Raw genomic sequence first — 57,671 nt, forward strand, 5'->3', positions numbered from 1 at the left:
CGCATAAGCTATGACCAACTCGGAATCCATACAACAAAATTCAAACTTTAGTTGCAAATTGTGCTTACGGTGCTGGCAGAATAAGAAAAATGTTTTTTAAAAGAACTGGAATATTGATATTAATCATTGAGATAAATGACTTTATTAGGCGTATAACGCCAAGTTAAGGTGTGAACAACGCCAACAACCTACCTAAAGCATTGTGCCATAAACACTAAACTGGCTAGAAGTGAAAGCGCCGAGCGTTGTGAATCACTCTTAAATTTCTTGTTATATTTATTTTTTGGTCAAATAATCAATAACATTTGGATCTCGAAACATTGCAGCAACCGAGTTGGCTAACGAGAAACTACTCGCTTCATTTGCATCAATATCCTCGGCAAACGCTGGATATATAGCTTCATAACCGGCATTCGTTCTTAATTTTAGCAACGTATCACAACCAACAGAAAGTGCATTTTTGGGTGATTTACAAACAAGTTTCTCTATAGATAAATTTAACCCTTTCTTAGCGCTAGCGCTCATTTTTGCGTTTCGTTTAACTAATTCCTGCTTCGTAAGTTCAATGACAGTGTCTGTTAATTCTTTCTTGTTGCTCGTGACCGTTAAGCCCCCTAGCTCCACAATCACAATTTTGTCTTTATTAGTTTGGACATTGCTAACTGATAGCTCATCGTTAACATTGAACTCAATAAATGTTTGCATCTCTGATATGTCGACGGTATGACGTAAGTCCATCGAGCCGCAACCACTGACAAATATAGCACTAGCCAAAAGCGCCATTTTAGTTTTCATTTTCTATCCTTATGTTGTATTTCAGCCCATAAATATAACGCCCGCTTAAGGGGTGAGTGAACGTGTGCCACGTTTGAGCGAAGCGAGTTCGGCACACGTTTACGAATCCCACTTGAAGCGTTTGTTAACTGTTTTTGCCACTGTGCTTCAAAATTTTGTTTTTATGGTGCGCCAATTCTTCCACACCAAGAATCGCTCTCATTTTTTTTGATAACGTTATCAATGATGCATCGTGATCGTGTGTCGCTTTTTCGAGCACATAAATAAAAGCCGCTTGAATATCCAACATTTCTCTTGCAGCATTATCTCGATGCTCTTGAACAGTGCCTTCACTTTTTGGCATTTTTATATATTGAGAATTAGCCCCCAACTTTCTTAACTGCCTTTCGAAGCCTTCGAGGTTGTTATCAATTTCCTCAGTTAACCAGTTCATATACTCTAATCGAAGTATCGTTAGGTCAGCAGCAAAGCCATGAGCCTCCTCATAGTCGGTTTTTGTACGAAGATCATTGAATGCCTTTAAAACTTGTTTTACATATTGGTCTGAAAATTCTGCTTGTTTATCGAAAACTGCATTTGCCATATGAGACGAAGACGCCAAAGCTAAGTTTTGCTTTTGTAGGTTTAACTCTTTATTCCGTTCATGAGCCGAGTTATCTCGAACAAGTTGATATAGAGCAGCAACCAATGCACCAACAGCAGGAATTGTAGTAACTCCCTTAAAAGTTTCACTGATTGGAGCTGCAAAGGTGACACACAACGAAATAAACGCTATTGCACCTAAGGAAATATAAAACCTAATAGTAACCTCCAAATCTTCCTAAACAGTTAACGCCGCGTTAAGCGGACAAAAATTGTGGGTTATAATGTGTAGCGAAGCGAAACGTAACCCACTGTTTTTGTTCCGTTTAAACGCCTTGTTAGAGGCGGTTTATGCCAAACATGACAAGCAAAATGGTCGCAAAAATACAACCATGAAATAATAAAATGGTTCTTGAAAAACAAGCAGCTACCATACAAGCCCTTCTGCTTGTGAAGTTGTGTGGTTTGATCTCAAAATTGGGAATTAAACCTTTACTAGCCTGATTGTACATTTCTACAAATCTGCGCTCCATTCCTAGAAAATATCCATCAAGTAACCAGAACATAATCGAAGGAAAGTAAGCAACTAAAACAAATGCTGAATTGGCATCTTTGGCAGCTAGTGCAAAAATAGCTGAAACTAAAGTTACCCCCCAACCTTTAATTAGAAATGACGTTGTAGCTAACCTACTAATTGTCCCCTGTATTAGAATTAAATAGGTTTCATTAACTGTTGGGAGATTTGCCATTTAACCAATCCTTAATTGAACAGAAGCCAGATTTTGTGCTGTTAATCCATATTACAGAGCTAGAAACATCAATGTAAGGGTATAAACCTAAATACTCTTGTCCCTTAAATGAATGTTCATCTACTTTAGATATAGGTAATATTGCAATTTTACCGTTGACACCATCAAAGTATCCGCATTCCCAAGGCATCCATTTGCTCGTAGATGAATTCGAAGATGTTGCAAACAATAAAGATTCACATTGTATCATTCGTTTTCTAAGTAAATCTGCCGTATCAGAGTTTACAGAATCACGCTCTAATTGATTATCATCAATCCAATCAACGTAAACAGATAGCCCATAGTTTTCCAAATATTCTTTAAGACCGAAAACAGTGTCTTTATCTAAATAACTATGTGACAAAAATATATCAAACTCTTGAGAATCAATATTACTTTCACTTAAGCTTTCCATCGAAATCGAGCTTTTAGTCACATACGATCTTAAATCTGATTCTTTTAATAACGCCATTCTATCTCCATATATAATTAAATTTAATGCTAACGACGAAAGCCTCTAACAGCTATATTAGACAGAATAATTCTGCATTTTGTCCCTGAAACAATTCTGTTTAGTTTCCAAGACACACTACACTTAGTCCAATAACTCTCTTAATAACATCATCTTACCTATTTATCTTCGTATCAAACATGACGAAAAGCAGAAATTTTCCATATAGTTTCGGCAAAATGCAGAAAACTCCCTAATGTGTGAGTGAACCGCAGTTCAGGCAATGAATTGTCACGTCTTGGGGGCTGTACACTCAAACAAAAACGCCGACATGATTGTCGGCGTTTTTGTTATAGGGATGGATAAGTGAGAGGTAGTAACTACTTCGCCATGGTACTCAAAAACTCGGCTTCGAACTCTTCATCGGCTTCTCGAGTTAGGCATTCCACCAGCCAATCGATGCTTTGATGGTCAAGCTTACTGTTCACCACAAAGGCTTGCTTTACACCAGACTGACCCAGCTTGGCAGAGCCGTAGTTCTTGAATGATTTGTTGCCGTGGTAATGGAGTGATTTGATCGCCTCCGCGTTAGGTTCTGGCAAGGCATCGAGGGTGTTGGCAAGCTGAATCACCAACTCCATTGGGTTCTTGGATGATGAGATGCGATACAGAAAACCGCCCTCCACTCTTTGGCGCACCCAGTAATCAAAGCCGCTGCAATCCATCACTTTGTCGCTGACCAGTGCGGCTTCGCTGCGATAGCCACACGGTTCAACCACCACTGGTGTGTGTTTGAATTCTGGCTGACCAGATGCGGCATCGGTATGAGGCAAGATCAAGTCACATGGTTTACTGTCTTTGGCGGTCGGTGCATTCCAGTGGATAGGCATGAAAACTTGTTCGCGGCGCATCTCTTTGGTCACTACTAAGCGGGCTTGGCACTCCCCTTGTGCGCTGCGCACTTTCACCACTGGGTTAATAGTGGCGTGGTTAAAGGCATCTAGCCCAAATTCATCTAAGCCAAGCTCTGCAACCGTATCTGGATGCATGGCGACAAAGGGTTCTGGTGTGTGTTCACCTAAACCTGCAGCCAAGCCCGTTCGGCTCATGGTGTGCCATTGGTCTCGGATTCGGCCTGTGTTCATGATAAGTGGGAATTCAAGGCTAGTATCGGCAATCGGTTTATCGTGCTCAACTGCAATAAACTGTGCTTTGCCTGATTCAGTAAAGAACTCGCCATTGGTGAACATGCGCTGCTCAATGATCTCTGGTTGATACTCTAATACTGGCCATTGCTGTGGAGTGAGTTCGCCATAGCCTTTTTCATCCAATTGCGTGAGTCCAATTAAGCATAAGTCACGGGCTTTGCCTGTCTCATTGCCGAGCACTGTCATCTCGCAATACTCTTTGAAGATCTCACCTTCGTGGCGGAACTCGAACTGCTCTTTGAATCCCATTTTTTGTGCCACTTCTTTTAATATCCACCAATCGGGTTTGGCTTCCCCTGGGCTTGGTAATATACGGCGTTGGCGTGAGATTCGACGCTCAGAGTTGGTCACAGTACCCGACTTCTCGCTCCACCCTTGTGCGGGCAGCACCACATCGGCCAAGCGAGTGGTTTCAGTATCGGCAATACAATCAGACACCACCACAAATGGGCACTTCTCTAATGCGGCTTTAATTTTTTCGCTGTCAGGCAAACTCACGACTGGGTTAGTCGCCATGATCCACACCGCTTTGATTTTGCCTTCATTCATGGCATCAAACAGGTCAATCGCTTTTAAGCCCGCATGTGTGGCTAAGCTGTCGGTTTGCCAGAACTCGCTCACCGTTTGGTGTGATTGCGGATCACCAAATTCAAAGTGCGCTGCTAAAGTATTGGCTAAACCGCCCACCTCACGCCCGCCCATCGCGTTTGGCTGGCCCGTTACAGAGAATGGCCCCATGCCCGGCTTACCGATTTTCCCGGTCGCTAAATGGCAGTTAATAATGGCGTTTACCTTATCGCACCCTTGTGTGGATTGGTTCACGCCTTGAGAGTAAATGGTCAGCACCTTCTCATTCGATGCAAACAACCTGTAGAACTGTTTTAACTGCTGCTCTGTTATCCCTGTGAGCTCAGGAACACTTTTGTCGCCCCAGCCAGCTTCGGTATAGCCTGATTCGGTATAACGGTAGCGAGTTGCAGATCGAATCGACTCAGTAAAGCCTTGAGTGTGGTTTTCTATGTAGTCTGCATCTAGCTTGTCGTTATCGTCGAGATAGCCCAATAAACCATTGAACAACGCTACGTCTGAGCCAGATTCCAATGCCAAGTGAATGTCTGCGATTTCACAGGTGTCGGTATAACGCGGGTCGATGACGATGACTTTCAATGCAGGGTTGGCTTGTTTTGCGGCTCTTAATCTTTGGAATAACACAGGGTGACACCAAGCTAGATTTGAGCCAGTAATCACGACTAGATCGGCTTGCTCGAGATCTTCATAACAGACCGGTACTGTGTCTGCGCCAAACGCTCGCTTATGCCCGACCACGGTTGAAGCCATACACAGCCTAGAATTACTGTCGATGTTGCCACTGCCGATGAAGCCTTTCATCAATTTATTGGCAACGTAGTAGTCTTCGGTAAGCAGCTGACCAGAAACATAGAACGCAACCGAATCGGTCCCAAATTCTTCGATGGTTTGATTTAATTTGTCTGCGACCAACTGAGTGGCACTGTTCCAGTCCAGCTCTTGTTTTTGCTCATTCTGAATATGAGCAGGCTGTGTTAGGCGTCCTAAAGGCGTGACGGTATCACCAAGCGCAATCCCTTTAGTACATAGCTTTCCATAGTTTGATGGATGATCTTTATCACCACGCACTTCTAGTTTTCCTAACGATGTCGGTCTCGCTTCTATTCCACACCCTACACCACAATAAGCACAGGTTGATTTTATCCAGCCGCTGTTTGAATCGGTCATCCGTTTCTCGCTCAATTATCCATAATTGTAATAACTCAAACCAAGCAAATAGCACGCCACTTAACACCACCCGACCAAATTGAAATATTTTTATTTAAAAACAACAACTTAATTAAATGTAAAATATCAACGCTGAACAAAATCGAACTTAACCAAGATAGAAACTTAATTTTTGCACCATCTTGCATAAAGTTGCACCACAAACGCTCATTTATATAAATCTAACAAAAATCTTACATACTACTTTAGGGGTAATTACGTGCCACCTGTAATTTTTAAATTACTGAAATATATAGATTAAATTTTATTTGAATGAACAACTCGCAATCTGGCACCCTCCTTGCTCCACTAAAAACCAAGACTTAGAAAAAACATTTTTGTTTTTCTTGATGATTATGAATTGAGTGGAATCTCAACCCGGTATTCATCTGCTAACGACTAGAAATTAGATGCTAGTGATGGTGACGCCGAGAATAAGGAATGGATTATGAGCAAGAAGAAAATCGTCGTTGTTGGTAACGGCATGGTTGGACACAAATTTATCGACAACATCCTGCAATCAGAGAGTGATGAGTTTGATGTTATTACTTTTAGTGAAGAGCCAAGGTTGGCCTACGACCGTGTTCAGTTGACGGCTTACTTCAAGCGCGGAAATGCTGATGATTTAGCATTAACCAGCGAAGAGTATTACCAAAGCAATGGCGTCAATTACCTTCTCAACGCGAGAGTCGCTCAACTGGACACTGAAAATAAGTGCGTTGTGACTGAATCGGGACATACCGAGAGTTATGACACCTTGATTCTGGCGACCGGTTCATTCCCTTTTGTTCCCCCAATTCCCGGTAACGACCAGGAACACTGCCACGTTTATCGCACCATCGAAGATTTAGACGCCATTGAATTATCAAGCAAAGGCAGCAAATCTGGCGTCGTTATTGGTGGTGGTCTGCTTGGCTTAGAAGCCGCAAACGCAGTCAAAAACCTTGGCTTGGAAACCCATGTTGTTGAATTTGCACCTCGCCTGATGGCCGTACAGTTAGATGACGGTGGCGGTGCCCTACTGCGCAGAAAAATTGAAGACCTTGGTGTGCAGGTTCATACCGAGAAAGCGACCTCTGAGATAGTCGCGGGTGAAAGCGCTCGCTACAGAATGAACTTTGCAGACGGCACCCACCTTGAAACCGATATGATCGTGTTCTCTGCAGGTATTCGCCCTCAAGATGCCCTAGCTCGCAGCTCTGATATCGCCATTGGTGAACGTGGCGGCATCGTGATTAATGATCACTGCCAAACTAACATCGACAACGTGTATGCGATTGGTGAGTGTGCGCTTTGGGACAACAAGATCTTCGGCTTAGTCGCACCCGGTTACTCCATGGCGAAAGTCGCGGCTTCGCATATTGTCTCCGGCGGCACTGACGATGCTGCATTTACTGGTGCCGACATGAGCACCAAACTCAAACTACTTGGCGTCGATGTGGCCAGTATTGGTGAAGTACATGGCAAGACGGAAGGCGCTCAGTCGTATACCTATAACGATGAAATTGAACAAGTTTATAAGCGCCTGATCATCTCGGCAGACGGTACAAAGATTGTCGGTGCAGTATTGGTCGGTGATGCAGAAGCTTACGGTTCGCTACTGCAAATCAAACAAAACGATATGCCTCTTCCTGAAAACCCATCAGTATTGATTTTACCTAACGTCGCCGATGATTCAGGTTCGGCAATGGGTGTTGAAGCTCTGCCCGATAGCGCAGTGATTTGTTCGTGTTTTGATGTGACCAAAGGTGACATTAAAAACGCGGTTTCAGCAGGCTGCACCACGATGGCTGCATTGAAAGAAACCACTAATGCTTCAACAGGTTGTGGCGGTTGTTCTGCCCTTGCTAAACAGGTTCTCGATAGCGAGCTAAGTAACCTAGGTGTGGAAGTCTCTAACGATATCTGTGAGCACTTTGCGTATTCTCGCCAAGAGCTTACCGACATTATCCGCGTCAACAAAATTAAGACCTTCGATGAGCTGTTAGATTCTCACGGAAACGGATTGGGCTGTACCGTGTGTAAACCGGCTGTCGGTTCGATTCTGGCTTCGTACTGGAACGATTACATCCTCGAAGACCAACATATCGAACTGCAAGATACCAATGACATCTACCTCGGCAACATGCAAAAAGACGGCACCTACTCTGTGGTTCCGCGTATTGCTGGCGGTGAAATCACACCCGATAGACTAATCGTGCTTGGCGAAGTCGCTAAAGAATTCGACCTTTACACCAAGATCACCGGTGGTCAGCGTGTCGACTTGTTTGGCGCGCAACTTAACGAACTGCCAATCATCTGGAAAAAGCTGATTGATGCGGGTTTTGAAACGGGCCATGCCTACGGTAAGTCAGTTCGTACCGTGAAATCGTGTGTCGGTAGCACATGGTGCCGATACGGTATCGACGACAGCGTAGGCTTAGCGATTCGACTAGAGAACCGCTACAAAGGGCTGCGCTCGCCACATAAAACCAAGTTTGCAGTTTCTGGCTGTACTCGTGAATGTGCAGAAGCGCAATCGAAAGACTTCGGCATTATCGCGACCGACAAAGGTTGGAACCTCTACATCTGTGGTAACGGCGGTATGCGCCCTCGCCATGGTGACCTTTTTGCTACCGACCTTGATGAAACCACCCTTCTGCAATACATAGACCGCATTCTGATGTTCTACACACGTACCGCAGATCGCCTACAACGTACATCAGTATGGATGGAAAACCTTGAAGGCGGCATTGAATACCTCAAACAAGTCGTGATTGAAGACAAGCTCAATGTTGTTGAAGAACTTGAAGCAGATATCGCCCTCAATATCGAAAAATATCAGTGTGAGTGGAAAACCACCATCGAAAATCCTGAAAAGATGAAACGCTTCCAGCACTACATCAACAGCGAAGAGATGGACACTAGCCTTTCATTCATCAAAGAACGAGAGCAGCGTTTCCCTAAGCCGAGCTTGAGCGATTCATCTGAGAAAGTTCGAAATGAAGCCCTCACCAATTCTGAACAAATTGAAGTTACCGAAGTGTCGTAGATGCCTTTCGTCTGTCATCGCAACTACGCCACTTAACCGAATAATGATTATAAAGCTCATCTTTTGACTAGGAGAAAGTCATGAAAAATTGGACAACCGTATGCAGCACTAGAGATTTAACCCCAAATGGTGGCATTTGCGCCAAAGTTGAAGATAACCAAGTGGCTATCTTTTACTGCAAGCGCAGCGACACGCTTTATGGGCTCTCTAATTACGACCCTATCGGCAAAGCGAATGTGATGTCACGTGGTATCATTGGTTCATTAAGCGGTGAGCCTTACGTAGCTTCGCCCTTATACAAGCAGCATTACCACTTAGAAACTGGCGCATGCCTTGAACAACCCGAACTCAAGCTCGTTAAATTTGAAGTTCGCAAGCAAGGTGAACACGTACAAGTTCTCGCACCGCTTGCTATCGCCAGTTAATAAACAGCCGACATCATCCTGCAAACGCTTGATAGGCGTGAGCAATTTCGGCATAGGGTTTAGCCACATGAATGCGTTCGAATTTCGGAAGTAACGCACGAGCTAAAGCCGGGTAATTTTCCAGATTTAAAGGATTTAAACCATGGATAACACAAAATTTTCGCTGCTTTCATTTACGGGTAAGATGAAAACCTTACACCTAAGTTGGATGGCCTTTTTTATCACCTTTGTTGTGTGGTTCAACTTTGCTCCGCTACTACAAATGGTGAAAACTACGCTTGGTCTTTCTACTGAAGAGATCAAAACACTGCTTATTCTCAACGTTGCATTGACCATTCCTGCTCGTGTCGCAGTGGGTATGTTAACCGATAGATATGGCCCAAGGTTGGTCTACTCTTCACTACTTGCAATCTGTTCAATCCCTTGTTTTATGTTTGCTATGGCAGACTCTTTCATTCAAGCGGCTATTGCGCGTTTTCTATTAGGTTTCATTGGCGCAGGCTTCGTTGTTGGTATTCGCCTTGTGTCTGAGTGGTTCCCACACAATGAACTGGGTACAGCAGAAGGTATTTACGGCGGTTGGGGTAACTTCGGTTCAGCAGCGGCAGCATTCACGCTTCCAACTCTAGCTCTAGCATTTGGTGGCGAAGACGGTTGGCGTTATGCGGTTGGTATTACTGGCGTAATGAGCTTAGCGTTCTCGTTTGTGTTCTACAAAAACGTAACGGATACACCAAAAGGTTCGACTTACTTCAAGCCTGCTCAAGTAACAGCGATGGAAGTAACATCAAAGGGTGACTTTTTCTTCTTACTTATTATGAAGATCCCGATGTATGCCGCTTTAGCGCTACTGACATGGAAACTATCGCCAACCAACATCAACATGCTGTCTGACATGGCGGTTTACTCTGTGTATGCAGGTTTAGCCGCACTTTACGTATACGAAGTGTCACAAGTTTGGAAAGTGAACAAAAACGTATTTAAAGAAGAAGTGCCAGAGATTCACCAATACAAATTTAAGCAAGTAGCGGTACTGAACGTATTGTACTTCGCGACATTTGGTTCTGAGCTGGCCGTTGTTTCTATGTTGCCACTGTTCTTCTCTGAAACTTTTGAATTAACACCCGTTCTTGCCGGTATGGTTGCATCGGCTTATGCCTTTATGAACCTAATGTCTCGCCCAGGTGGTGGTTGGATTTCAGATAAATTCGGTCGTAAACCAACACTGCTTATTCTAACGATTGGTCTTGCTGTGGGTTACTTTGCAATGGGTCAAGTCGACAGCACATGGCCTGTATGGCTAGCGGTTGTCGCAGCGATGGCGTGTTCTTTCTTCGTGCAAGCGGGTGAAGGTGCAGTATTCGCAACAGTTCCTCTAATCAAGCGTCGTATGACAGGTCAGATTGCCGGTATGACCGGGGCTTACGGTAACGTGGGTGCGGTAGTTTACCTAACTGTGTTGTCATTCGTGAGCTACCAAACGTTCTTCTTAGTGATTGCTGCAACAGCGGTACTTGGCTTTGTAACTCTACTGTTCATGGAAGAGCCTAACGGTCAAATAGCCGAAGTAAACGACGACGGCAGTGTCACGCTAATTAATGTTTCAAATTAGTCTCAGTACTATGAAGCATTGATATTATTGAATCGGGAGAGGCACCTTAGAGGATACATCAACGCTAGGTGCTTCGTTCAAAGGCTCTAAGTTCACTAGAGCTTTTGTTCTTCCTAGGATGTTCTGTCAAGGAAGCGGGAAGAAGAACAGTTAAGAAGAAGACCAGTTATGACAATTTCATTCAGCCAAGGGCAAGTCGTCACGCCAGAATCCAACAACCAGTTAACGCTTAAGTTTGGCGGTTATTCGAATAAAGGCATACGTGATGAAAATCAAGACGCCATCATTGTAAAGCACCCCAAAACTCGTACTGAGCAAGAGTTGAAAGGCAGTGTCGCCTGCATAGCAGACGGGGCAAGTTGCAGTGAACACGGCCAGAAAGCCAGTCACACCAGCGTGATGCAGTTTATCGACGACTATTACGCCACGCCAAATAGCTGGAGCATTCAGCGCTCAGCACAGAAAGTCTTAACGTCCCTCAATTCTTGGCTCTTCAACACGTCTGTTTCTAATATCCATCCTGCACAACAAGTTAACCACAATGCGCTCGTTTCCACCTTTAGCAGCGTGATACTCAAATCGAACACCGCACATATATTCCATGTGGGTGACAGTCGTATTTATCTATTGAGAGATGGCGAATTGCGACAACTGACACGCGACCATACCCGCAAGAACATGGGACAAAAACACTACCTAACACGAGCTTTGGGTATGGATAACCAGCTCAACGTTGATTATCAAACGCTTCCTATTAAGAAAGACGACTGCTTTATCCTGACATCTGATGGCGTACACGAGTTTGTCTCGCCCAACACATTCAAGGATCACATCGACAAACCAGGAGCGGATTTTGAATACGCGGCACAAACGATCTGCAATGCCGCTTTAGGCTACAATAGTTCCGATAACGTGAGCTGCTTGATTGTGCAAGTCAGTCACCTTCCTAAACCATCACTTATTGAATTCCATGAAAAGCTTGCCAAGCGCGCTATCCCACCCGCTTTAAAGCTTGGGCAAAGCATCGACAACTATATGGTACTCGAGGTGTTGTATGCAGGTTCAAGAAGCCATGTATACCGTGTGATGCAGAAAGAGACACAAACCGAATTCGTCTTGAAAGTACCCTCGGTTCAATACCACGATAGTCCCGCACAATTGAGCACCTTTTTTAACGAACAATGGGCAGGGATCCTGCTGAACAACAAGAAAGTAATGAAGGTCTACCCGACGCCAGAACACTCGCAATTCCTATATCAAATCTGCGAATGGGTAGAAGGCATCACGCTGAGACAGTGGATGTACGACAACCCAAAACCTTCACTCAAACAGGTGCGCGATATACTCGATAAAATCACACAAGGTATCCGAGTGCTACAACGTGCGGATATGGTGCACAGAGATTTAAAACCTGAAAACATCATGATTCAACGTGATGGCGAGATTAAAATCATCGACCTTGGGGCTGTGTTAGTAAGAGGTATTGAAGAAGGAAGTAAATCAGAGCAAGACTCGGTGCCGTTGGGGGCCGTTAATTACATTGCCCCGGAAACCATAAAGCACAATACCGCGACCACAAGTTCGGATCTATTCTCTATCGCGGTCATCGGGTATGAAATGCTCACAGGCGAACTGCCCTATCCTGAGATGTCTGCACAATCGCTCAAGCAATCTCGTCACCATCAATGGGAATACCAATCGCTGACTCAAAAGCGCACTGACATACCAGCTTGGGTTGATTTGGTTTTGCAAAAAGCCTGTGCCGAATCACCAAGCGAACGCCATCAAGTGTTAGGGGATTTTGTGGCCGACCTTTACACACCTAACCAAAGCTTGGTGAAAAGCAAAGCCAAGCAACCTTTGATAAACCGAAATCCAATCCAGTTTTGGAAAGTGTTGGCTTTGTTGCTCGGCATTGTTGCGGTCGTAGAACTGGGTTTATTGTTAAACCCAAGCTAGATACGTTTACGAATTAGCCTAATCTAACCTAGCTTAATCTAAACAAAACGAGTCTAGTCTCGTATAAACTAATGGCACTTAGCCTCGTCTAACTAAGCTTCTTGGCACTAATTCAATACCCGCTTGGTAACGTTTAGCAGAAGCATTCAAAGCAAGAGCAAAGGCACTATCCGCAATCACTTCAAACTGTTGCGGAAGTGAATGGACCTTAAAAGGCAAGAAATCGAGCAGTCGGTTATCACCAAAAGTCGCCAACTTCACCTGATTAACTAATTCTGGCTTTTCAACCATCACATCCAGTACACCTTCTAGCAAGGTGTAAGACATAGTGACAATCGCATCAGGAACCGTGCCTTTAGCAATCCACTCTTCAAAAACCGCACGCCCAGACTCTCTGTCAAAGTGTTCACCGTAGCCCACAATTGTAGGTTTGCTTTCTGAGAGTCCAACCTGCTGAGCATACGCTTTGTTGGCTGCTTCAAAACCCAGTTGGCGTTCACGTGAGATATTTAGGTCTGGCAATGCACCTATCAAACCAACGCTATGAATACTTTCATCGAGAATCGAATGGGTCAGTTCAAACGCAGCTTCGAAATCTTCACTGATCACACAAGCAAAATGCTCATCATCTAACGGACGGTCAATCGCAATTACGGGTGTGCCTGAATTTTGCAGTTTCAAGTAGAACTCGTTGGCGTCTGGCATTGAACTGGCAACCAGCAAGGCATCTATACGACGGCTCACCAAAGCTTCAGCCACCTTTCGCTCAGTTTCAGCATCATCATCAGAACATCCAATCAGGATTTGATAACCCACTTTACGCGAGTTCTGCTCTATCAATTTTGCTAAACGCGCGTAACTGCTGTTTTCCAGGTCAGGAATAATCAAACCAAATGAACGGCTATTGCCAGCGCGCAATGACGAAGCAGCATGGTCTGGTCGGTAGTTATACTCTTCCACGACTGCCATTACTTTCTGCTGAGTCTTTTCACTGATTCTGTATTTCTGCGCCTTGCCGTTGATGACATAACTGGCTGTGGTTTTCGATACTCCAGCCAGTTTAGCAATTTCATCAAGTGTCATATGGGTGACCTGTATTTTGTGCGTAGGATCATATAACCAATGATCTGATCCTCGGATTAGTTGAATTATATGCTGAATCGATTCAGTATAAAAGCTGAAAGGATTCAGCAAAATCTGAAAAGTGACTTCAATCATCCTTTTGAATGGATTGAGCGTCATTTGTTGTGATTCAACTTCTCGTTATTAACGAAACTGAAATTACGACACACAGCAAAACTATTTTGAAAACCAAAATCGGCTTTGCTGAATTTTTTTACACCGAATGCTGAACCGATTCAGCTAAAGTAAAACAAAGAGCAAAGCAACGAGTTAAGCTCCATAAATCTTGCTCTAGACTGAATCGTAGCGATACACAAATTCTCAAGCGATACGCTAAAGAGGCACCATGCTTAAATTATCAAAATCTGACATCACTCTTGGTCAAAAGGCCGATGACAAATTCAAAGCTATCCAGAACATTGCTGGCGACCTAACCGCGAAAGGCTTAGTTGACTCTGGCTACGTTGAAGGAATGCTGAACCGTGAAAACCAGAACTCTACGTTCCTAGGTAACGGCATCGCGATTCCTCACGGCACCACTGACACGCGTGGCCTAGTAAAAGAGACAGGCGTAGCTGTTCACCACTTCCCTGAAGGCATTGATTGGGCAGACGGCAACCGTGTTTACGTAGCCATTGGTATTGCAGCTAAATCTGACGAGCACTTAGGCATTCTTAAGCAGCTAACGAAAGTGCTAGCGGCTGACGGTGTTGAAGAGAAATTAAAGCAAGCGAAATCAGAAGACGAAATCATCGCCCTACTTAACGGCGAAGTTCAGCTAGAAGCCGACCTAGACGCTTCTTTAGTTCAGCTACTGTTTCCTGCAAGCGACATGATTCAAATGTCTGCCGTTGCGGGTGGCCTACTTAAGAACACAGGTTGCACAGACAACACATTCGTTGCCGACCTTGTGACAAAAACACCGACTCACCTAGGCCAAGGCCTGTGGTTGTTGGGCAGCGATAAAGGCGTAACACGCACTGGCGTATCTTTCGTTTCAACCGCTAACCATTGTGAATTCGAAGGCACACCCGTTAAAGCCTTGGTCGCATTCGCCGCTTGTAACAGCGCGCACCAATCTATTCTGGCAAACCTAAGCAAGATGGTTTTCGAAGGTAAACAGCAACAACTGTTAACCGCTGATATTGCACAAGTGATTGGTCTTCTAAAAGGTGAAGCGGTTTCTACAGCCTCTCAAGACGATGACAACTGCGCAGTATTCAAAATCAAAAACGCGCACGGCCTGCACGCTCGTCCGGGTGCAATGCTGGTTGCTGAAGCGAAGAAATTCGAATCAACGATCCGTGTTTCAAACCTAGATGGCGACGGAAAAGAAGTGAACGCGAAGAGCTTGATGAAAGTGATCGCACTTGGCGTTAAACACGGCCACCAGCTTCAGTTTGTTGCTGACGGTGAAGATGCAGCACAAGCACTTGAATCGATTGGCAAAGCTATCGCTTCAGGCCTTGGCGAAGGTTAAGGAATCGATATGTCTGATAAACAAATCAAAGCCGTTACCGTTACGCTAAACCCGGCTCTCGACCTAACTGGCGCGATCGACGCACTTAACGTGGGTTCAGTGAGCCTAGTGAACAAAGGTTCTCTTCATGCTGCAGGTAAAGGCGTAAACGTAGCAAAAGTACTTTCAGAGCTTGGCGCTAAAGTGACCGTAACTGGTTTTCTTGGTCGCAATAACGAAGAAGCGTTCTGCCAACTGTTCGAACAGATGGGCGCAACTGACCGCTTCATCCGTGTAGATGGCGCAACTCGTATCAACGTGAAATTGGTAGAGAACTCAGGTCAAGTTAGCGACATCAACTTCCCAGGTGTTCCTGTTGATGCTGACGCGATTAAAGCGTTTGAAGAAACCCTATTAGAACTGGCTGAAACTCACGATTACTTCGTGATTGCAGGCAGCTTGCCACAAGGCATATCGCCAGAGCTTTGCGCTTCTTGGGTTCAACACTTACGTGACCTAGGTAAAAAGGTGTTGTTCGACAGCAGCCGTGACGCACTTAAAGCCGGTATCAATGCACAACCTTGGTTGATTAAACCAAACGATGAAGAGCTTTCTCAGCTATTCAACGCAGAACTGACAACACGTGACCAATGCCAACACGCAGGCCAAGCCCTGAGTGAAAAAGGCATCGATAACATCGTGGTATCACTTGGCGCAGAAGGCGTGATGTGGCTAAACCAAGGTGAATGGCTACATGCTCAACCGCCGCGTATGCAAGTGGTGAGCACGGTAGGCGCAGGTGACACATTGGTTGCTGGCCTATGTTGGGGTCACATGCAACAGATGCCAAAACCAGAACTTATTAAATTCGCAACCGCCCTATCTGCTCTAGCAGTTTCACAGGTAGGCGTGGGCATCACCAGCCAACAAGAGCTGGATTCAGTACTACAAAATATCCAATTACAGTCGCTTAGTGCTCCAACTAGCCAGTTAGACACAAGCAAATAGGACAAAAGGTTTATTATGAATATTACCATTATCACAGCTTGCCCTAGTGGCGTAGCAAACAGCATCATCGCCGCAGGCTTGTTAGAGCAAGCGACAAAAGCACTGGGTTGGAACGCCGCTATTGAATGTCAATCAAGCGTGCTACCAGACTCAACCGTATCGCAAGACACTATCGACAGCAGCGACGTTGTGGTTATCGCAGCCAACACAAACGTTGATAAAGCGCGCTTTGTCGGTAAGAAAGTGTACCAAGCGGCTATCTCTGAATGCACTGCGGATGCAAAAGCATTCCTAGAGAAAGCGGTAGCAGAAGCGACGGTATTAGACGCTTCTCAAGTTGAGACTACAGTGGAAGTGACTGGCACCTCAGTAAACTCTTCTACAACAGCAAGCACTGGCAGCAAAAAGATCGTAGCGATTACCGCTTGCCCGACTGGTGTTGCACATACCTTTATGGCAGCTGAAGCGCTTGAAGCAGAAGGCAAACGCCTAGGTCACCAAATTAAAGTGGAAACTCGTGGCTCTGTAGGTGCGAAAAACCAACTGACAGACCAAGAAATCGCAGACGCTGATCTTGTTATCATCGCAGCCGACATTGACGTTCCTCTGGATCGTTTTAACGGTAAAGCGCTATACAAAACAACAACAAGTCCTGCTTTGAAGAAAACAAAGCAAGAGATGGAAAAAGCGTTCGCAGAAGCTAAACCATACCAACACACAGCTTCTGCAAATTCAGCACCTACTGACGAGAAGAAAGGCGTGTACAAACACCTAATGACCGGTGTATCTCACATGCTTCCTGTAGTTGTTGCAGGTGGTTTGATCATCGCTCTTTCTTTCGTATTCGGTATCGAAGCGTTTAAAGAAGAAGGCACATTAGCAGCAGCACTGATGACTATCGGTGGTGGTTCTGCATTCGCTCTAATGATTCCTGTTCTTGCTGGTTTCATTGCATTCTCGATTGCTGACCGTCCGGGTCTGGCTCCAGGTCTAATCGGCGGTATGCTGGCGAGCTCAACGGGCGCAGGTTTCCTAGGTGGTATCGCAGCAGGTTTCATTGCGGGTTACGCAGCGAAATTCATTGCCGACAAGGTTCAACTTCCACAATCCATGGAAGCCCTCAAGCCAATCCTGATCATTCCGTTTATCGCGAGTTTGTTCACTGGTCTTGTGATGGTTTACATCGTGGGTGGCCCTGTTTCTGGCGTGATGAGCGCAATGACCACTTTCCTAAACAACATGGGAACGTCTAACGCGATTCTTCTGGGTGTGATTCTAGGCGCTATGATGTGTTTCGACCTTGGTGGCCCTGTAAACAAAGCCGCTTACACATTTGGTGTTGGTCTACTGGCTTCGCAAACTTACGCACCAATGGCAGCAATCATGGCAGCAGGTATGGTTCCAGCTCTAGGTATGGGCCTTGCAACTTTCCTAGTGAAAGACAAGTTTGAAGCAGGCGAGCGTGAAGCAGGTAAAGCATCATTCGTTCTTGGCCTATGTTTCATCTCTGAAGGTGCAATCCCATTCGCAGCGAAAGATCCAATGCGTGTTATCCCAGCTTGTATGGCCGGTGGTGCACTAACTGGCGCACTATCAATGATGTTTGGTGCACAGTTAATGGCTCCACACGGCGGCTTGTTCGTATTACTGATTCCTGGTGCTATCTCTCCAGTTCTTATGTACCTAGTGGCGATTGCAGCAGGTACAGCAGTAACAGGCTTCGGTTACGCAGCTCTTAAAAAGATGAGCAGCGATAAAGTGACAGCAGAGGCTTAATCCCCCCTACTCTGTTTAGCGGTTAAAGCTGACGAACAGAGGCTCTTGATAAAACAAAGGTTCCTCATTTGAGGAGCCTTTTTATTGGAATTAGCTAACAAACTGAAACGCTCGGTCTGGTGTTACTTTTCTAATGTCGCTAAAACGGGCAACAGGAATGAAAACGTCACGCCTTCGACATCATCCGTGTCGAACTGGCGAATCATCTCTACCAAATAACCTTGCACATCTAACTTCAAACCTTGTTGCTCAACCGCCTTAAACAGAGCTTCTAAGGCTGTGCTGTACGCCACATCCGAAACGAGATAGACCTCACAACACAAGTAGTATCCTTCGGGAATCACCCTATCATAACGCTCTTTGGCCACATGCCAGTTCCCAATTTCAGCGTCGATATCGCCCCAAGAGTTTCTCATTTGCTTGATCGGTAAGGTACTCATCAAGTGTGTCGATTTTTGGCCATATAACTCAAACACCGTGTCCCAATCAGGGTCATCCAATTTGATCTTTTTCATACCCCGCTCTGGATACCAAACCAACTCTGTTGGCATAGATTGCACGAGTTCTTTTTCTATTGATGACTGTAAACCTGGATGCGCGAGTTGTTGAATGAAATCCGCGGTCTCCTTAGGTGTTGCTTGAGAACCTAATTTTCGAACCTGTTTTGCGGTAACACCGAGTTCACGCTTGAGCGCCTTACCTAATGACTGCGATGATGAGAAGCCACAATATTGAGCAATTTCAATGACACTCCACGGTTCATCATTGAGTAGCAAACCGACCGCGACTTGTAATCGAACACGACTTAGATACTGACCCGGCGTTTCATTAAACAACTCCGTAAACTGACGATGAAAGTGGTATGGCGAAATTGCGCTCTCGGTCGCTATATCTTCCCACGTACGGCGTTCAGCCCAGTCTTGATGCATCAACCTCAGTGCATGCGTAAAGCGTTTCTGAAGATGCTCGGGCAAAGATTCAATCAATGCAATCTCTGGCACCAGTTTAAAAGCTGGCACCAAATGCAAAGCAGGTTTGTTTTCTTGCGTCATACAATCTTGGGTCTCAGGTACATTGGCTTTAGCCTTACTGTCGGATAGCTTTAATAAATCAGATGGCTTCAATGAATCGGATGTCTTCAATAGATCAGGTAGCTTGGTTTCACTATCGTCTTTGTCCTTTATAAAATCAATCACGTGCGATCCAAAGTGAGTTCTTCTAATGGATCTTTTACGCGTAACTCTTGTTCGACTAAATCTTTTTGACCTAAGTCTTTTTCATCTAGTTCTTTTTCAACCAACGGCGGCTTGCGACAAAACAAACCAAGCAGCACAGGAATCAAAATCAGAGTCACCGCAGTAGCAAACAACTCACCAAACACCAAAGATACTGCCGCAGGTTTCAAGTATTGCGCCTGTTCTGCGGTTTCGCTTAGCAATGGCAACAATCCACACACAGTGGTAATGGTGGTTAAGAAAATTGCCCTTAAACGGCTAGTACCCGCAATGACTAACGCTTGCTGTAACGGTACGCCTTGGCGATATTCACTATTAAAGCGCGTGATCAACACCAGCGAGTCGTTAACCACGATACCTGTCATAGCCATCATGCCGAACATCGAAAGAATGCTGATGGGTAAATCCATCAAGTAGTGACCAAAAATCGCGCCTGCAAAACCAAACGGTATCACCGCCATGATGATCATCGGTTGCCAATAGGACTTCAAGGGCACCGCCAACAAAATGTAGATCATGATGAGCGTTAGAATCATCGCTGATTTGAAGCCGTTCGACACCTCACCGATTTCTTCAAATTCGCCGCCCGCTTTTATCGTCACACTTGGAAACTGTAAGTGCAGAGATTCAATCGTATCTTCGAGTTGCTCACGTGTTTTCTCTGGTGATTGGAGGTCTCGATTCTGCTTCCAATGCAGGTTAATCACTTGCTCTCGGTCGCGGCGGTAAACCACTTGCGGTTCTTGCTCATGACGAAACTCAGCAATATCACCCATCATCACGCTTCCGCCATTAGGTAACATGATAATTGCCTGTTGTAGCTGAGCCAAGGTTCTGCGCTCATCTCTTGGGTATTGCAGCAACACCTTGGTCTCTTGTCCATTTTCTAATAGGCGATGAACTTCCCTTTCGCCGAACGCTTCACCTGCTAGCTGAGCCAGTTTCGCTTGCGTTAACCCTAGCTGGTGACCATATTGATTCAATACCAAACGTACTTGCGGTAAACCGTCCTGACCATCATCGTAGACATCCGATACGCCTTTCAACGAAGCCAAAGTATCCGCTAGCTCCTCGCTAACGAGAGAAGCAAGTTCACGATCATTAGAGGAGATCGTCAAGAATGTTCCACCAGCTGGTTCCTCTGCCGCTCTGAACTTAACCGAATATGCGCCTTCTATTTGGCCTGTGTTTTCTCTCCATCGCTTCAACAATAAATTACCCGGCAGTGAGCTTAAGGATTCATTGGTGAGCTCGGCTGTGACTTCGATTTCACCATGGCCATCAGACCAAGCAAGCAGGTTCAAAACAGGCTTCTCTTGTAATGGGTAATCGTCCATCAAACCTTTTTCTACTTGTGTCATTGCTTGCTCTACTTGCAACAAGGCTTGGCGCTGTAAAGGCAGTGGTGCGCCATCTTCCAACTCAATAACCGCGGTGATGTAACGCCCCGGGATTTCAGGGAACAACGCACTGCGAATCGCACCGTTAGACCACATACCATAAGCCAGTGAGATAACCGCCACAAACCCAAGCAGGGACGCGACTTTGTAGCCAAGTGCAAACTCCAATACTGGCTTGTAGATCTTGAGATTAAACCACTGCAGTCCGCCTTGAGCAGTATTCTGAACCTTGACAAAGATACCTGTTGATGGCTTTTTCACAGAAAGCTGAGCCAAGTGTGACGGCAAAATAAACTTGCTCTCGATGAGCGAGAATATCAGCGCAAAGATCACCACTGCTGAAAACCCAGCCAATACTTTGGCTAGCTCGTTATTAATCCATAGCATTGGAGAAAACGCAGCGATAGTCGTGAGCACACCAAACACGGTTGCCACTGATACTGAGTTAACGCCCTGCCAAGCGGCTGCCTTTCCGTTTATATTTGAGGAGCCGTTTAGCTTTGGGACTCCGGAATGACCAGCATTACCCGTCCGTTTTTCATGTATCGCTTCGCCTACAACAACTGCATCGTCCACCAGCACACCGAGCACCAAGATAAAGCCAAACAAAGTGATGTCGTTGATGCTGTAGTTAAACAACTGCATTGCAGCGAGCGTTCCTGTCAGCGCAATTGGAATACCCATCGCGACCCAAAAGGCGAGCCTAATTTCAAGAAATATTCCAAGTAGAACTACGACGATCAATAAGCCTTGCCATGCGTTCTCACTTAGACGAAAGAGTTGTTCTTCAATGTAAGGCGCCATGTCGGCCATGGTATTCAACTCAATATCCGACGGTAAAATCGCACGCTGTGCATCAAGCGTTTTACTGATCGCTTCGCTGACTTTGAGCAGATTGTCGGTTTGACTCGTGCTGACCAATAAGGCTATGGCGTTAGAACCGTTATTACGCACGATAGAACCGCTGTATTGGTAGCCACGACTTAGCTTGGCGATGTCTCCCAGCAGTATTTTTCCGTTGTTTCCTGAAATCACAACAAGTTGGTTCAACTTCTGCAAATCATCGGCGTAACCGTCACCACGAATCACCATTCGACCTTTGTCACTAATCAGTTCACCACTACGAGTCTCAAGCGAACGCTGCTCAACGAGCTCTGCGAGATCTTCTAAGCTCAACCCTAACGCTTTCAGTAGGTCAGGATCTGGCTCGATAACCAATTGAGATGTGCGAGATCCCCGATTTGATACCTTCGAGATACGCGGATTTTTCTTCAGCGCTTGTTCAATTTGCTTGGCGATGGGCTGCAGTTCGTCATCGGTTCTCGGCCCAGATACCACCACAAACGCCGCTAAATTGGTAAATTCGTTTCGCACAACTTGTGGCCTGTCTGCTTGCACAGGAAAGCCATTGATCGCGTTGACTTGATTGCGAATATCGTCCAAAAGCTTGCCTAAATCGGTGCTACTGGTTTTACGGACCATGACCTGAGAAATCCCTGCACTCGACTGACTGGTGATCTGCTTGATGCCTGCAATACCGCTAATTGACTCTTCTATTCGTTGAGTGACACTCTCATCGATCTGTTGCGCCGTGCCGCCAGGATAAGTAACGCTGATACTGATGGAAGAGGGTGCGATTTGTGGAAACGACTCGACACGCAATTGTCCGAACGCAAGCACACCACCGATAACAATCGCCATCATCAACAAATTGGCAGCCACAGGGTTGTTAATAAACCATTTGGTCATCCAACTCATTGGTTCTCCTCCTCAATCTGTTCATCATCAGATTGGCTCGCGATCATGGATTCTGACCTATCATCTTGATAGAAGTTAGGCTTGACTTGCTTACCAATTAACATCGAAGAAAGTGGGTATTGCACCACTCTGCGAACCTGTTCACTTTGCTGATTAAACCGAATGTCGAGCACCTGATTACCTTGCCCAATCAAGGATACCGACTCTTTACGTAGGCGATCATTGTTGTCTAACGTCCACACGTATCCGTCTCGTGTCATCGCGCTCAAAGGCACGCTGACCACGTTATCCTTCAACCCAAGATTAACCACCGCCTGAACCTGCTGATTTGGAAACAATCTTGGCTTGCTTTGATAAGGCGCCTCAACCGAAAGCACGACTTGCCTTTGGCGAGTGGCCGAATCAACTTGCGGAGACACATAGCGCACTTTGGCAGGCCACTGATTCCCAGAACGACTCACTACTGTGATACTCGGCTCTGTCAGAGCGGCTTGGACTTGTTGCCAATGCATTTCAGAGATAGGTAACTCGATATCAATCGAATCACTGGCAACCAATTCAAAGGTCACTAGCCCCGCCTCTATCCACTCTCTCGGGCTGATATTGCGTTTCATGATCACAGCATCAAAGGGCGCGGTAATCACTGATTCTTCCAACAACTTCTGTGCACTTAGGTAAGCCTGTTTCGCTTGTTTCAGATTGGCTTTCGCTGCAAGTAATTGAGGCTCTCTGCGAGCAAAAGACGAACTCGTTTTCGGGTTCAGCATTTTTAACGCGACCGTTTGCTCATGCTTAGCTTGCTTCAATTCCAATTCTGCTTGTTTTAATGAGCTCAACGCCTGAGCCAAGTTCGCATCAACCGCGCTGGTATCTAGCCTTGCCAACACATCGCCTTTTTTAACCAAATGTCCAGGTTCGATGCTTTCATCTAACCATTTCAATTGCGCGCTACTAGACGCCTTTAGCTGCACTGGCCAACGAGCAGCGGTTAAGCCTAATATCGTTAACATCGATTTATGCTGTGATGGTGTCACCTCTAAAACCATAACTGGAGCCAGTACCGCTTCTTTCTTAACTGGCTGGGCAGCTTTAGGCTCCAATTCATCAACGACAACCAACGCGATAAAGATGGCTGCGCAACCGACTAATACAGACAGTGGCTTTTTAAATTTCATGAGGTATCTCCTTGGTAGCCTGTTGGACTGAGGTGTGGTTAAGTCGCTGACTGATTTCAGTAAGGCGAGAAAGGGTTTGTAGCGTAATTGGCAGCATCACGGCGGTTTCAACAAACTCCAGTGAATAGGTAACGATGGAGAACACTTGCCCCGCAGTCGGCTCAATAAGCTGGCTCACCATCCATAAATTTCCGATGACCGCGCCAAACAACACGATAAAAATCAGCCCGTAGACAACAGCTTCAGTATCAGACAACTTGATTTCACACTGTTTTAAGCGCTCAAAGTGCGAACGTAATGCAGACAAACGAGCACCGTTCAATAACTTAACCTGCTGTTCAACTTGGTCATTGAACTTGCCATTAAGCCGCGTAAACATCCGATGGAAGACACCATAGATAACTAGTATCGAAATCCCAGCGAACAACATGCAAAGCGCCAATGAGAAGTGGAATGTAGAGAGAATCACCACAGTCGCAACAAGTTGAACCACGGCCGTCATCAAAGCAGGTAAATCGTCTTCTAGGAAATCGACCAGTTCGCGAGACATCGTTAATCGAGCGTCTTTGGTCGAAATAGATAAGCCACGCAGGTTACACTCAACAAGATTCGAGAGCTTTACCCGAATAGCACCGTAAACACGGGTATCGTAAAAACGGCGAATGACACTGATGATAACCAGAACAATTAGAATCAGTGCCAACATCATTAAAGGTTGAAAGCTCTGATTTAACACACCGTCGATGGCATAACCAATAAACAGTGGTAGTAGAATTAGCATCACATTTTCAGCAAGCACCATTAGCCAAGTCACAGAGACCTTTAATGGGTTAAGCCGAATAACCGTCAGCAAAGAGATGGGATGTTTGAATAGCATTATTGAGCCCATAAATGAATATGGCGCCAGTATTACCAATTATAAATGGAGAAAAGTGTCCCAGATTGCTGTATTAAAAAATTAGTCTATCGACTACATAGCATATCCACCCAATAACCCGCGAATACATAACCGCCGTCTAGAACAATTCCCACGGTTACCTTTTGTTTACCTCTATACCTTTACTGTCCTTGATAAGAAAAATGAACAACAAGGAAAGAGCATGAAATTATTCGCTTCACTACTCACAACAGTCGGCATTACTGGCGTTGTCTGGGGGTTATTACATATTCAGCCTGCGATTGCAGACGCATCGACGGAACAGCCAATCAAAGAAGCATCAACGATTGAACCTTCTATAACTAAGCCAGTAAAGATAAAGCCACAGATCACTACAAACACGCAGCCTATTGCTTCTCAAGCTACACAAACGACCTATCTACAAGGCTTAAGCAAGACTATTTCATTAGATGACGTGCCAGAGTTATGGGGGACTTTCTATCAGAACCTTGAAACGAACGCAGCAAATAACGAAGACGTCGCAAAGCAACAGGGTCAGCAACAGCAAGTCGTTGTGATCTATCAAGACATCAACTCCGATTTCAGCGAAGCGACGGTCACTATTGGCTTTCCTACCAAGCTAAAGAAATCAAATAAAAACAAATCTTTGATAGAGATTCCAAGTAAAACAAAAGGCACTCTGCTACTCAGTAAAGGTGAACATACAGAACTAGAATTAGCACAAGCTTGGGAAGGTATCGCGATTTTAAAAGAAGTGGACATGGTGATAGAACGCCACCAATTGAATCAGCACGGGTTGCCGGATTCTAGTGAGTTATACGTCTATTATAAGAACAACAAGTAAAGGATTTAGTTATGGATTTCACTATGGATAGCATTGGGAATTTTCTCTCTCAAACATTCACAGAAACGAGCATCATCTTTACCGAGAGTTGGGTAGATGATAATTTTCTATTGCTTGCTTTGGGTCTGTTTATCTTTGAACTTATCCGCTATGCGTTTAAGAAAAAACTCAGCTGGAACATGCTGGGTGATAGTGCGACGAACTTAGCCACACTATTTTTCTTGTTGGTGACTGTTTTCTTTGTCGGGTTAGCCTATATCGGCGCTTTTGTTTACGCTTTCGAGAACTTTAGTCTGACTCAACTGCCGATAACAGGTTGGACTATTCTTGGTTGTTTGATCTTGGCTGATTTAGCATACTATTGGGAGCATCGCTTCCTACACAGCAACGGTTTCGCATGGGGAACCCACTCAGTTCACCATAGCTCACCTTACTTTAATATCTCGGTCGCCTATCGCTTTGGGCCGTTAGATTGGTTATTCCCATTCTTCTTTTATCTGCCACTCATTTTGCTTGGCTTTAACCCATTTGTTGTACTGATGTGTGAAACATTTGTTCAGCTGTTCCAAACGCTATTGCACACTGAAACCGTTAGACGACTGCCTCGCCCTGTCGAAGCGGTGTTTAATACGCCTTCACACCACAGAGTCCATCATGCGACCAACAAACAGTATCTTGATAAAAACTATGCGGGAATACTGATCATTTGGGATCGCATGTTCGGTACTTTTGCCAAAGAAGAGCAAGAAGTCACCTATGGCGTCATTCCTCGAATCAACTCTGTGAACCCATTTAAGGTATATTTCCACGGCTACGTTAAACTGTGCCAACAATTATGGCATGCGCCAAATTGGAACTACCGATTACAACTTCTTATTCAGCCGCCTATTTGGGCTTGGAAAAGAGAACGAGAAACAAAGTAAGGATACTTATGAGCATTAACGCCTTGTTGATTGAAGACGACAGTGACTTAGCAGAAGCCATTGCAGATTATATGGAACTCGATGGGGTTGAATTCGACTTTGCCTATAACGGCGCAGCAGGGCTTAACCTCGCCTTAGAGGGGCAATATGACATTATCCTCACCGACATCAACATGCCTAAAATGGATGGACTCGATGTGTGTCAGTCACTTCGACAGCAAGGCGTTACTACACCCATTCTGATGTTAACGGCGAGAGATACGTTGCAAGACAAGATCGCTGGCTTCGAGGTTGGATCGGACGATCTATTTAGTGAAGCCTTTTGCAATGGAAGAGCTAAAAGTACGGCTCATGGCGCTAGTGCGTCGTTCTCAAGGTTCGGTGACTTCTCTGTCGGTGGCGGATCTCAAACTGGACTTGGACAAGCACCAAGCTGTTAGAGGCGACAAGCTGTTGAAGCTCTCCCCAGTGTGTTGGCGAATGCTCGTGATGTTAGTAAGAAACAGCCCTAACGTGGTGAGCAAAGCCAAGCTTGAAGAAGCATGGGAAGACGAAATGCCAAGCTCTGATAGCATGAAAGCGCACCTGTTTAAGCTTCGACAAGTGGTTGATGCGCCCTTTGACTCAAAACTAATTCACACGGTTCATGGTATTGGTGTTGTCTTGCACGAGGAACCATCATGAAACACGCGGACATGAATCGAGTCAGTATCAAGCGTGATATCTACCTCTACTTATTTGGCATCGTCGTATTACTCACAGCCATCTACAGCTTGATGGTGTCTCAAAGCTACCAAATTGGCCTCAATGAATCGGCAAAGTATGGATTTCTGTATGAATTAGAAGTCGCAGAACAACATTACCTCGAAACAGGGCAACTACCGCACTATCAAAACCCAACGTTTCAAGCGTTTCTAAACAACTCAGATGTGCCAACTAAGTTTCAGCAAGCCTTTGACTGGAAAGCATTTCAGAATGACGCTATTTATGAACACTACGCGCCTTCATCGAACAATGAGTCAGGGCAATATCTCTACGCCGCCAAGCATAAGATTTCAGGTGGAGAAGAAGTTTTGTACATCGTTTCTGAATACGATGAAGCGATTTACTTGAATCTATTCGAGCTAAACCCGCCTGATTCTGTAGCTCAAGTTAACAACGCTTTTATCGCTATAGGCGCCCTTTTACTCTTGGTGTTTTTGATCATTCGCCTTCTGATACACCGAGTCACCAAACCGATCATTACCTTATCTAAATGGTCTGAATCTCTTGATGTGAACAACACCCAAAGGCTAACTCAATTTCGCTATAAAGAAATCGACCAGTTAGCCTCTCAACTCGTCAAAAGCGTACAAGGTGAACGTCAAGCCAATGAACGTGAGAGCTTCTTCTTAAGAGCCGCGAGCCACGAGTTAAGAACACCTATTGCTACTATTTCAGCCAGTGGCGATATGTTGGTTCGGTTGTCTGAAAGCATTCCTAATAGTGGTCAACGGGCGGTAGCGCGAATCCAACGCTCAGCCACCAACATGAAAGCCTTGGTAACAACTCTGTTGTGGATGAGTCGTAATAGCGAAATGGAAACGAACTATGAGCAAATCAAGCTAGAGCCCCTGCTCAATAACATTATCGAAAGTCAACGTTACCTTTTAAAAAACAAAGAAGTAGATATCCAAATCAACGTTGCTCAACAAGAACATGCCCTACCCCACGAGCTGACTGACGTCGTGCTCACCAACTTAGTCCGAAATGCGTTTCAACATGGTGGTAGCGGATCTATCAGCATTACACTGACAGAAAAGCAATTCGAGGTAATCAACCGCTTGGAAGATCCAAATATGGCAAACGATTCTGAACAGCAAACCTCTTTTGGTATCGGCCTAGAACTCATTGATCGCGTTTGTCAGAACCAAGGTTGGCAGTTTACTCATGAAACTCACAACAATGAGTTCATCGTCAAAATCATGCTGTCGTGATTTTCTAGATGGTTAATTGATGGTGACCAAAAGTTTACCCTTACTTGGTTATGCTAGTTGCACAATCTAGTTAGGAGTAATTTTATGGGCACTTGGGTATTAGAAACGCTATTGTGGGCTATTGTAACGGTGGCAGTTTGTGTCGCGATTTGGGGACTTTACTTACCTAATATCTTAATCGCATTAGGTGTTTCAGTAGCGGTATCGCTGTTACTAGGGAATAGCTGGAGAAGCTAGTTATTTAAAGAAGAATATAGTTCAAAAAGTTAGTGAATCTGGCACACCCGACAGCAACGATATTTACTAAGTACGTTGATTAGGTACGTACTGTCGGGCGGCGAATTAAATTAGCTACTTAGCGTATCTTCAAATACACCCAGCTCACGACCAAGCCATGTCGCTCGCACTGTGTGATCCAAAGTTTCTTCACCACCTGTTACTGGGTGAATTAGAACCGACATATCACCGCGCTCTTTTTCAAGCCACTCAATAATACCCGACTCTTTGTTCACAAAGTGAATCTCAAACATTGGCATCTTATGTGGGCCAACCAAACGCTGTATTAATGGGAAAGTCTCTAACACATCTTTGCGCTCTGAGAGGATTTTCTGACGCAGTGTTTCTGCTTGCTCTGCAAAGCGCAGAGGGAAATAGATATGACCGTGGTACATGGCACCATCCTTTAGAATTATGATGTTGCGATTTTATACCTAAACCGCCTTTAATAGCTAAATCTAAATATAATATGCCAACGCTTCTGGTTCTAAATAATACTCCATGTCCACGTATACACTCGCAATCACTACCAAGTAAAACCTTCAGCTAAAAGCAATTTTTTGTCGAACTAGCCATGCACTTACGTCTAATCAACTGGGACACAATATTAAAGATTAGCCCCGCCAAAAACAACGTGATGACAATACTCGCACCACTCGGCAAATCGTAATAAGCCGACATAGCTAATCCCGATAAAATGCCAACCGTTCCAATCCCAATACTCGCGATGAAAAAACGGAATCCTTTTAATGCGGCCGCGCACAATGCCGGGATAACCAACAAAGCGAACTCCAAATAAATCCCTGTGAGCTTCACGGTGATCGGCATCAGAATAGCAAAGATGAGATAGAAACCACTACCCTGCATAAACTCAGGCTTTACGCGAATCAACACCAACATTGCAGTCGTGATTATTGCCAACGGCCACACATCATCCCAGGTAGACCACAATAACTGCCCGTTGAGAATGCCTTGGATAAAATCGGCACCATGAGGATCTTTACTGACCAATAGAATAGCCAGCGAAGCAGACACCACAAACAAACTGCCTATCATAGGTTCTAAGTGTTGTTTGTAACGCTTTTCCATTAGTGCGATTAGTCCGCAAAGCAGTAATGACATAACCCACGGGCCAATCATTTCGCCAAGCCAAGAGCCGCTAAACAACGCATAACGGCTCAGCCAATACTGACTCAAAGCGGCACCTAAAGCCGCGACTTGTGCGACCGCTAAATCGATAAAAATAATTTGTCGCTTGAGAACTTGCTCCCCAAGTACAATGTTACCGACTAACGCGATTAAGCCACACAAAACTGCAGGTTCCAGCCAACTATATTCCATCAACATCACGATCTCTGAGACATATCTGAATCGACCAACATATCCAACAATTCATCGATCACTTGCTCGTACATCTCATCTAGGCTCTGACCTTCTGAAACCGTAAGAGGTAACTGAATCACAGGTTTACCGGTTTGTTGGTTAAACCAATTGGCTGGACGCTGATCTTGATGTGATGAATACACAATCGCATCAAACGAGGCCGGGTCTAACTTCGTCAGTGACTGGAGGTGTGATGTCGTCGGCGATATCCCCGGTTTAGGTTCTAAGTCAGCAACCTGCTCCATCTTTAACCAATCAAATAGATAGCGGTAGGTAGCATGGTAACCAACTACCTTCTTTCCTTGTAACGGTTCAATTTTGCTTTCCCAATCTGCGATCTTTTGACGCCAATGGGCTCGAAACTTCATGCCATTTCGCATATAAATATGCGCATTCTTGGGGTCGATAGCTTGCAGGCGTTTGGTTACTTCTCTGGAAATAGGAATAATGTCGTTAGCGGCAAAATGTACGTGAGGATTACCGTGTGCATGAATGTCGCCCATACTGCGATCGACATGATCATGAGTATCCAACATGCGTACAAAGTCACTCGCATACAGCATGCTCGATGCGTTATTTTGTACGGCTGGGTTACCACTTCGTATTTGTAACATCGGCAACCAACCCACTTCCAACTCAGCACCAGAACACATCGCCAAATCGGCTTGGCGCATCTTGGCAATAAGTGACGGTCTTGCCTGAACATAGTGCGGGTCTTGCTTAGCTGTAGTCGCCGAGTAGATGTTGGCGTCAGGAGCGTGGTTATGTATCAGAGCCTTCCACTCTGGCTCACAGACGAAGATGTTCAACGCCATCGCAGGCGAAGATACAACTATAGATGAGGATACAATGGCAACACCTGTTGCCATTGTAAGTAGGGGTTTCCTAAAATGCATGAGCACCGTGCGCCCCAAAGGTCATCACATACTGAAGCGTAAATACGTTGTCTGTATCTTTACTTTGGTTTTCAACGCGAGAGTATTGTGCTCTAACTGTACCAAAATGAGACGAATCCCAAGCGACCATTACGTCCGCTTCTTTGTCGTTCATCGCAGTAAAGTGCATGTGGTCACCATGTGCATGACCATCATAGCTTTCCGCTTCACCGTAGCGCATGCCTGCTGACCAACTAGGGCTGAATCGGTAGACACCCGATACATAGTAGCCTGCGAGCGTATCTGGTGATTCCGCATCATTTTTGAATTTGTCATCGACGATGCCATCTAACAACATGTATTCAGCAGCAAGCGTGAAGTTTTGGTACTTGTAGTTACCGTTTGGAGCCCACTTCCATACAAAATCAGCACCGTATAGGTTTGAGCCAGTTACAGCAGCGCCGTGGCTATGATCGTGGTCATGGTCATGCCCGTGATCATGGTCTCCAAACTCACGAACTTTACCATTTTCATTGCGTAAGTAGCTCAAACCAAACTGCCAGCTTGATGACTCTGAAAAGTCGTCACCCAGCTTAAGAGTTGTAGTGTAAACACCAACGTCAGAGCCATCATCAACAGAAGACACCTTGCTACCACTTAGCGCTTCAATACCAAGCTTCACATACAGATCTGTAGGAAGAACGATGTTCGCACGAACACCATCATCGTAATAATGCGAACCCAAGAAAGTACGGTAAGCCGCAGGACGCTCAACAAAGCTATCGGTATGCATGTGTTGGTTATTCAGGTAACCAAAATCAGACAAGAAACGTCCGCCTCGAATGCTTAAACCATAAGGCATCGTCAGTGTTTCAATGAAAGCTTCTTCTAATAACAACTCCGTTTCATCATCATGAGTTTCAATTACCGTCGTTAACGAGCCATAAAACTTATCATCAATATTGGCGGACATATTAAGTTCAGTATGACCAAGGCCGAAACCTTCTTCTCGTTCAGAGTTATTACGCTGCCCATCTTGATAATAACCATCAAGTACGACACCAATCTGAGGATTCGACAGCGTGTCGGCAAAAACAGGGGAAACAAGAATGCTACCAACCGCTAGAGAAACCAATTTCTTATTCACAACATCTTCCTTTTAAAAGTACATTATCGAACAATTATTGCTATGTTATAACATAACAATAATTTGTTAATCTCTGAAATGTAACAAAGTATTAGAAAGCAAAGCAACTAATCGAGAGATAACAAGCTAAGTACTTATTAATCAATAAGATAAATGAGTTGAAAATGAAAAATATTGGTTCGGGATTGAGAACTGTCGAAGAGGATATTTATAGAAAAAGGAATTAGAGAATAGGAATTACAAGAAACGATCGAACTGAAAACTAGAGTTTGCTATCCGAATCAACCGAAAACAAACTCTAGCGATGTATTGTAACTATTGCTTTAAATAACTACGGGCGTAGCTTTAAAACACGATCAATATCTTCAGCGCTATGACGCTCGGGTACTTGTTCCCATTCTTCGCCCCATGAGCGGTTAACCACTCGGCCGCGTTGGAAGCCTTCACGCGCCTCTAATTGCTTAGCCCAGCGTACCACGTTGGTGTAAGACTCAACCTGTAGAAACTCTGCTGCATCATATATATTGCCTAGTACAAGGTTGCCATACCAAGGCCAGATAGCGATATCAGCAATACTTAACTCTTCACCGGCAACAAAGGTGTTATTTGCCAGTTGTTTGTCTAACACGTCTAGTTGGCGCTTCGCTTCCATCGCAAAGCGGTTAATGGGGTACTCTTGCTTCTCATCAGCGTAGGAATAAAAATGACCGAAGCCACCGCCGAGGAATGGTGCTGAACCTTGCGCCCAAAACAACCAGTTGATAGTTTGCGTTCTAGTCGCCCCCTCTTTAGGTAAGAAGTGACCAAATTTTTCAGCTAAGTGCATCAAGATAGACGCGGATTCAAAAACATTGACATCTTCATCGCCAGATTTATCAACAAGAGCTGGAATCTTCGAGTTTGGGTTTACGCCAACAAAGCCAGAAGAAAACTGGTCCGACTCACCAATATTGATCAAGTACGCATCATATTCAGCTTCTTTTACACCTAGCGCTAATAACTCTTCCAACAGAATAGTCACTTTCTGGCCATTAGGTGTTCCCAGAGAATACAGCTGTAAAGCATGTTCACCAACGGAAAGAGCTTTATCAAACCGAGCGCCAGATTCTGGACTGTTGATATTCGCCCATTTATTTCCACCATCGGTGTCGTTAACCCAGACTTTTGGCGGAGTGTATTGTTCTGACATGATATTTCCTTATTGATAGGGGGTAGCTTTAATTGATATTAGGTCACCGACTCTGAGTTAAAACCCCTAAATACGATTTATTTTCAAACTGTTAAGCATGGCTTATTCCAGAAAGTCATAACCCGCTTTCAAAGGAGTCTTATGCAAAAGGTAAGTGAGCGTTCAAAAGCCTACTCAAATGTTGGTTAGTGCAAAGCTTGATTTAGTGACGACATTTCTACAGCTTCAAGAAAGCTGTGATAAAATCGACGTATTACAATAAATAGGAATTTGACAATGTCTTCAGATTTTACAGGATCGAGTGCAGCGTACGCTCGCCAAGAGAAAGGCTACCGCGAAAAGGCTCTAAAACTGTACCCATGGGTTTGTGGTAAATGTGCACGTGAATTTGTTTACTCAAACTTAAGAGAACTTACCGTTCACCACGTGGACCACGACCATACAAACAACCCTGAAGACGGCAGTAACTGGGAACTATTGTGCCTGTACTGTCACGATCATGAGCACTCAAAATACACGGACCATGACCGCTACGGCGTTGATGCAAAGGCCCGTTTAGATGATCATCAATCAGCAACGCACAATCCATTTGCCGATCTAGCAAAATTGATGAAGAAGTAAGTGCTTCCTTCTTTGTAAAACGAGTTGCTCGAATAACAAAGAAACCCCAGTATGTCACCATACTGGGGTTTCTTTTATCTGCCGTCATAACTAAAAATAGAGTTAAGGGAGGCAGGATCAAAAAGAGCCTTCCGAAGAAGGCTCTTTATAGAATTCTGTATTAATTTTGCAATTATACCGCTGCTTGTTTGCGAGAGTCTTCTACCTGCTTAGCGCGTTTTTTTAGAGTTAACTTGTCGCGGTATGCAAACCAAACGTAAGTAACAACGACTAAGAAGAACAGGTATGACAATGAGAAAATGAACGGCGATTGAATAATATCGTTCGAGATTCCCCAAGAAACACCAACAACCGTCACGGCAATTTTCGCAAAAAAGCCACACATCAGTAGCATTAAAGCTAACTGTGGGAAACGGGTGCTGCGGAATGCAAGCCAGTAGCAACTGCCCACTGCCAATGCAGCGATATAGAAGCCGAACAAGAAAGAGTGAATATGGTCAGCTGCCGCTAAACCACCAGAAATTGACATCAATAGAATTAAAAACAGTTTCATAATACTCGCCTCGCCATTAGTTGGAAACGCATCCTTTCAAATTTGGAATCTCAGTTTGCGTGTCATTTTCCCACTTTTTCTCAACAACACAACCCCTCAGATTGAACAAAATGTAAGCAAAGGTGCCAACAAAAACACACCTTAACAATTAGTTAACATTTTGTTTTTAATAAAACTCCGCTACCCCTTGTCTCATATAGGCAAAGCTCTATTTTGATTTATTTTGTTACACAAAATTAACCTTAGAAATTAATTAAAATTATTTGTAACTCTGTGATATCCGAACGGTATACGCACAAACTGGTAGTACCTCTTTTAAAAATCCCCTTGAGAATAGAACGATAACGCTCAAAAATCACAAAACTGAAAGGTATTAGGCACAACTGCAAAACCAATAAAAAACAACCCATTAACAATATCTGTTTTATTTATCAAAAATGGAAAAAGAGATTCCAATCACATTTTTATTGGTTATAATCCGCGCTCTTTTGCGCTATCTGTTGATAAACGCAAACTAATTTTGAAGAAATAATCACAATAACCCGTCTTTAGTTAAGTGGCTCTCACTTAACTTATGACAGAACTGAGAATAAAAATGAGCAAGATTGATAAAGCATCACGTATCCTGCTGGCAGGCTTCTGTATCAACCTTTGTCTTGGCATCCTGTATGCTTGGAGTGTATTTAACAAAGCGCTAGTGACTGAAGCTGGTTGGAGTGCTGCTGAAGCATCTTCACCTTACGCTATTGCAACTATCACATTCTCAGTTTGTCTTCTTGTTGCAGGCATCCTACAAGACCGTATGGGTCCACGTAAGATCCTTATTCTAGGTACAGCACTTACTGGCCTAGGTATGATTGCTTCTGGTTTCGCTACGACTCCTATGATGCTAAACCTAACGTTCGGTGTGATGACAGGTGCTGGTATCGGCTTCGGTTACGCATGTCTTTCTCCATCAGCAATGAAGTGGTTCCACTCTTCTAAGAAAGGTATGGTTAACGGTCTAATCGCAGCAGGCTTTGGTCTTGCAGCTATTTACCTGGCACCATTAACATCTGCGCTAATCGATAGCATGGGTATCCAAACAAGCTTTATGATTCTTGGTGTTGGTGTACTTGCGATTGCGGTCCCTCTAGCAGCAACGATCAACAATCCACCAGCAGACTACACGCCAGCCGAGCCTAAAGTTAAAGCAGGCCAAGCTCCTAAAGCGGTTAAGAAGACTGAAGATCTAACGTGGAAAGTAATGCTGAAGACTCCTCAGTTCTACTCTCTATGGGTAATGTACGCATTTGCTGCATCTGTTGGCTTGATGATCATTGGTAACATCACTACGATTGCTAGTGTTCAAGCTAACCTGCCAAACGCAGTGTACCTAGCGTCTATCCTTGCAGTATTCAATTCAGGCGGCCGTGTTGCTGCAGGTATGCTTGCAGATAAGATCGGTGGCGTACGTACTCTACTTCTAGCGTTCATCCTACAAGGCGCGAACATGGCTCTATTCGCTACGTTCAACTCTGAGTTCACGCTAATCATCGGTACGGCTATCGCAGCTGTTGGTTACGGTACGCTTCTAGCAGTATTCCCAACACTAACTGCTGAATTCTACGGCCTGAAAAACTACGGTACTAACTACGGCGTGCTTTACACGGCATGGGGTATCGGCGGCGCTATCGGCGCAGCAATTGTTGGTTTCTCAATGGCAAATGGCGAAGGTTACGGCCTAGCTTACACAATCTCTGCAGTTATGATGGCAGTGTGTATTGTTCTTGCAATCATCACTAAGCCAATCACTGAAGCTAAAGTTGCTGAACTAAAAGCATCACAAGCTTAATCAACAGAAAAGATTGAATTTGTTACTGAAGAGCTTAACCTTAGGGTTAGGCTCTTTTTGTATCAAGTGACTTATTAAGTGACAATAGAAACCACTCCTCAGCTCTCCCCTACTTATTATCTCGACAACTTCAATCGACTGGTTGAACACGCCCAAACGCTCTACCCAGATCTTACGAGTGACGATGAAAACCGTTGGCTGTCAGAATACCAGCGCCTTTCTATTCCAAGCCAATGTTTGATGGTTCGCCTGCTCTCTCGTAAAGGCTGTTGGTTTCGAAACGACAAACTCGACTACGTTGAGATCCTAAATCTGAAAAGCGCCCTGCAAGAGCTAAACGCGTCGAGCTTCGTTACGTTAAGTCACCCAACTGAACAACATAACCTCGTCATTAGTGATCTTGAATTAGGATTGCATCTACTGACTAAGCCAGAGCTGTTCAGCGCATTCCCGTCTCTTAAGAACAATAAGACAGCGAAGAAAGATGAGCTCTTAGCTTTGCTTGAACACCAACCTTTTGAACAGTTCCAAAGCTTGTCGTTTGACTGCATTTACGTTGTTGAATCTCAAGTTATCGATGTCTTATTGTTACTGTTCTTCGCCAATACATATCAAGACTTAAGCCAGTTCGTGTTAAGCGACCTTGGGCTCAATACCTTCGAAAACTACACATTAAGCAAGCAACGCCGCTTTTTCACCTCTAGAGAACAACTCAACCAGCTACTCCAAATGCGCGATGTACAACGCTTGTATTTTGAGGGCGATCGCAAAGACTCTGAGTTTCTTGAACATCTTTTACAGTCGATACCCGCTGAATCGGATCACAAAAGCATAGCCAGAAAAAGATCTCGGTTGATCAACGATATTGCACGCGATCTTGAAAGGCTTAACCAAAACGACAAAGCTGTCTTTTGGTTCAAACAATCTGTACTTCCTCCGAGCAGAGAGCGACTTGCACGCATCTATGACAAGCAAGATGAGTTAGACTCAATGTGTGACATTGTCACGCAAATGCAAACTACTCCATCGGATGTGTCAGAGTTGGAGGTCGCTGTTAAGCTTGAGCAGAGGTTATTGCGCAGACAAATGTTATCTACAAAGAAAGGCCACAAGGTTCCCCGCCCTTCAAAACCAAATTGCGATCAGATAAAGCTGGATCTAGACCTAAGCCAAATACGAGTTGAGCTTGCAGTAAAGCAGCATTTTGAGAGCCAAGGTTGGGATGTCTATTTTTCTGAGAACAGTTTTTTATGTGGCTTGTTCGGTTTGGCTTTCTGGGATGTGATTTTCTCAGATGTTGAAGGCGCGTTTATCAACCGTTACCAACATCGACCGCTGGATCTGTACCATTCAGATTTTGTCGAAAAACGAGCCGCCCAAGTAGAAGCCGTGTTCCAAGCCATATCCGAGCACGGGCTAAACCAGTTGCTTGATATCTACGACCAAAAACACGGTATTGCTAACCCATTTGTTCACTGGAGTCATTTTCCTAAGCCTCTTATCGAACACAGCATAGATTCAATTTCAAATGCACTAGTTGTCGATCTCTTCAAAGTAATTCTAAGTGACCTTAAGTTGTTCCGAACGGGGATGCCGGATTTGATTGCGTTCAAGGATGATCAATTTCATTGGATTGAGGTCAAAGGGCCAGGAGATAAGCTGCAAGACAACCAGTGGCGATGGATAAAAGAATTTGCGCGCCTTGAAGTGCCGTTTTCGGTTTGCTACGTCAATCAATAACCCACTGAATACGCATGACAGCGAGAGATTCATATTGATTGGCTATTCCATCCTATTCGAATCTTGTCTACAAAATCATTAGATCATGAGCATTTTCAATCATTTTCGATATAATTAAAGAAAATGTCTAATATTTAAATACGTATGAATTTGAAAAAACTCTTCATTTTAGCTTTTGTTAGTATCTTCTCAGGTTGTGCCGTCTACGCGGGTTTAAACTTCGACCAGCTGTTTGGTAAGCAGCAAGTTCGTGACCGCCAAGCCCCTATTCTCTCGGCTCAAGCACAACATTTCATTGACGAAGTGAAGCCCATCATTGATAGCCGCTGTGTAGTTTGTCACGCGTGTTACGATGCACCGTGCCAACTCAAAATATCTTCAGTCGAAGGAATAGACAGAGGTGCGAGCAAAGCACTCGTCTACCAAGGCACTCGTTTAACGGCCTCAGCCCCGACTCGTTTATTTGAAGATGCAATAACCACACAAGAGTGGCGCGACGCGCGTTTCCACCCAGTGCTTAACGAACGTATGCAGAATTCAACAGCAAACCTCGATGCAGGTCTTGTCTCTCGTATGTTAATCCAGAAAGAAAATCACCCTCTTCCAGATCAAACACAATTAGAAGGCTTCGACTTTTCGACAGATCGCGATCAACAATGTCCAACTATTGAAGAATATGCTCAATATGAAAGAGATTACCCTACCTGGGGAATGCCTTATGGTATGCCTAACCTAGATAAAGCGGAATACGCTACCTTGATGAGTTGGTTGGAAAATGGTGCACTGATGAATGACCATGTTCCCCTCAATGATAGCGAACAAAAGTTGGTCGATACCTATGAAGACCTTTTCAACAAAAGTGACCTTAAAAGCCAACTTTCCGCTCGTTACATCTACGAACACTTATTTCTATCACACTTGTATTTCTCTGACCTATCGCAGCCAACTCGCTTCTTTACGCTTGTTCGTTCTACAACGCCACCAGGCCAAGTCGTTCAACGAATCAGCACTCGTCGCCCTTACGGTGACCCAAAGGTTGACCGCGTTTACTACCGACTCATTCCCGAACAAGGCACGATTGTCGACAAAACACACATGCCTTTCGCACTTAACAAAGAGCGTTTACAAAACTGGAAAACATGGTTTATTGATACGGAATACAAAGTAAAACAACTGCCTAGCTACGATATAGATGTATCCGCAAACCCTATGACTTCATTCGAGGCGATACCCGTTAACTCTCGCTTTAACTTCATGTTGGATAACGCTCAGAATACAATTATGGCGTTTATCAAAGGCCCTGTATGCCGTGGTCAACTCGCACTCAACGTAATTAACGACCGGTTCTGGGTTGTCTTCATTGACCCGGAAAAAGCAAACTTACCGGAAATTAACCAGTTCTATGCAAGCCAAAAGAAGAACCTAAAATTACCTAGCGAACTAACGAGCAACACTGTTCCTATGAAAAATTGGGTAAAATTCTCGAAACAACAAGCACGCTACTTAAATGCTAAATCTGATTTCACTAATCAGTGGTTTGAGAGCGGTGTACACCTAGACACCAACATCATTTGGGATGGCGATGGAACTAACCATAATGCCGCACTTACTGTATTTAGACACTTTGATAGTGCCTCTGTCGTACAAGGGTTAGTAGGCCCGCAACCTAAAACAGCTTGGATTCTTGACTATGCTTTATTAGAACGTATCCACTACCTTCTTGTCGCTGGGTTCGATGTTTACGGTAACTTTGGCCATCAGCTCATTACCCGCATGTTTATGGATTTCTTACGTTTGGAAGGTGAAAGTAACTTCTTAACCCTTCTACCTAAAGATGTCCGACACATTGAACATTCAAGTTGGTACCAAAACCAAAGCGGCCAATTGAGTGACTTCTTACAACGCAACATCGCGCCTTTCGATCAACCCACCAGTGTCGTTTACAAAACAGCAGATCCTAAACGCGAACTGTTTAACATGATTAAAGAAAAGTTAGCACCCGTACTCGATAACCGATTCGATCTCGTCGAGACAGGCTTTGGCAAGAAAAATGAAGCCTTACTGAATCAAGTCAATTTAATTCGAGGGGAAGCCTTACGCCATGTACCTCAATTAATTATGATCATGATTGAGGGGAAAAACGGTGAAGAGCAGTTATTTACGCTCATTCACAATAATGCGCACAGCAACATTTCAAGCTTGTTCAATGAAGAAGGCAATAGAGACTACGCCAACGATGATTTAACGTTAGTGCGAGGCGTTGTAGGAAGTTACCCAGCCGCTTATCTATCCTTAACAGAAGAACAGATACCCACTCTAGTATCGACGTTACAAAAGCTTAATTCAGAAGAAGACTATGTAGCTTTACTTGATAAGTTTGCCGTCAGACGCAGCTCTAGTGAATTCTGGCCGTTTAGTGACCGTGTTCATCGTTGGTATCAACAAGACCAGTCCGTTGAGTTTGGTTTGCTCGATTACAACCGCTTTGAGAATAGATAATTTATCTCAAACAGGCTCCATTTAACCTTTGGACGTCTAAAAGACAAATCCGCTGAACGAGGTCTCGTTCAGCGGATTTTTTATATCATCGCCAACTAATCACAGTTAACGGTTTAAAGCTTATAAATGAGCGTTATAAAACGTGTTGCTTCAGTGCCTCTAAAGAGTCTCTCGTCAGTTGAGTCAAAGACTCTCTACAGTCTCTGTATTCCTGCAATGGGTCCTCGCTTGCTTCAATGCTATGACAGAGATTCAATAACGCAGATAAACCTAAGCTACCCGCAGAGCCTTTCAACTTATGAGCCAGTGATTTGACTTCTCGCCCATTATTGGCCTCACTTGCTTGAATCAATTCATGTAAAGTCTGCTGGCTACTGTCTTCAAATAGCCCAACGATTTGCTTCATTTTCTCCAAACCAAGAATAGACAAGTCGCCTTCTATTACTTTGCTATCAATGAGTGTCACTGTCATTTCTCCTTCGTCTGGTTTGCGAGGGTTCATTCCCGAGGCTGAATCAGATACCACACTGGCCATCTGAGATGAATAAAGATCATTGCCTTGGCATTGTTCGCTGGCTTTGTGCAATCTATTGGTTTTATTTACACCTTTGCATATTGCATCATCTGGGTCAGGTTGTGGCAGTAGCAAAGTCTTACCATCCAACTGAGTCACAATGAGTTGAGCAAGTGCCTCTTTTTCTAACGGCTTAGGTAAAAAACCATCGAACCCAGACGCTAAATAGTTTTCAACTTCCTCATTGAACACATGAGCCGACACCGCCACCATCGGCGGTGTGTACTGTTCTGGGACATCTGATGAAATCACAACAATCTCTTTCAGTTGTTGGATTAACTCCACTCCATCGCAATCAGGAAGGTTAATATCAACTAGCGCAATATCAAACGCTTGAGTGGCAAAAATAGTACGAGCTTCTTTACCTGTCGTCGCAATCACAACTTCATGACCAAGGTTATGTAAGAAACCTTCTGCAACAATGCAGTTCACCGGATTATCTTCAATCAAAAGTACTTTCGCACGAATACAGGTTTCGACTACTGTCACTTTTGTTTCAATTTTCTCACCTACTTCGAGCGGAACGGAGAACCAGAATTGACTACCCTCACCTTCTTCGGAATGAACACCGATGTCGCCGTTCATGGCTAACATAATGCTTTTGCTGATTGCCAAACCTAAGCCCGTGCCGCCCATTTTATTGCGACCGCTATCCGTTTGACTAAATGCATCAAACAAACACTTCTGTTCACTGGCTCGGATGCCGACACCCGTATCTGACACCTCAAACATCACACGATTTTCATCTTGTACATCTAGATTGATAAAGATATCCACTGCACCGCTATCGGTAAACTTGATGGCATTGCCAACTAAATTATTCAATATTTGACTAATTCGAGTCACGTCGCCACGCCAATAGCGTTGAACATCACTCTCAATATGGAAGTTAAATTCAAGCTTCTTCTCAGCAGCGCGACCTTCCATCAACTGATATGTATCTTGAACCATTTGATGAAGATCGAATGAAGCAATTCGGATCTCTAGATGACCGGCTTCAATCTTCGAATAATCAAGAACATCATTCAAAATAGCTAATAGGTTCTTACCACTGCGGTTGATGATATCGGCATAGCCTGACTGCAACGGATCTAACCCCGTATCTTTGAGCAGCCTAGCAGTACCCAACACTCCGTTCATTGGTGTTCTGATTTCGTGGCTCATGGTCGCAAGAAAAGCGGACTTGGCACGGCTAGCTTGCTCTGCCGCATTGCGAGCCTTGGCGTGATTACTCACCTCGACATTCAGCTTTTCATTGGTCTCTTGCAGTTGGCAAGTACGGTCAGTGATCAGTTCTTCAAGGTGCTCTTTGTGCTCTTCAAGTTCTCGTTTTGCTTTAGCTTCACCTACCGCCACCACTTGCAGAGCCTGAGCCGTGTTTCTTGCAGTAATAATGGCTTCGCCCATATGCGCGAGTTCATCATTACCTTTTACTGAGATATCAATATTAAGTCGCCCTTGTGCGATCGACATTAACGCAGAGGAGTACTCCGTGAGGCGTTTCACTACTGAAATATAAACGACACGCCACACAATAAAGGCAACAATAACGAGGCCGATAATCGAAATAACAGAGAGCGACCATTGAGCCAAACTCAGCGTTGATGTCAGCTCATCCACCGCCTTCTTTGTACTCAAATTTGAGTCATCAATAAGTTGGTTGACGGTGGTATTCAATTGCGAAAACAACTGCAGAGTATTCTGCATCAGAAACTCTGACTTCTTGGTGTTTTCATATTGCTCTAGTGATATATCAAACACCACTTGGCGCTTTCTAAGCTCTTCGAGAAGCTGCGACATCTGCGCAGAGCGGGTGGGATCCTCAACCGCTTTTACGCGGCGCACCATAATTCTGAGATTGGATTCGAATTCAGTTTGGATCTGATGAATACGCTCAACATTGGTCACCGTTTGAGTTTCTTCAATTTGGTTAAGCATCTTAAAGGCTAAAAGATGCAATTCATGCAGACGTTCAGATAGGTCGAGATCAACTTCAACCAATGCGTCTAGCGCTTGGTAGGCTTTCTCTGTCTCTTTGGTTTCTAGCAGATCATAAATATGTGTAACATTGGCAACGGCAATGGTGGCAGTATTCAGAACTTGCGTGCGAGTCAGTTGTTCAAGCTCTTCGGCAAGTAAACGCATCTCTTCGACACGAGTAGATAGCTCTTTGTTTAGCCAAAGCTTACGCTCAACAGAAACACCCAGTTCAGCCAGTGTATTGATAACACTCTGGACATTGTTTTCGAGTTTATTTAGAAGTTCAGAGTCAAAGCTATCAACACCCAACTCTTTAATATGTTGGAGCAATGCCTCGAGTTGGCCGAACAAAACAGTGCCCGCTTCTTTTCTCTCCGCTTCATTTCTAGCGTTAGAGAGTGTTTGTACCGACGAGATGATACGATTACTCAATTCAGAAACCTGACGAGCTTCAATCATTGCAGGCAGTGCCGAATCGACAACATTTCTCTCTGTTTTTGCAACAAAGCTAAATCCAGAAACACCGATCAATGCAGACAAAAGAACGAGCATCGCCATCACTAAAAATGAGGCCAGCAGCTTGCGTCCAATACTTGCTGAAGCTAACAACATATATTCCTAAACCTTAAAAACGTTCTTCTTTACCCATGCAGAATACGCTATATTTTGCAGTGTTTCTTATCTAAAACCAACAAAATGGCAATTCATGCTTTCTAAACACTTTGCTTCAAAATTTCTTCTATCTTTACTTGTTGTGATGAGTGCTTCGACTCGTGCTAGTGAAACTTTAAGTGATGCTAACAAGCCTCTGAGTAGTGACAGCGAACTTCTGAATAATACCAACGAGCCTTTGAATAATCCCAACGAACCTTTAAGTCCGATAAAACCGGCCACGGCTACATCGCAAAAAGAGAAAATTTGCGCGATTTATCCTCATCTTAAAGATTCATATTGGTTGTCTGTCAATTACGGCATGGTTTCCGAAGCAGAGAAGCAACAAGTAGAATTCAGAGTATTGGAAGCTGGCGGTTACCCCAACGTTGCCAAGCAAGCCTCTCAATTGGTGCTTTGTACAAAATGGAGGGCTGACGCCATTATTTTGGGCACGGTTTCACCTGACGCTTATCACGATAACCTCACAAATTGGGTCGGCTCAACGCCCGTTTTCGCGACCGTAAATGAATTAACGGTGAGTAAAGAACAACAAAAGGTATTGAAAGGCACTGTGGGCGTTGATTGGTATCAGATGGGCTTCCAAGTCGGTGAATACTTAGCAAAATTACACCCCAAAGGATCGGGTAAGACCCCTATTGCGCTATTACTTGGACCTCAATCCAGTGGCGGCACTAAACCCGTGGCACTCGGTTTCTACGACGCGATAAGTTCAAGTGATGTGACGATTGCCATCAGTTACTGGGCAGATAATGACAAAGAACTGCAAAGAAACCTCGTCCAACAAGTCATCGAGCAACCCGATATCAAATATATTGTAGGCAGCGCGGTCGCAATAGAAGCGGCGATCAGTGAACTACGAGCGGCAGGTAAAACCAAAGAAATTGGGTTGATTTCAAGTTATTTGAGTCACGGAACTTACCGAGGCTTATTGCGTAATAAGGTTCTCTTTGCGCCCACAGATAAAATGGTCGAGCAAGGTCGTTTATCCGTAAAACAAGCCGTCAGTTACTTACGTGGACAGCCCTATGAGATACACAGTGCGCCAACTATAGAGGCTCTCACTCCTGCAACGTTAAAAGATCAAGTTATCGCCGACTCTTTGTCACCTTCTGAGTTTCGTCCGGTATTCAGTGTGAATCCTTAATGCTATATTCGCTAAAGAACTCAAAACAATAAAAACGAAACAATAATTTAGGGAACATTCATGCAAAAAACTACGCGTACTATGCCAACGCATAAGAACATTGCTTTGGTCGCTCATGACCACTTCAAACCTGAGCTACTAAGATGGGTCAAAGAAAACAAAGAAAAACTACAGAAGCACTTCCTTTATGCAACGGGCACTACGGGTTCTCTACTAAGTAAAGAAACGGGCTTAGCGATTAAGAGTATGATCAGCGGCCCTATGGGGGGTGACCAACAACTGGGTGCACTTATCTCTGAAGGAAAAATCGACATGATGATTTTCTTCTGGGATCCACTGAATGCAGTGCCTCATGACCCCGATGTAAAAGCATTACTTCGTATTGCGAGCGTATGGAACATTCCTGTCGCAACCAACCGTGCTACCGCAAATTTCCTATTCAACTCTTCACTACTTGAAGAAGAAGTCATCATCGAAATACCAGATTACGAAGCGTATTTAGCTGAGCGTACTTAACCGCCTTCATCTGTATTCACTCTTAGATTGGATATAGATGCGGCAATACGCGAGAACTAAAAAAGCCTGCTTTATCGCAGGCTTAATTATTTGTAACGCTTGGTAAAAGTAGCTGTATGCTTTGGAACGAAGCTAGTTATCGCTCCACACCGCCATCTCATTACCACTCGGTTCTTTAAAGTGGAAACGACGCCCACCAGGAAAGCTAAAAATCTCTCGATTTACTTGTCCACCAGCAGTGATAACGTCGCGCTTAGTTTGCTCAAGATCTTTACTGTAAAAAACCATCAGCGCCGCACCATTGCTAGTATCAGAAGCCAAATCTGCTAGATAAAACCCACCCATTAAACCTTTACCTTCAAAAGCAGAATACTCAGGGCCATAGTCTTCAAAAACCCAGTCGAATACTTGGCTAAAAAATGCCTTAGTCGCCGAAATGTCTCGCGCTGCGAATTCAATGTAATTGATTGAACCATGTTCCATATTCATATTCTTATGCCTTTCCCTACTAATAATAGGGAGGGAGAGTTGAAGATCTAAGCTTAGACCGTCACCTCAAATAACATTACTTTTTGCGAACGACCGGGTAATCAGAACCATGAAGTTCTTGTACGAAGCCAGAACCATCACCGCTGTGTGTAATCCATACTTTTTCTTTCGCTCGCGTCATTGCCACATAGAATAACCGTCGCTCTTCAGCATAAGGGAATACATCTGACGATTCAGTCAACGCGCCATCAATATGAAGCTGCTTCTTCTTAGCAGGGAACTGCCCTTCGTCAACGCAAAGTATAATTACAAAGTCCGCTTCTTTACCTTTACTGGCGTGACAAGTCATAAATCTGAGATCGATCGAAGTGAAGATCTTTTTCCAATCTTCCAGTAATTCAGGTTTGTGGTAATGGTTACGCCCAAGCAACATCACCGACTTATTGGCTTTACCTTTCGACTGTCGGTTCAATTGATCGAGAATCTTCTCTACTTCTTTGCTTGGCGCACTGTACACCGCCTTCTGCTTCTGTTGCTTAAAGCTGTTCAGGTCCTTCGGCAATTGAATCGGGTTTTCTTGTACAAAGCGATTAGCGACCGCACCTAACTGATTGTTAAAACGATATGTGGTGTCTAGATGATGAATGGTCGAACTCTCAAAACGGTCTTTGAAGCCGGTCGTCAAATCCACATCAGCGCCCGCAAACTGGTAAATGGACTGCCAGTCATCGCCCACAGCAAAGATAGAAGCTTGGTGCTGCGCCTTCGATTGATTACAAAGCGCTTCAACCAGAGCAAGGCGATCAGGAGATATATCTTGGTATTCATCAATCATGATGAACTTCCAAGGAGAGACAAACTTACCCTTCTCGACATATTGAGTCGCACGGCTGATCATGGTCGAGAAGTCGATATGATTCTCTTCTTTTAACGCTTTCTGCCACGCGGTAACACATGGCCAACATAGTGAAAGCTCACTATTTAAACGTGTGTAATCTCGATGGTCGATTAGTTGTTGTTGTACTTCTTTTTTCGATAAGCCCGACGCGTTCAACTGCTCAAGTTGTTTTTCGAGCCAACCAATCAATTTGAGGTTTGAAACGTGGCTGCCAAGCTCGTCATCACCGGTCAGGTACGCGATTGGCCATTTAGACAGGTGCTTTTGCCAACGCTTGAAGTTGGTCGGTGTCATCCAATGCTTCTTCAACCAATCAATACACCATGCTTGGCGTTGATTATTGTCCAGCGCTAGAGGAGAGATAACAACGCGTTCGGTTTCTACTTGATTAAGTATCTTCAAACCTAATTGGTGGAAAGTACTGACTTGAACCTTTTCTGCTGATAAGCCAATTTTGCTGTCGAGGCGCTGTTTCATTTCTTCAGCGGCTTCACGACCAAATGCAAGTAATAGCAGCTCTTCAGCTTGCGCCTGATGGCTTTGCAATAAATAGGCGACGCGAGCCGTCAGAACGCTGGTTTTCCCTGATCCTGCACCAGCAAGGATGAGGTTATGGTCATCGTTCATCAAAACCGCGTATTGCTGAGACAAGTTCAACGGAGACGACTCACATTGTGCAAACAACACTTCCCAGTTTTTTCTTTCGGTCTCTAGCCATTGTTGGTTTCGTTCAGCTTGTTTAATCTCAGTTTCCGACAACCATGGTTGCATTCGAGCAAAGCGGTTTGGCATGCGTTGTGCTGCTTCTTCTAGCGTCATTGTCATATTGTCTAAACTTGAGTTGACCATATCGACCCAAGTATTGACTTTAGAATGCGGTAAGAAAGCAGGAAGTTGCTCCAGACGCGTCAATTCGGCTTCCCATTGAGGGACGTGCTCTGCGAGTTGTTCACACTGTGTGTCATGCCATTTCTGATACGCACCAACCGAGGCACGTGCAAATTGACGACACTGATCCCAAGGCAAGCCTTGTACTAACCAACTGCGTTGTTTGCCATCTTGTTGATTAGCAAAAAACTGCAACGATCCCCAAAACAAACCGCGCTTTATCGCGATCTTGCCACTCCAAATAGTAAACGGGATACGTTCTTCACTGCCTACTGAAGACAACAGTAGACGTGGACCATCAAGTTCGACCTGATGATATTCATTTTGAATAAAAAACTGTGCAGTCTTGTTAGCGCTTAGCTGCATTGGAGCGTGCTCTTAATTAGGAATATTGAATTTATATCATGATGCAATGAGAATTAATAATATCTCACATCTTATCGACGCTTTCATGACCATCTAGGGACAATTATGGATAAGTATCAAATTCTTGTGCTTGATTTCTGTTAGGATTATGGTTTTAGTGTGTCAAGTGAGCGACTGTGGACTTTTCTGCCAAATTGCGCCTCTATTGGGCGAATAAAACCATAAATTACAGCATATTAATACTCATCACCCTACTCGGTGTTGTGGTCCCTGCTTGGTATTATGGGCAAAACACGCTCATCACCCCACTCATTTTAGGTGTCATCGCTGCTGCTCTTGCAGAAAGTGACGACAGCTTTACTGGCCGTTTAAAAGCTCTCACCCTTACGTTCATCTGTTTTGCTATCGCTGCCTTTTCCATTGAGTTGCTATTCAACACACCTTGGCTGTTCGCATTAGGTCTTTTCGCCTCAACTTTTTCATTCATAATGCTAGGCGCGATTGGACCGAAATACGCGAGCATTGCATTCGGTTCTCTCTTAGTTGCTATCTATACCATGCTTGGTGCCCACGAAAGCACCAACTTATGGTTTCAACCACTACTGCTATTGACTGGTGCGGCTTGGTACTACTTCATGTCGATGATTTGGCAGATTGTCTGGCCAATGCAACCCGTACAGCAAAACCTTGCTACCGTATTCGACCAAATCGGCACCTATATGGGGTCTAAGGCAGAGCTGTTCTATCCTGTCTCTGACCTTATCCCACAACCACACCGAATTATTGAAGCCAAATTGAATGCTAGCACCGTTAATGCACTCAACATGTGTAAAGCGACGCTGCTTAACCGCTCCAAACGCGGACATATTGATGGCCCGAGTGACCGATTCCTAAACACCTATTTCATCGCGCAAGATATTCACGAACGTGTGAGTTCGAGCCATTACCGCTATCAAGAGTTAGCTAAACACTTCGAACGTTCTGATGTACTGTTTCGCTTTAAGTATCTGTTAGAAGCACAAGCAACCGCCTGTAAAGAAGTGGCGAGCTCACTTAAAGTGGGTGCGGAATATCAACATGGTGATAAATCTGTACTGGCGCTTGATGAGTTAATGTCTTCACTGAACCACCTTCAGCAACAGAACAAACCCGAATGGAAGTCGCTGCTGAATCAATTAAATTACCTATTCAATAACCTAGCCACCGTTGAAAAACAGCTCTCGAATATCAGTAACCCAGATGCTGAGAAGCTAGAAGAAGGTGTCTTGGACGATACTAATCCGCACACCTTAAAGGCAATGTGGCAAAAGATTAGAGCTAATTTTCATACTGATTCAATGTTGTTTCGACACGCGATTCGTATGGCAATCACGTTAACGCTCGGTTACGGGATCATCCAAGGTTTTAATATCGAGCGTGGCTATTGGATCCTACTGACTACGCTGTTCGTTTGTCAGCCAAACTACAGCGCAACGCGACAAAAGCTGACAGCGCGTGTCATTGGTACAGTGGCAGGCTTATTGATTGGGGTTCCGTTACTGACCTTCTTCCCTTCCCAAGAGAGCCAGCTAGTCTTCATTGTTATCAGTGGCGTTATGTTCTTTGCATTCCGCATCAACAACTACGGCTTCGCAACAGGCTTCATTACCTTGTTGGTACTGTTCTGTTTTAATCAGCTTGGAGAAGGCTACGCTGTCGTACTACCAAGGCTGGCAGATACCTTTATTGGTTGTGCTCTCGCCGTACTCGCGGTGATATACGTATTACCAGATTGGCAATCTAAGCGATTACATAAAGTCATGGCGGATGCTCTCGATTCTAATAAAAATTATCTGGCACAAATCATTGGCCAATATCGAGTCGGTAAAAAAGACACCCTTAATTACCGTATTGCCCGTCGTAGCGCACACAATAACGATGCAAACCTTACCGTTGCCATCAGCAGTATGTTGGTTGAGCCTGGTAAATATCGTACTTCAGAAGATGAAAGTTTTCGATTCCTCACGCTCAATCATGCCCTGCTGAGCTATATTTCTGCCTTAGGAGCGCATCGTACTCGTATCGATGATGAATCCACACACAAGCTAGTGTTGGACGCCCACCGTGTCATACATGAGCACCTCGACGCTCTCAATGACCAACTCTATTCCCATCAAGAGCAGTGTGAAGTTAAAAATTCTTATGACCCTGAACTTGATAAGCGTTTAAGCGAATGGCGAGAAGAGGATGAAAGCTCTGTCAGAATGGTCCTACAACAGCTGCATTTGATTTACCGAATGCTTCCAGAACTGCATACTTTAGCGACCAAATTTGCGGTCAAGGTTAAGATAGATAAATCGATCGACAAAGAAGCTTCTTGAACAACAAACAAAATACTGTAAAAACAAAAAGATAACCCAAATCGATCACATTTTTATCATCACCTGTAATTATAGTTTGCTCTATCAATATCCCAAATAAGATAGAGCAACTTCTTGCCTACCCTTGTTCTGCAAGGGCTAAGCGATTTTTACATTGTAAGAATTTTCTGACTTTGATTTACCAAACCATAACTTTGCCTAACATTTCTCGGACAAAAAACAACCAGAGCAATTTATAGTTGTCTTAGTTTTAGGAACACTCAAACTTCATTTAATATTCACTTAATCTTGTTTGATTTTCCGAATCAGTAGGCTATGCTCTATAGGGCATATGGATTTGAACAAAGGTCACACTATGAATACACAACAATTTGAAGCGTTTAAGGAGCAAATACAACTTCTTAACCCTCAGCAGCTTAAGGCACTTCAAGGCGAGATCGACGGCAATCTTATAACCGACAAGCCATCTCTTCTTACCGATGAAGAGTTAAACGCATTAAATGAACTGTTTAATTAATAGACAGACGTCACTATTTTAGCTTAAGTTCACCGTTTCATAGTAAGTTTTACCAAATCATCATTGCGCTCAATATATCGTCCACCTAGACTCAGCCCATACGTCAATAAAAGGTTCTGTTATGTCGATATCTGGTATTCAATCTGGTTACGCCATTATTCAGCAATCAACCAACATGGCTGAAGAAGCAGCAATCGAGCTCAACCAAGCCTCTAAGCAATCTCTCGAATCTGACAACTCTTTCCAAACTAGCGACTTCAGCTTTAATCAAATAGAACCTGAACAATCCATTTCGTTTAAAGACAAAGAACCTGAACCTGCCTCACCCTCAAGTGATGCCTTGATAAAACTGACACAAAGCGCAAATTACAACCGCGTGGGTGCCAGTGTGGTTGATCGTCAAAACGAAGCCATCGGCAGTCTTCTCGACATCCATATTTAGAACACCACCTCAAATAACCACTTTTTAGGAATCATTCGCTCCTTTTTGTCATTACAACCACACAAACTGTAACTCATTATATCAGGCGCTTGTTTCTGGTTTTTTACTCGGTAGAATCAGCGCAAACCAATTTTGCTGCACAAACTATACTTCATACTATTTATGCCAAAACTAAATCTGCATCGCCGTGACTATGTTTCTATTTTAGGAGGCGACATCTCCGCAGACGAATTAGAACAAAAGCTTCAGCCTCATTTTGAAAAGCCAGTGAATAAGCTGACGCCTAGCCCGTACCTGACAGAAAAGAATCTAACGCGTCGTTGGGCTGCTCTCGATAACCTAGAATCACAACAAGAACTGCTCGATCCTCATACGCAAAGTCAGATCCAAGCGTACGAAAAGAACATTGAGCACTTTATTGGGACGGTGAAGGTTCCAGTCGGAGTGTCTGGTCCGCTAAGAGTCAATGGCCTATTTGCTAAAGGCGATTACCTAGTACCGTTAGCTACTACGGAAGCTGCGCTTGTCGCGTCTTATAACCGTGGTTCTAAGCTGCTTACCGCTTGCGGTGGTGCGAGTGCAATGCTGCTGAATGAAGGTGTGACACGTACCCCTGGTTTCGCATTCCAAGGGTTAGTTGAAGCCGGTCAATTTGTAGCGTGGGCCGTGACCCAATATGAACAGTTTAAAACCTTAGCTGAATCTACTACTTCACACGGCAAACTTACCGACATCAATATCAACATCGAAGGCAACCATGTTTACTTGGTGTTTGAATTTCTAACTGGAGATGCCTCAGGTCAGAATATGGTGACCATCGCGACCAATGCGGTGTTTGAGTTCATCATAGAAAATACCCCAGTGAAGCCCGATCATGCTTTTCTTGATGGCAACTTATCGGGCGACAAGAAGGCCAATACCCAAACCCTGCGTAGCGTTCGTGGTAAAAAAGTCACCGCTGAAGTGAATATATCCCCAGAGCTTGTTGCTAAGTACCTGCATACCACGCCTGAAAAGATGGTTCAGTTTGGGCAGATGACCACTGTAGGTGGCGCTTTGAGTGGTACTATCGGCATTAATGCCCACTATGCTAATGCATTGGCTGCGCTCTACATTGCGTGCGGCCAAGATGCGGCTTGTGTGGCTGAATCGGCGATTGGTATGACTCGTATGGAGCTCAACAAAGAAGGTGGCCTATACGCTAGCGTAACACTGCCTAATTTAATGCTAGGTACAGTAGGCGGCGGCACTGGTCTGCCAAGCCAAAAGGCATGTCTAGATTTACTTGGCCTTCACGGCAATGGTAAATCGCAAGCCTTAGCTGAGGTATGTGCTGCATTATGTTTAGCGGGTGAACTATCGATTGTAGGCGCGTTTTGCGCCGGTCACTTTTCGCGAGCTCATCACAAATTAGCTCGTTAATAACCTTTATCCAATTTGGCTTGTGAGATTTTGTGGATTGCACAAGCCACTCTGAATGCGTGAGTCATAAATGGATTACTTACACTTATCTAGAGTGAGCCTTAAACACCTCACTGCGCTTCATATTATGCTAAACACCCACAGCGTTACTCAAACCTCAGAGCAACTGTGTGTAAGCCCTTCGAGTGTGAGTAAGACATTGTCTCAGCTGCGTGACATCCTCAATGATGAGCTCTTTTATCGAGATGGCACTAAGCTGATCCCTACTCCCTTTGCCTTGGAGATAGCACCCACTGTTCACGCGATTCTTTCAAGCATGAATGGGTTGCTTCATCAAAAGAGCTTTTCGCCTCAAAAATACCAAGGCAGTTTTTCACTTTCGATGCGTGAAAGCACTTTTGAAGTATTCGCTTCTAAAATCAGTAGAATCACCACCGAACTCGCCCCAAAAGCTAAGCTCAATATCTATTCCAAGCAGCAACTCGGCTTTGATGCTTTGCTCAGCGGTAAGGTCAACTTGATCTTGTTACCTCATGATATTTCCCAACCTCCGACAGATAACAAAGAGCTGGTTTGGGAAACTATTCTTCCCGATGAGATGGTTTGCTTAATGGGATCACAGCACCCTCTTGCCCAACAAGAACTGACTGTTGAAGGTTATTTAGACTATAAACATATTGGGATCTTAGATAACGAGCTCTCCAAACCTTACTTTGAGCAAAACTTAGTGCAATGTCATAAGCCAAGAGATATGGCGATATCAGTAGCGGATTTTGGTGCGGCCGCCGTATTGTGTCACCATACGTCCTTCTTGTTCACTTGTTCTAAACAATGGGCTGAACAAGCAAAACAAGCACAAGGATTAGTGAGTAAGCCGCTTCCTTTTGACTACGGAAAAGTGGCGTATAGTTTGGTGTGGAATAAACCCAATATGAATGATCAAGCGATCAAATGGTTGTGTGACCTGTTTTTAGAGGCTTAATATTTTTAGTAGCTTAATATCTTTAGAAACTTAACGTTCTTAGAAGCCTGATGGTCTGTTTAAACACCACAAACGTAAAGACTAGCTATAAACCTCTGGGGTTTGCATTGGCCTTTGAACGATCGTGTAGAGCTTGTCGTGAAAGCTCTGCATCTGTTTCTTCGTACATTTAGGCCATTCCAACGCCTCGCCAACCACACCATGATGCTGAAACGCATTTAGGCGAATTCGTACATCACTTGGCAGCGCCTTCAGGTAATTTCCAACCTGTTCAATTTCGTCTTCGAGATCACTTCTATTTGGAATATGCAGCAAGCGGACTTCATGTAACTTACCTTTCTCAGCCAAGTAGTTAATGGTTTCGAACACTCGATGGTTGCCTCTTCCCACTAACCATTGATGCGTTTCAGATTGCCACGATTTTAGGTCGATCATCGCACCATCAAGGTAAGGTAATACCCTATCCCAACCTTGTTTAGGTAAGGAACCATTACTATCAATAAAACACGTTAAGTGTGCCAATTGCGGATCGCTTTTGATCGCTTGAAATAGCTCGATGATAAACGGCAATTGCATGGTCGCCTCGCCACCCGAAATGGTAATACCGCTCAGGAAGAATTGATTGTGCCTAACCAGTTCAAGCAAACCTGATACCGTCATCGTGGTGATTTTAGGGCTCGACTTATGATCACAGATATCGATGCACTGATCGCAGTTGGTACACGCTACCGGATCCCACTTCACTTTGCCATCAACCATGCTTAAAGCACGGCTTGGACAGCCGCTAACGCAGTCTCCACAATGGTTACAGTGATTGATTGTATGCGGGTTATGGCAAGTAATGCAGTCAAAATTGCAGCCCTGAAGAAACAGCACCAAGCGGTTTCCCGGACCGTCAACACAAGAAAAGGTCAGCACACGGCTGACCTTCGCTTGTTTTTCTGTCTTATTATTTTTAACCCTAGCCATTTGAGTTGTTAGATCAGAAATTTTCATAATTCACATTGTTCGTATTCGAAACGCCTCACACACATAACACACGCACGTTAAAGCTATTCGTATGTCGGCGACATCTCTAAGCTTGCCACGCGTGGTTTACGCTCTAGTATGCCCGTGTTCTTCGCAGCCTCAGCACCTAAGAACGTGGTATTGGTACGTGAACCTTGTTCGTCGTATTTTGCAATATCAGATAACTTAACCATGTACCCTGTTACGCGTACCAGATCATTTGACGCTACGTTAGCGGTGAACTCTCGGTAACCCGCTTGAATCGCCCCTTTACACAAGTTGAACATCGCTTCTGGGTTGGATTTAACCGTTTCGTCGATGGTCAGAATATCACTGATACCAGAGGTGTAGAACTTATGGTGACCAGCGGTAGCACGAACGTAAGAGACTGGATCCGGTTCGGTGCCATAAGGAATACGGACACCCGGAGTCACATCTTCATCTAAACTAATACCGCCTTGAGCATGCAGCAGAGCTTTACCTTCCAGCCCATATTTCACTTCAGAGCTTTCGACGATCTCAGCCAGCTTTTCAGAGATACGGTGACCGAGTTGATTAGCTTGTTCATCGTGGCCATAGCGCCCTGCTTGACCTTCTTTTTCCATTAAGATGTTAACCGCTTCCGCCATGCCGTAAATACCAAACATTGGCGCAAAGCGATCTTCTTCAATCAGGCCTTCTTTGGTCAGGAAGCCTTCAAAAAAGTTAGATTCTTCATGTAAAAAACGACTACGTGCGTTCATCAGTTCAATCATGATGCCACTGTAGTTTGGCAACACTTGGTTTAAGAAGTCATCGCTACTGTGAGATTGCAATGCTGCCTCTTTTAAATTCATTCGAACTAAGGTGTTAGAACCCCCCGCTAAAGGAAGCGAGTTATAACAGCTTACAATACCAAAACGCTTATCGCCGTAAGCCTCGGCGTGCGCTGGATAGTTAGCGATATGTGGTTTACTGCACTCACAAATATTACTTGCCGCATGACGAAGTAGATCATCAGGTGTCGCAGCAGGGTCGTACATAAAGGTTAGGTTTGGTGCGATCTGCTTCAGTTCAGCGTCTACACGCAAAATTGTACGGCACACAATGTTATCGGTCGGGCCAATATTGACGTGCATAAACGCATCAGGGAGCGTGCGATCCAGCATGATCCAGAAAAGCTTGAGCTTTTGGTATACCTGCTCGTCAGTTAAATCACCAACAAATGGCATCAACACATCATCCAATTGACCTAAGTAAACCGGAATCGACGTCACTGAAGGAACGTGATGGTAGATAATGGTTAGCATGTTCAATGCTTCATCGAAATTGGTTGCCGCGCTAAGCTCTAAATACTCTGAGCCTTGATGTAAGTATTTAGAATAGTCGGGAAGTACATAGCGCGGCTTAAATGGGGCGTGCCCTTCAAACATGTCACATAGCACACCTTGTTGTAGGGCTTGCTCTACTTCATTGCTAACCGGCATATACGGTAGGCTCGCTTCAGCTTCTAAGGCAAGATAGCTCGACTTCTGTTTTGGTGACAGGTGAGCATCTGAAATGATATTGCTAAAGCGCTGTTGTTGCTCTGAAAGTGGTGAGGAAGTAGATGACGAAGATTGATGGCTCATGATTAAACCCTTTACTTTATTATGGGCTTATTTTATATCTCACGCTTATGTTTCCACTAATGAAATGTATGCAACACTATATTTCCAAAATGGAAATGAGTGATTTGTTAATTGCCTGAAATTAGTTTATCTATGAACGAAATGGGAAGGAAGAAGCCAGCGTTAGTGTTGATGTTGATGTTGATAGTGATAGTGAAGATACTGAAAAGCACTCACTGGCTCGCCTGTTTGAAACACAAACGACTAAAAATAGAAAACCCACATAACTGACCTTTAGATCGTTGATGTGGGTTTCGTTATTTTAGATGAGCATTACCGAGGCTAGCTCTAGGCATACACAGGATTACAGATAAGGAAGCACTTGCTTGCGCCCAACACCCATCAATACTTTTAAAGTACCTTGTGGCGTGTCAATCGAGAACGGAGTCGATACCTCAACAACAGAGAAACCGGCTGCACTCAATACATTCTCTGAGCGCTGTTGGCTTACACCATAGTCTTCACTGTCGTTCTCTAGATACCAATCCCAGTGTACAAACGTGCCATCGTTTTCAAGCAGCGTGTAAATAAGGCTGACTGTGTCTTGTAGGTTCGGGATAAAACCACACACCGAAGAGGCTACCACAAGGTCAAACTGGTTTCTGAATGCTGGATGCAGTGCTGCAAGCCCGCGCGATAAAATATCAACAACCGGTTCAACGTTAGGTAACTCTTTCTTATCTAACTCTTCAATCATCCCCTCGGAGATATCAAGTGCGATGATCTCTTTTGCTAAAGGAGATATTTTTTGGCTGAGTAGTCCTGTACCACAACCAAAATCAAGGACACGGGTTCCGTTTAAATCAACGAGCTGTGTTAACTGGTCAAATACGGACTGTGCGAATACTGCGGTCGCGGGATCTTTATCCCAATCAACGGCGTATTCGTCCCATTGTTTCGCCATCATGGCCTCCATCTTTACTTCTTGTAGGTTCGGAACTTGCCCAGAATAAACCAAATTAGTCAATTCGTCATAGAGTTATCATGCAATGATGGACTATTTCTAAGATAGTCAGCACAATATTCAGATAATATGCACCGACACCCGCTCAATATGGAAATGAAATGAACCTTTCTCAAGTCCAAGCCTTTTGTTCTGTTGCTGATTTAGGATCAGTCTCTGAAGCTGCCCGCCAGCTTGAATGCAACCGAACCAAACTTAGCATGTCGATCAAAGCCTTGGAAAAAGAGTTAGATGTTGAATTGTTCGTACGCAGCGGAAATCACGTCGAGCTTTCCGAAGCAGGTAAAGCCATCTACAAAGACTGTGAAGGCATGTTGGTGACAGCCGCACGAATTAAACAAACTTGCCTCCACGTATCTGGCGAGTTCAACGCAGAAATATGGATTGCCCGCGACGACTCATTACCCGATGAAATGTGGCAGAATTTATCTCATGCACTCAATAACAAGTACCCTTCGACT

General features: G+C 44.4%; 45 protein-coding genes and 1 pseudogene (1 of these 46 only partly in view). 24 read left to right on the plus strand and 22 right to left on the minus strand.

Annotated features, from left to right (window positions below; all coding sequences use genetic code 11):
* Positions 1 to 276: 276 nt before the first annotated feature.
* The 5 genes from AACW75_RS11400 to AACW75_RS11420 form a co-directional block, all read right to left on the minus strand.
* A complete protein-coding gene (locus AACW75_RS11400; RefSeq protein WP_237297428.1) occupies positions 277 to 795 on the minus strand; it encodes a hypothetical protein in 519 nt (172 codons plus the stop codon).
* Positions 796 to 919: 124 nt separating this feature from the next.
* On the minus strand, positions 920 to 1,609 hold the full coding sequence (locus AACW75_RS11405) for a hypothetical protein (protein WP_123296461.1): 690 nt from the start codon (positions 1,607 to 1,609) through the stop codon (positions 920 to 922).
* Positions 1,610 to 1,715: 106 nt separating this feature from the next.
* A complete protein-coding gene (locus tag AACW75_RS11410; RefSeq protein ID WP_237297429.1) occupies positions 1,716 to 2,126 on the minus strand; it encodes a hypothetical protein in 411 nt (136 codons plus the stop codon).
* Positions 2,104 to 2,637: a TIR domain-containing protein gene (locus AACW75_RS11415; protein WP_237297430.1), complete on the minus strand. Its 534-nt coding sequence runs from the start codon at positions 2,635 to 2,637 to the stop codon at positions 2,104 to 2,106. The genes AACW75_RS11410 and AACW75_RS11415 overlap by 23 nt, the downstream gene beginning before the upstream one ends.
* A 359-nt stretch (positions 2,638 to 2,996) precedes the next feature.
* Complete coding sequence (locus tag AACW75_RS11420; RefSeq protein ID WP_237297431.1) at positions 2,997 to 5,594, minus strand: molybdopterin oxidoreductase family protein; 2,598 nt, start codon at positions 5,592 to 5,594, stop codon at positions 2,997 to 2,999.
* 472 nt (positions 5,595 to 6,066) lie between these two features.
* On the opposite strand from AACW75_RS11420, the gene nirB reads away from it, so the two are divergent.
* The 4 genes from nirB (at position 6,067) to AACW75_RS11440 (ending at position 12,645) form a co-directional block, all read left to right on the plus strand.
* Positions 6,067 to 8,649 (plus strand): nitrite reductase large subunit NirB, encoded by a 2,583-nt coding sequence (gene nirB / locus AACW75_RS11425; RefSeq protein WP_237297432.1) that lies wholly within the window; start codon positions 6,067 to 6,069, stop codon positions 8,647 to 8,649.
* A gap of 80 nt (positions 8,650 to 8,729) precedes the next feature.
* Positions 8,730 to 9,074 carry a nitrite reductase small subunit NirD gene (gene nirD / locus AACW75_RS11430; protein ID WP_171307911.1) on the plus strand — a complete coding sequence of 115 codons (345 nt, stop codon included), beginning with the start codon at positions 8,730 to 8,732 and terminating at the stop codon, positions 9,072 to 9,074.
* 142 nt (positions 9,075 to 9,216) lie between these two features.
* Positions 9,217 to 10,686 carry a NarK family nitrate/nitrite MFS transporter gene (locus AACW75_RS11435; RefSeq protein ID WP_237297433.1) on the plus strand — a complete coding sequence of 490 codons (1,470 nt, stop codon included), beginning with the start codon at positions 9,217 to 9,219 and terminating at the stop codon, positions 10,684 to 10,686.
* Between the two features lie 168 nt (positions 10,687 to 10,854).
* Complete coding sequence (locus AACW75_RS11440) at positions 10,855 to 12,645, plus strand: bifunctional protein-serine/threonine kinase/phosphatase (protein ID WP_237297434.1); 1,791 nt, start codon at positions 10,855 to 10,857, stop codon at positions 12,643 to 12,645.
* Between the two features lie 78 nt (positions 12,646 to 12,723).
* Here the strand turns inward: AACW75_RS11440 and cra are convergent, their stop codons facing one another.
* Positions 12,724 to 13,728, minus strand: coding sequence for a catabolite repressor/activator (gene cra, locus AACW75_RS11445; protein WP_029224924.1), 1,005 nt, complete (start codon positions 13,726 to 13,728; stop codon positions 12,724 to 12,726).
* Between the two features lie 385 nt (positions 13,729 to 14,113).
* Between cra and fruB the strand changes: the two genes are divergently transcribed.
* Genes fruB through fruA form a run of 3 tightly spaced genes read left to right on the plus strand, consistent with a single transcriptional unit; the run spans position 14,114 to position 18,010 of the window.
* Positions 14,114 to 15,247, plus strand: a complete 1,134-nt coding sequence (fruB, locus tag AACW75_RS11450; RefSeq protein ID WP_237297435.1) for a fused PTS fructose transporter subunit IIA/HPr protein — start codon at positions 14,114 to 14,116, stop codon at positions 15,245 to 15,247.
* Between the two features lie 9 nt (positions 15,248 to 15,256).
* On the plus strand, positions 15,257 to 16,234 hold the full coding sequence (gene pfkB, locus AACW75_RS11455; protein ID WP_237297436.1) for a 1-phosphofructokinase: 978 nt from the start codon (positions 15,257 to 15,259) through the stop codon (positions 16,232 to 16,234).
* Between the two features lie 15 nt (positions 16,235 to 16,249).
* Positions 16,250 to 18,010 carry a PTS fructose transporter subunit IIBC gene (gene fruA, locus AACW75_RS11460; RefSeq protein ID WP_237297437.1) on the plus strand — a complete coding sequence of 587 codons (1,761 nt, stop codon included), beginning with the start codon at positions 16,250 to 16,252 and terminating at the stop codon, positions 18,008 to 18,010.
* A gap of 122 nt (positions 18,011 to 18,132) precedes the next feature.
* Here the strand turns inward: fruA and AACW75_RS11465 are convergent, their stop codons facing one another.
* From AACW75_RS11465 to AACW75_RS11480, 4 genes are read right to left on the minus strand one after another with little or no spacing between them, the layout of a single operon-like run.
* Positions 18,133 to 19,206 (minus strand): helix-turn-helix transcriptional regulator, encoded by a 1,074-nt coding sequence (locus AACW75_RS11465; protein WP_237297438.1) that lies wholly within the window; start codon positions 19,204 to 19,206, stop codon positions 18,133 to 18,135.
* Entirely contained in the window at positions 19,203 to 22,403 is a 3,201-nt protein-coding gene (locus tag AACW75_RS11470) for an efflux RND transporter permease subunit (RefSeq protein ID WP_237297439.1), read from the minus strand. The genes AACW75_RS11465 and AACW75_RS11470 overlap by 4 nt, the downstream gene beginning before the upstream one ends.
* Entirely contained in the window at positions 22,400 to 23,578 is a 1,179-nt protein-coding gene (locus tag AACW75_RS11475) for an efflux RND transporter periplasmic adaptor subunit (protein WP_237297440.1), read from the minus strand. Before AACW75_RS11475 ends, AACW75_RS11470 begins: the two co-directional genes overlap by 4 nt.
* The gene (locus AACW75_RS11480) at positions 23,568 to 24,455 is read right to left on the minus strand and encodes an ABC transporter six-transmembrane domain-containing protein (protein WP_237297441.1); all 888 of its coding nucleotides are present in this window, start codon (positions 24,453 to 24,455) and stop codon (positions 23,568 to 23,570) included. Before AACW75_RS11480 ends, AACW75_RS11475 begins: the two co-directional genes overlap by 11 nt.
* Positions 24,456 to 24,678: 223 nt before the next feature.
* Here AACW75_RS11480 and AACW75_RS11485 point away from each other — a divergent pair, with 223 nt between their 5' ends.
* The 5 genes and pseudogenes from AACW75_RS11485 to AACW75_RS11505 all read left to right on the plus strand — a co-directional run bounded on the left by AACW75_RS11485 (position 24,679) and on the right by AACW75_RS11505 (position 28,456).
* Entirely contained in the window at positions 24,679 to 25,320 is a 642-nt protein-coding gene (locus AACW75_RS11485) for a hypothetical protein (protein ID WP_237297442.1), read from the plus strand.
* Between the two features lie 11 nt (positions 25,321 to 25,331).
* Positions 25,332 to 26,243 (plus strand): sterol desaturase family protein, encoded by a 912-nt coding sequence (locus AACW75_RS11490; RefSeq protein WP_145565804.1) that lies wholly within the window; start codon positions 25,332 to 25,334, stop codon positions 26,241 to 26,243.
* An 8-nt stretch (positions 26,244 to 26,251) separates the two neighbouring features.
* A pseudogene (locus AACW75_RS11495) lies at positions 26,252 to 26,927 on the plus strand (response regulator transcription factor).
* Complete coding sequence (locus AACW75_RS11500; protein WP_237297443.1) at positions 26,924 to 28,219, plus strand: sensor histidine kinase; 1,296 nt, start codon at positions 26,924 to 26,926, stop codon at positions 28,217 to 28,219. Before AACW75_RS11495 ends, AACW75_RS11500 begins: the two are co-directional and overlap by 4 nt.
* A gap of 84 nt (positions 28,220 to 28,303) precedes the next feature.
* A complete protein-coding gene (locus tag AACW75_RS11505; protein WP_186437163.1) occupies positions 28,304 to 28,456 on the plus strand; it encodes a hypothetical protein in 153 nt (50 codons plus the stop codon).
* Between the two features lie 110 nt (positions 28,457 to 28,566).
* Here AACW75_RS11505 and AACW75_RS11510 read toward each other — a convergent pair whose 3' ends face one another.
* The 5 genes from AACW75_RS11510 to yghU form a co-directional block, all read right to left on the minus strand.
* Positions 28,567 to 28,890, minus strand: coding sequence for a DOPA 4,5-dioxygenase family protein (locus AACW75_RS11510; RefSeq protein ID WP_237297444.1), 324 nt, complete (start codon positions 28,888 to 28,890; stop codon positions 28,567 to 28,569).
* 151 nt (positions 28,891 to 29,041) lie between these two features.
* Positions 29,042 to 29,839, minus strand: coding sequence for a metal ABC transporter permease (locus tag AACW75_RS11515; protein ID WP_237297455.1), 798 nt, complete (start codon positions 29,837 to 29,839; stop codon positions 29,042 to 29,044).
* 2 nt (positions 29,840 to 29,841) lie between these two features.
* Positions 29,842 to 30,747, minus strand: a complete 906-nt coding sequence (locus tag AACW75_RS11520) for a metal ABC transporter solute-binding protein, Zn/Mn family (RefSeq protein WP_237297445.1) — start codon at positions 30,745 to 30,747, stop codon at positions 29,842 to 29,844.
* A gap of 16 nt (positions 30,748 to 30,763) precedes the next feature.
* Positions 30,764 to 31,900 carry a hypothetical protein gene (locus AACW75_RS11525; RefSeq protein ID WP_237297446.1) on the minus strand — a complete coding sequence of 379 codons (1,137 nt, stop codon included), beginning with the start codon at positions 31,898 to 31,900 and terminating at the stop codon, positions 30,764 to 30,766.
* 331 nt (positions 31,901 to 32,231) lie between these two features.
* Positions 32,232 to 33,089, minus strand: coding sequence for a glutathione-dependent disulfide-bond oxidoreductase (gene yghU, locus AACW75_RS11530; RefSeq protein WP_017074067.1), 858 nt, complete (start codon positions 33,087 to 33,089; stop codon positions 32,232 to 32,234).
* A 276-nt stretch (positions 33,090 to 33,365) separates the two neighbouring features.
* On the opposite strand from yghU, the gene AACW75_RS11535 reads away from it, so the two are divergent.
* Complete coding sequence (locus AACW75_RS11535; protein ID WP_017074069.1) at positions 33,366 to 33,710, plus strand: YajD family HNH nuclease; 345 nt, start codon at positions 33,366 to 33,368, stop codon at positions 33,708 to 33,710.
* Between the two features lie 172 nt (positions 33,711 to 33,882).
* On the opposite strand, the gene AACW75_RS11540 is transcribed toward AACW75_RS11535, so the two are convergent.
* The gene (locus AACW75_RS11540) at positions 33,883 to 34,263 is read right to left on the minus strand and encodes a hypothetical protein (RefSeq protein WP_017074076.1); all 381 of its coding nucleotides are present in this window, start codon (positions 34,261 to 34,263) and stop codon (positions 33,883 to 33,885) included.
* A 595-nt stretch (positions 34,264 to 34,858) separates the two neighbouring features.
* Between AACW75_RS11540 and AACW75_RS11545 the strand changes: the two genes are divergently transcribed.
* From AACW75_RS11545 to AACW75_RS11555, 3 genes are all read left to right on the plus strand, one after another.
* Positions 34,859 to 36,097, plus strand: a complete 1,239-nt coding sequence (locus AACW75_RS11545) for an L-lactate MFS transporter (protein WP_135457613.1) — start codon at positions 34,859 to 34,861, stop codon at positions 36,095 to 36,097.
* Positions 36,098 to 36,175: 78 nt separating this feature from the next.
* Complete coding sequence (locus AACW75_RS11550) at positions 36,176 to 37,837, plus strand: VRR-NUC domain-containing protein (RefSeq protein WP_237297447.1); 1,662 nt, start codon at positions 36,176 to 36,178, stop codon at positions 37,835 to 37,837.
* Positions 37,838 to 37,981: 144 nt separating this feature from the next.
* On the plus strand, positions 37,982 to 40,336 hold the full coding sequence (locus AACW75_RS11555; protein ID WP_145568596.1) for a fatty acid cis/trans isomerase: 2,355 nt from the start codon (positions 37,982 to 37,984) through the stop codon (positions 40,334 to 40,336).
* Between the two features lie 133 nt (positions 40,337 to 40,469).
* On the opposite strand, the gene torS is transcribed toward AACW75_RS11555, so the two are convergent.
* The gene (gene torS, locus AACW75_RS11560) at positions 40,470 to 43,502 is read right to left on the minus strand and encodes a TMAO reductase system sensor histidine kinase/response regulator TorS (protein WP_145568594.1); all 3,033 of its coding nucleotides are present in this window, start codon (positions 43,500 to 43,502) and stop codon (positions 40,470 to 40,472) included.
* 94 nt (positions 43,503 to 43,596) lie between these two features.
* Between torS and torT the strand changes: the two genes are divergently transcribed.
* Together torT and AACW75_RS11570 are read left to right on the plus strand one after the other, a co-directional pair.
* The gene (torT, locus tag AACW75_RS11565; RefSeq protein WP_237297448.1) at positions 43,597 to 44,709 is read left to right on the plus strand and encodes a TMAO reductase system periplasmic protein TorT; all 1,113 of its coding nucleotides are present in this window, start codon (positions 43,597 to 43,599) and stop codon (positions 44,707 to 44,709) included.
* Positions 44,710 to 44,769: 60 nt separating this feature from the next.
* Positions 44,770 to 45,225: a methylglyoxal synthase gene (locus tag AACW75_RS11570; protein WP_009844869.1), complete on the plus strand. Its 456-nt coding sequence runs from the start codon at positions 44,770 to 44,772 to the stop codon at positions 45,223 to 45,225.
* 132 nt (positions 45,226 to 45,357) lie between these two features.
* Here the strand turns inward: AACW75_RS11570 and AACW75_RS11575 are convergent, their stop codons facing one another.
* Both AACW75_RS11575 and helD read right to left on the minus strand, forming a co-directional pair.
* Positions 45,358 to 45,708 carry a VOC family protein gene (locus AACW75_RS11575; RefSeq protein ID WP_017072570.1) on the minus strand — a complete coding sequence of 117 codons (351 nt, stop codon included), beginning with the start codon at positions 45,706 to 45,708 and terminating at the stop codon, positions 45,358 to 45,360.
* A gap of 82 nt (positions 45,709 to 45,790) precedes the next feature.
* Complete coding sequence (gene helD, locus AACW75_RS11580) at positions 45,791 to 47,866, minus strand: DNA helicase IV (protein ID WP_237297449.1); 2,076 nt, start codon at positions 47,864 to 47,866, stop codon at positions 45,791 to 45,793.
* Positions 47,867 to 48,042: 176 nt separating this feature from the next.
* Here helD and yccS point away from each other — a divergent pair, with 176 nt between their 5' ends.
* The 5 genes from yccS to AACW75_RS11605 all read left to right on the plus strand — a co-directional run bounded on the left by yccS (position 48,043) and on the right by AACW75_RS11605 (position 53,589).
* Positions 48,043 to 50,226, plus strand: a complete 2,184-nt coding sequence (gene yccS, locus AACW75_RS11585) for a YccS family putative transporter (RefSeq protein ID WP_017072568.1) — start codon at positions 48,043 to 48,045, stop codon at positions 50,224 to 50,226.
* A 331-nt stretch (positions 50,227 to 50,557) separates the two neighbouring features.
* Positions 50,558 to 50,743 carry a hypothetical protein gene (locus AACW75_RS11590; RefSeq protein WP_017072567.1) on the plus strand — a complete coding sequence of 62 codons (186 nt, stop codon included), beginning with the start codon at positions 50,558 to 50,560 and terminating at the stop codon, positions 50,741 to 50,743.
* Positions 50,744 to 50,864: 121 nt separating this feature from the next.
* On the plus strand, positions 50,865 to 51,185 hold the full coding sequence (locus AACW75_RS11595) for a hypothetical protein (protein ID WP_237297450.1): 321 nt from the start codon (positions 50,865 to 50,867) through the stop codon (positions 51,183 to 51,185).
* 162 nt (positions 51,186 to 51,347) lie between these two features.
* Positions 51,348 to 52,607 (plus strand): hydroxymethylglutaryl-CoA reductase, encoded by a 1,260-nt coding sequence (locus AACW75_RS11600; RefSeq protein WP_135457594.1) that lies wholly within the window; start codon positions 51,348 to 51,350, stop codon positions 52,605 to 52,607.
* Positions 52,608 to 52,677: 70 nt separating this feature from the next.
* Entirely contained in the window at positions 52,678 to 53,589 is a 912-nt protein-coding gene (locus AACW75_RS11605; RefSeq protein ID WP_237297451.1) for a LysR family transcriptional regulator, read from the plus strand.
* Positions 53,590 to 53,670: 81 nt separating this feature from the next.
* Here the strand turns inward: AACW75_RS11605 and AACW75_RS11610 are convergent, their stop codons facing one another.
* The 3 genes from AACW75_RS11610 to AACW75_RS11620 form a co-directional block, all read right to left on the minus strand.
* Positions 53,671 to 54,585, minus strand: a complete 915-nt coding sequence (locus AACW75_RS11610) for a YjjW family glycine radical enzyme activase (RefSeq protein WP_237297452.1) — start codon at positions 54,583 to 54,585, stop codon at positions 53,671 to 53,673.
* Positions 54,586 to 54,641: 56 nt separating this feature from the next.
* Positions 54,642 to 56,207 (minus strand): YjjI family glycine radical enzyme, encoded by a 1,566-nt coding sequence (locus AACW75_RS11615; protein WP_237297453.1) that lies wholly within the window; start codon positions 56,205 to 56,207, stop codon positions 54,642 to 54,644.
* 343 nt (positions 56,208 to 56,550) lie between these two features.
* Positions 56,551 to 57,150 carry a class I SAM-dependent DNA methyltransferase gene (locus AACW75_RS11620; RefSeq protein ID WP_029225145.1) on the minus strand — a complete coding sequence of 200 codons (600 nt, stop codon included), beginning with the start codon at positions 57,148 to 57,150 and terminating at the stop codon, positions 56,551 to 56,553.
* 161 nt (positions 57,151 to 57,311) lie between these two features.
* Between AACW75_RS11620 and AACW75_RS11625 the strand changes: the two genes are divergently transcribed.
* Positions 57,312 to 57,671 carry the 5' portion of a LysR family transcriptional regulator gene (locus AACW75_RS11625; protein WP_017075763.1) on the plus strand. It continues 519 nt past the right edge of the window, so only the first 360 of its 879 coding nucleotides appear in the window; it begins with the start codon at positions 57,312 to 57,314; its stop codon lies off the right edge, out of view.

Source organism: Vibrio sp. L3-7 (assembly GCF_963898195.1).
Classification (GTDB): domain Bacteria; phylum Pseudomonadota; class Gammaproteobacteria; order Enterobacterales; family Vibrionaceae; genus Vibrio; species Vibrio echinoideorum.

Excerpts from the sequence above, each read along its gene's own strand:
- fruA (WP_237297437.1), top strand. The coding sequence starts at position 16,250 with ATGAATATTACCATTATCACAGCTTGCCCTAGTGGCGTAGCAAACAGC.
- fruB (WP_237297435.1), top strand. The coding sequence starts at position 14,114 with ATGCTTAAATTATCAAAATCTGACATCACTCTTGGTCAAAAGGCCGAT.
- AACW75_RS11500 (WP_237297443.1), top strand. The coding sequence starts at position 26,924 with ATGAAACACGCGGACATGAATCGAGTCAGTATCAAGCGTGATATCTAC.
- AACW75_RS11510 (WP_237297444.1), bottom strand. The coding sequence starts at position 28,890 with ATGTACCACGGTCATATCTATTTCCCTCTGCGCTTTGCAGAGCAAGCA.
- AACW75_RS11540 (WP_017074076.1), bottom strand. The coding sequence starts at position 34,263 with ATGAAACTGTTTTTAATTCTATTGATGTCAATTTCTGGTGGTTTAGCG.
- AACW75_RS11505 (WP_186437163.1), top strand. The coding sequence starts at position 28,304 with ATGGGCACTTGGGTATTAGAAACGCTATTGTGGGCTATTGTAACGGTG.
- AACW75_RS11475 (WP_237297440.1), bottom strand. The coding sequence starts at position 23,578 with ATGAAATTTAAAAAGCCACTGTCTGTATTAGTCGGTTGCGCAGCCATC.
- AACW75_RS11410 (WP_237297429.1), bottom strand. The coding sequence starts at position 2,126 with ATGGCAAATCTCCCAACAGTTAATGAAACCTATTTAATTCTAATACAG.
- AACW75_RS11535 (WP_017074069.1), top strand. The coding sequence starts at position 33,366 with ATGTCTTCAGATTTTACAGGATCGAGTGCAGCGTACGCTCGCCAAGAG.
- cra (WP_029224924.1), bottom strand. The coding sequence starts at position 13,728 with ATGACACTTGATGAAATTGCTAAACTGGCTGGAGTATCGAAAACCACA.
- AACW75_RS11435 (WP_237297433.1), top strand. The coding sequence starts at position 9,217 with ATGGATAACACAAAATTTTCGCTGCTTTCATTTACGGGTAAGATGAAA.
- nirD (WP_171307911.1), top strand. The coding sequence starts at position 8,730 with ATGAAAAATTGGACAACCGTATGCAGCACTAGAGATTTAACCCCAAAT.
- AACW75_RS11400 (WP_237297428.1), bottom strand. The coding sequence starts at position 795 with ATGAAAACTAAAATGGCGCTTTTGGCTAGTGCTATATTTGTCAGTGGT.
- AACW75_RS11470 (WP_237297439.1), bottom strand. The coding sequence starts at position 22,403 with ATGAGTTGGATGACCAAATGGTTTATTAACAACCCTGTGGCTGCCAAT.
- helD (WP_237297449.1), bottom strand. The coding sequence starts at position 47,866 with ATGCAGCTAAGCGCTAACAAGACTGCACAGTTTTTTATTCAAAATGAA.
- AACW75_RS11575 (WP_017072570.1), bottom strand. The coding sequence starts at position 45,708 with ATGGAACATGGTTCAATCAATTACATTGAATTCGCAGCGCGAGACATT.
- AACW75_RS11590 (WP_017072567.1), top strand. The coding sequence starts at position 50,558 with ATGGATTTGAACAAAGGTCACACTATGAATACACAACAATTTGAAGCG.
- AACW75_RS11570 (WP_009844869.1), top strand. The coding sequence starts at position 44,770 with ATGCAAAAAACTACGCGTACTATGCCAACGCATAAGAACATTGCTTTG.
- AACW75_RS11520 (WP_237297445.1), bottom strand. The coding sequence starts at position 30,747 with ATGGCAACAGGTGTTGCCATTGTATCCTCATCTATAGTTGTATCTTCG.
- AACW75_RS11480 (WP_237297441.1), bottom strand. The coding sequence starts at position 24,455 with ATGCTATTCAAACATCCCATCTCTTTGCTGACGGTTATTCGGCTTAAC.
- AACW75_RS11415 (WP_237297430.1), bottom strand. The coding sequence starts at position 2,637 with ATGGCGTTATTAAAAGAATCAGATTTAAGATCGTATGTGACTAAAAGC.
- AACW75_RS11555 (WP_145568596.1), top strand. The coding sequence starts at position 37,982 with ATGAATTTGAAAAAACTCTTCATTTTAGCTTTTGTTAGTATCTTCTCA.
- AACW75_RS11610 (WP_237297452.1), bottom strand. The coding sequence starts at position 54,585 with ATGAAAATTTCTGATCTAACAACTCAAATGGCTAGGGTTAAAAATAAT.
- AACW75_RS11615 (WP_237297453.1), bottom strand. The coding sequence starts at position 56,207 with ATGAGCCATCAATCTTCGTCATCTACTTCCTCACCACTTTCAGAGCAA.
- AACW75_RS11545 (WP_135457613.1), top strand. The coding sequence starts at position 34,859 with ATGAGCAAGATTGATAAAGCATCACGTATCCTGCTGGCAGGCTTCTGT.
- yghU (WP_017074067.1), bottom strand. The coding sequence starts at position 33,089 with ATGTCAGAACAATACACTCCGCCAAAAGTCTGGGTTAACGACACCGAT.
- AACW75_RS11600 (WP_135457594.1), top strand. The coding sequence starts at position 51,348 with ATGCCAAAACTAAATCTGCATCGCCGTGACTATGTTTCTATTTTAGGA.
- AACW75_RS11605 (WP_237297451.1), top strand. The coding sequence starts at position 52,678 with ATGGATTACTTACACTTATCTAGAGTGAGCCTTAAACACCTCACTGCG.
- torT (WP_237297448.1), top strand. The coding sequence starts at position 43,597 with ATGCTTTCTAAACACTTTGCTTCAAAATTTCTTCTATCTTTACTTGTT.
- AACW75_RS11620 (WP_029225145.1), bottom strand. The coding sequence starts at position 57,150 with ATGGCGAAACAATGGGACGAATACGCCGTTGATTGGGATAAAGATCCC.
- torS (WP_145568594.1), bottom strand. The coding sequence starts at position 43,502 with ATGTTGTTAGCTTCAGCAAGTATTGGACGCAAGCTGCTGGCCTCATTT.
- AACW75_RS11440 (WP_237297434.1), top strand. The coding sequence starts at position 10,855 with ATGACAATTTCATTCAGCCAAGGGCAAGTCGTCACGCCAGAATCCAAC.
- nirB (WP_237297432.1), top strand. The coding sequence starts at position 6,067 with ATGAGCAAGAAGAAAATCGTCGTTGTTGGTAACGGCATGGTTGGACAC.
- AACW75_RS11595 (WP_237297450.1), top strand. The coding sequence starts at position 50,865 with ATGTCGATATCTGGTATTCAATCTGGTTACGCCATTATTCAGCAATCA.
- pfkB (WP_237297436.1), top strand. The coding sequence starts at position 15,257 with ATGTCTGATAAACAAATCAAAGCCGTTACCGTTACGCTAAACCCGGCT.
- AACW75_RS11485 (WP_237297442.1), top strand. The coding sequence starts at position 24,679 with ATGAAATTATTCGCTTCACTACTCACAACAGTCGGCATTACTGGCGTT.
- AACW75_RS11490 (WP_145565804.1), top strand. The coding sequence starts at position 25,332 with ATGGATTTCACTATGGATAGCATTGGGAATTTTCTCTCTCAAACATTC.